The 57671-nt window shown below is 36.9% G+C and carries 56 protein-coding genes and 2 riboswitches (1 of these 58 running past the window's edge); of the genes, 39 read left to right on the plus strand and 17 right to left on the minus strand.

Translation table 11 applies throughout. The annotated features are described in order from the left end of the window. Positions 1 to 119 precede the first annotated feature (119 nt). Together ABES03_RS14020 and mscL are read right to left on the minus strand one after the other, a co-directional pair. Positions 120 to 758 (minus strand): Bax inhibitor-1/YccA family protein, encoded by a 639-nt coding sequence (locus tag ABES03_RS14020; RefSeq protein ID WP_430117881.1) that lies wholly within the window; start codon positions 756 to 758, stop codon positions 120 to 122. 48 nt (positions 759 to 806) lie between these two features. Then, complete coding sequence (gene mscL / locus ABES03_RS14025) at positions 807 to 1208, minus strand: large conductance mechanosensitive channel protein MscL (protein WP_430117882.1); 402 nt, start codon at positions 1206 to 1208, stop codon at positions 807 to 809. 154 nt (positions 1209 to 1362) lie between these two features. Next, positions 1363 to 1409, plus strand: a riboswitch (PreQ1 riboswitch). A gap of 82 nt (positions 1410 to 1491) precedes the next feature. On the opposite strand from mscL, the gene queF reads away from it, so the two are divergent. Then, on the plus strand, positions 1492 to 1992 hold the full coding sequence (gene queF, locus ABES03_RS14030; protein WP_309866633.1) for a preQ(1) synthase: 501 nt from the start codon (positions 1492 to 1494) through the stop codon (positions 1990 to 1992). Between the two features lie 66 nt (positions 1993 to 2058). On the opposite strand, the gene ABES03_RS14035 is transcribed toward queF, so the two are convergent. Further along, a complete protein-coding gene (locus ABES03_RS14035; RefSeq protein ID WP_430117884.1) occupies positions 2059 to 3561 on the minus strand; it encodes a LuxR C-terminal-related transcriptional regulator in 1503 nt (500 codons plus the stop codon). Between the two features lie 256 nt (positions 3562 to 3817). Here ABES03_RS14035 and ABES03_RS14040 point away from each other — a divergent pair, with 256 nt between their 5' ends. Genes ABES03_RS14040 through ABES03_RS14050 form a run of 3 tightly spaced genes read left to right on the plus strand, consistent with a single transcriptional unit; the run spans position 3818 to position 5981 of the window. Further along, positions 3818 to 4393, plus strand: coding sequence for a DUF6230 family protein (locus ABES03_RS14040; RefSeq protein WP_430117886.1), 576 nt, complete (start codon positions 3818 to 3820; stop codon positions 4391 to 4393). 15 nt (positions 4394 to 4408) lie between these two features. Continuing rightward, positions 4409 to 4795, plus strand: coding sequence for a DUF6114 domain-containing protein (locus ABES03_RS14045; protein ID WP_430117888.1), 387 nt, complete (start codon positions 4409 to 4411; stop codon positions 4793 to 4795). Positions 4796 to 4808: 13 nt separating this feature from the next. Further along, complete coding sequence (locus ABES03_RS14050) at positions 4809 to 5981, plus strand: hypothetical protein (protein WP_430117890.1); 1173 nt, start codon at positions 4809 to 4811, stop codon at positions 5979 to 5981. A 42-nt stretch (positions 5982 to 6023) separates the two neighbouring features. On the opposite strand, the gene ABES03_RS14055 is transcribed toward ABES03_RS14050, so the two are convergent. Continuing rightward, positions 6024 to 7256, minus strand: a complete 1233-nt coding sequence (locus ABES03_RS14055; RefSeq protein ID WP_430117892.1) for an aminopeptidase — start codon at positions 7254 to 7256, stop codon at positions 6024 to 6026. 360 nt (positions 7257 to 7616) lie between these two features. Continuing rightward, complete coding sequence (locus ABES03_RS14060) at positions 7617 to 8888, minus strand: MDR family MFS transporter (protein ID WP_430117894.1); 1272 nt, start codon at positions 8886 to 8888, stop codon at positions 7617 to 7619. A 430-nt stretch (positions 8889 to 9318) separates the two neighbouring features. Here ABES03_RS14060 and ABES03_RS14065 point away from each other — a divergent pair, with 430 nt between their 5' ends. After that, positions 9319 to 11508, plus strand: a complete 2190-nt coding sequence (locus ABES03_RS14065; RefSeq protein WP_430117896.1) for a DNA topoisomerase III — start codon at positions 9319 to 9321, stop codon at positions 11506 to 11508. A gap of 333 nt (positions 11509 to 11841) precedes the next feature. Beyond that, positions 11842 to 13368: a histidine ammonia-lyase gene (gene hutH / locus ABES03_RS14070; protein ID WP_430117898.1), complete on the plus strand. Its 1527-nt coding sequence runs from the start codon at positions 11842 to 11844 to the stop codon at positions 13366 to 13368. 34 nt (positions 13369 to 13402) lie between these two features. Here the strand turns inward: hutH and ABES03_RS14075 are convergent, their stop codons facing one another. Beyond that, entirely contained in the window at positions 13403 to 13612 is a 210-nt protein-coding gene (locus tag ABES03_RS14075) for a hypothetical protein (RefSeq protein ID WP_430117899.1), read from the minus strand. A gap of 146 nt (positions 13613 to 13758) precedes the next feature. Here ABES03_RS14075 and ABES03_RS14080 point away from each other — a divergent pair, with 146 nt between their 5' ends. Further along, complete coding sequence (locus ABES03_RS14080) at positions 13759 to 14136, plus strand: DnaJ family domain-containing protein (protein WP_430117900.1); 378 nt, start codon at positions 13759 to 13761, stop codon at positions 14134 to 14136. A gap of 593 nt (positions 14137 to 14729) precedes the next feature. Here the strand turns inward: ABES03_RS14080 and ABES03_RS14085 are convergent. After that, positions 14730 to 14870: a hypothetical protein gene (locus tag ABES03_RS14085; RefSeq protein ID WP_430117902.1), complete on the minus strand. Its 141-nt coding sequence runs from the start codon at positions 14868 to 14870 to the stop codon at positions 14730 to 14732. Positions 14871 to 15134: 264 nt separating this feature from the next. Between ABES03_RS14085 and ABES03_RS14090 the strand changes: the two genes are divergently transcribed. The 3 genes from ABES03_RS14090 (at position 15135) to ABES03_RS14100 (ending at position 17527) form a co-directional block, all read left to right on the plus strand. Beyond that, positions 15135 to 16103: a carbohydrate kinase family protein gene (locus tag ABES03_RS14090; RefSeq protein WP_430117903.1), complete on the plus strand. Its 969-nt coding sequence runs from the start codon at positions 15135 to 15137 to the stop codon at positions 16101 to 16103. Then, on the plus strand, positions 16100 to 17014 hold the full coding sequence (locus ABES03_RS14095; protein WP_430117904.1) for a pseudouridine-5'-phosphate glycosidase: 915 nt from the start codon (positions 16100 to 16102) through the stop codon (positions 17012 to 17014). The genes ABES03_RS14090 and ABES03_RS14095 overlap by 4 nt, the downstream gene beginning before the upstream one ends. 261 nt (positions 17015 to 17275) lie before the next feature. Beyond that, positions 17276 to 17365, plus strand: a riboswitch (cyclic di-GMP riboswitch). 30 nt (positions 17366 to 17395) lie between these two features. Continuing rightward, entirely contained in the window at positions 17396 to 17527 is a 132-nt protein-coding gene (locus ABES03_RS14100; protein ID WP_430117906.1) for an anti-repressor SinI family protein, read from the plus strand. A gap of 75 nt (positions 17528 to 17602) precedes the next feature. Here ABES03_RS14100 and ABES03_RS14105 read toward each other — a convergent pair whose 3' ends face one another. Further along, positions 17603 to 17935: a helix-turn-helix domain-containing protein gene (locus tag ABES03_RS14105; RefSeq protein ID WP_430117907.1), complete on the minus strand. Its 333-nt coding sequence runs from the start codon at positions 17933 to 17935 to the stop codon at positions 17603 to 17605. A gap of 268 nt (positions 17936 to 18203) precedes the next feature. On the opposite strand from ABES03_RS14105, the gene map reads away from it, so the two are divergent. Further along, positions 18204 to 18953 (plus strand): type I methionyl aminopeptidase, encoded by a 750-nt coding sequence (map, locus tag ABES03_RS14110; protein WP_430117909.1) that lies wholly within the window; start codon positions 18204 to 18206, stop codon positions 18951 to 18953. 122 nt (positions 18954 to 19075) lie between these two features. Here map and ABES03_RS14115 read toward each other — a convergent pair whose 3' ends face one another. Further along, positions 19076 to 19303: a DUF1128 domain-containing protein gene (locus ABES03_RS14115; RefSeq protein WP_430117910.1), complete on the minus strand. Its 228-nt coding sequence runs from the start codon at positions 19301 to 19303 to the stop codon at positions 19076 to 19078. 228 nt (positions 19304 to 19531) lie between these two features. Here ABES03_RS14115 and ABES03_RS14120 point away from each other — a divergent pair, with 228 nt between their 5' ends. Next, entirely contained in the window at positions 19532 to 19903 is a 372-nt protein-coding gene (locus tag ABES03_RS14120; protein ID WP_430117912.1) for a YtxH domain-containing protein, read from the plus strand. Positions 19904 to 19916: 13 nt separating this feature from the next. Further along, a complete protein-coding gene (locus ABES03_RS14125; protein ID WP_413302813.1) occupies positions 19917 to 20753 on the plus strand; it encodes a YihY/virulence factor BrkB family protein in 837 nt (278 codons plus the stop codon). 232 nt (positions 20754 to 20985) lie between these two features. Here ABES03_RS14125 and ABES03_RS14130 read toward each other — a convergent pair whose 3' ends face one another. Together ABES03_RS14130 and ABES03_RS14135 are read right to left on the minus strand one after the other, a co-directional pair. Beyond that, positions 20986 to 22902, minus strand: a complete 1917-nt coding sequence (locus ABES03_RS14130) for a heavy metal translocating P-type ATPase (RefSeq protein WP_430117913.1) — start codon at positions 22900 to 22902, stop codon at positions 20986 to 20988. 189 nt (positions 22903 to 23091) lie between these two features. Then, a complete protein-coding gene (locus ABES03_RS14135) occupies positions 23092 to 24270 on the minus strand; it encodes an MFS transporter (RefSeq protein ID WP_430117915.1) in 1179 nt (392 codons plus the stop codon). Between the two features lie 179 nt (positions 24271 to 24449). Between ABES03_RS14135 and cax the strand changes: the two genes are divergently transcribed. From cax to rlmD, 9 genes are all read left to right on the plus strand, one after another. Continuing rightward, positions 24450 to 25508: a calcium/proton exchanger gene (cax, locus tag ABES03_RS14140; RefSeq protein ID WP_430117917.1), complete on the plus strand. Its 1059-nt coding sequence runs from the start codon at positions 24450 to 24452 to the stop codon at positions 25506 to 25508. 877 nt (positions 25509 to 26385) lie between these two features. Continuing rightward, positions 26386 to 27003, plus strand: coding sequence for a YczE/YyaS/YitT family protein (locus ABES03_RS14145; protein ID WP_430117918.1), 618 nt, complete (start codon positions 26386 to 26388; stop codon positions 27001 to 27003). Between the two features lie 127 nt (positions 27004 to 27130). Next, positions 27131 to 27901: a YfkD family protein gene (locus ABES03_RS14150; RefSeq protein ID WP_430118037.1), complete on the plus strand. Its 771-nt coding sequence runs from the start codon at positions 27131 to 27133 to the stop codon at positions 27899 to 27901. 154 nt (positions 27902 to 28055) lie between these two features. After that, on the plus strand, positions 28056 to 28253 hold the full coding sequence (locus ABES03_RS14155; protein ID WP_430117920.1) for an SE1561 family protein: 198 nt from the start codon (positions 28056 to 28058) through the stop codon (positions 28251 to 28253). 165 nt (positions 28254 to 28418) lie between these two features. Beyond that, on the plus strand, positions 28419 to 29978 hold the full coding sequence (locus tag ABES03_RS14160) for a fumarate hydratase (RefSeq protein ID WP_430117921.1): 1560 nt from the start codon (positions 28419 to 28421) through the stop codon (positions 29976 to 29978). 500 nt (positions 29979 to 30478) lie between these two features. Continuing rightward, on the plus strand, positions 30479 to 31444 hold the full coding sequence (locus tag ABES03_RS14165; protein WP_430117923.1) for an NERD domain-containing protein: 966 nt from the start codon (positions 30479 to 30481) through the stop codon (positions 31442 to 31444). Positions 31445 to 31506: 62 nt separating this feature from the next. Continuing rightward, positions 31507 to 32268, plus strand: coding sequence for a delta-lactam-biosynthetic de-N-acetylase (gene pdaA, locus ABES03_RS14170; RefSeq protein WP_430117924.1), 762 nt, complete (start codon positions 31507 to 31509; stop codon positions 32266 to 32268). Positions 32269 to 32364: 96 nt separating this feature from the next. Further along, on the plus strand, positions 32365 to 33225 hold the full coding sequence (locus ABES03_RS14175) for a DNA-3-methyladenine glycosylase family protein (protein WP_430117925.1): 861 nt from the start codon (positions 32365 to 32367) through the stop codon (positions 33223 to 33225). 12 nt (positions 33226 to 33237) lie between these two features. Continuing rightward, positions 33238 to 34626 (plus strand): 23S rRNA (uracil(1939)-C(5))-methyltransferase RlmD, encoded by a 1389-nt coding sequence (gene rlmD, locus ABES03_RS14180; RefSeq protein WP_430117927.1) that lies wholly within the window; start codon positions 33238 to 33240, stop codon positions 34624 to 34626. 16 nt (positions 34627 to 34642) lie between these two features. Here the strand turns inward: rlmD and ABES03_RS14185 are convergent, their stop codons facing one another. Next, entirely contained in the window at positions 34643 to 35047 is a 405-nt protein-coding gene (locus tag ABES03_RS14185) for a hypothetical protein (protein WP_430117929.1), read from the minus strand. Between the two features lie 32 nt (positions 35048 to 35079). On the opposite strand from ABES03_RS14185, the gene ABES03_RS14190 reads away from it, so the two are divergent. Further along, positions 35080 to 35313, plus strand: a complete 234-nt coding sequence (locus ABES03_RS14190) for a hypothetical protein (protein WP_430117931.1) — start codon at positions 35080 to 35082, stop codon at positions 35311 to 35313. A gap of 97 nt (positions 35314 to 35410) precedes the next feature. After that, complete coding sequence (locus ABES03_RS14195; protein WP_430117932.1) at positions 35411 to 36352, plus strand: restriction endonuclease; 942 nt, start codon at positions 35411 to 35413, stop codon at positions 36350 to 36352. 234 nt (positions 36353 to 36586) lie between these two features. Here ABES03_RS14195 and ABES03_RS14200 read toward each other — a convergent pair whose 3' ends face one another. Further along, the gene (locus tag ABES03_RS14200) at positions 36587 to 37111 is read right to left on the minus strand and encodes a hypothetical protein (RefSeq protein ID WP_430117934.1); all 525 of its coding nucleotides are present in this window, start codon (positions 37109 to 37111) and stop codon (positions 36587 to 36589) included. A 123-nt stretch (positions 37112 to 37234) separates the two neighbouring features. Between ABES03_RS14200 and ABES03_RS14205 the strand changes: the two genes are divergently transcribed. From ABES03_RS14205 to ABES03_RS14225, 5 genes are all read left to right on the plus strand, one after another. After that, positions 37235 to 39613, plus strand: coding sequence for a hypothetical protein (locus tag ABES03_RS14205; RefSeq protein ID WP_430117936.1), 2379 nt, complete (start codon positions 37235 to 37237; stop codon positions 39611 to 39613). 420 nt (positions 39614 to 40033) lie between these two features. Next, a complete protein-coding gene (locus tag ABES03_RS14210; RefSeq protein WP_430117937.1) occupies positions 40034 to 40957 on the plus strand; it encodes an MvdC/MvdD family ATP grasp protein in 924 nt (307 codons plus the stop codon). Then, positions 40958 to 41968 (plus strand): hypothetical protein, encoded by a 1011-nt coding sequence (locus tag ABES03_RS14215; protein WP_430117938.1) that lies wholly within the window; start codon positions 40958 to 40960, stop codon positions 41966 to 41968. A gap of 59 nt (positions 41969 to 42027) precedes the next feature. After that, on the plus strand, positions 42028 to 42414 hold the full coding sequence (locus ABES03_RS14220) for a hypothetical protein (RefSeq protein WP_430117939.1): 387 nt from the start codon (positions 42028 to 42030) through the stop codon (positions 42412 to 42414). A gap of 584 nt (positions 42415 to 42998) precedes the next feature. Next, positions 42999 to 43355 (plus strand): hypothetical protein, encoded by a 357-nt coding sequence (locus ABES03_RS14225; RefSeq protein ID WP_430117940.1) that lies wholly within the window; start codon positions 42999 to 43001, stop codon positions 43353 to 43355. A 321-nt stretch (positions 43356 to 43676) separates the two neighbouring features. Here the strand turns inward: ABES03_RS14225 and ABES03_RS14230 are convergent, their stop codons facing one another. Together ABES03_RS14230 and ABES03_RS14235 are read right to left on the minus strand one after the other, a co-directional pair. After that, positions 43677 to 43955 carry a helix-turn-helix domain-containing protein gene (locus ABES03_RS14230; RefSeq protein WP_430117941.1) on the minus strand — a complete coding sequence of 93 codons (279 nt, stop codon included), beginning with the start codon at positions 43953 to 43955 and terminating at the stop codon, positions 43677 to 43679. A 72-nt stretch (positions 43956 to 44027) separates the two neighbouring features. Beyond that, positions 44028 to 44480 carry a transposase gene (locus tag ABES03_RS14235; protein WP_430117942.1) on the minus strand — a complete coding sequence of 151 codons (453 nt, stop codon included), beginning with the start codon at positions 44478 to 44480 and terminating at the stop codon, positions 44028 to 44030. Between the two features lie 541 nt (positions 44481 to 45021). On the opposite strand from ABES03_RS14235, the gene ABES03_RS14240 reads away from it, so the two are divergent. The 4 genes from ABES03_RS14240 to ABES03_RS14255 all read left to right on the plus strand — a co-directional run bounded on the left by ABES03_RS14240 (position 45022) and on the right by ABES03_RS14255 (position 51586). Next, a complete protein-coding gene (locus ABES03_RS14240; protein WP_430117943.1) occupies positions 45022 to 45192 on the plus strand; it encodes a hypothetical protein in 171 nt (56 codons plus the stop codon). Positions 45193 to 46626: 1434 nt separating this feature from the next. Continuing rightward, on the plus strand, positions 46627 to 47214 hold the full coding sequence (locus ABES03_RS14245) for a hypothetical protein (protein WP_430117944.1): 588 nt from the start codon (positions 46627 to 46629) through the stop codon (positions 47212 to 47214). Positions 47215 to 47232: 18 nt separating this feature from the next. Continuing rightward, positions 47233 to 48357: an SPFH domain-containing protein gene (locus ABES03_RS14250; protein WP_430117945.1), complete on the plus strand. Its 1125-nt coding sequence runs from the start codon at positions 47233 to 47235 to the stop codon at positions 48355 to 48357. A gap of 445 nt (positions 48358 to 48802) precedes the next feature. Continuing rightward, entirely contained in the window at positions 48803 to 51586 is a 2784-nt protein-coding gene (locus tag ABES03_RS14255; protein WP_430117947.1) for a KAP family P-loop NTPase fold protein, read from the plus strand. Between the two features lie 31 nt (positions 51587 to 51617). Here ABES03_RS14255 and ABES03_RS14260 read toward each other — a convergent pair whose 3' ends face one another. Continuing rightward, positions 51618 to 51767 carry a hypothetical protein gene (locus tag ABES03_RS14260; RefSeq protein WP_430117948.1) on the minus strand — a complete coding sequence of 50 codons (150 nt, stop codon included), beginning with the start codon at positions 51765 to 51767 and terminating at the stop codon, positions 51618 to 51620. A 21-nt stretch (positions 51768 to 51788) separates the two neighbouring features. After that, on the minus strand, positions 51789 to 53342 hold the full coding sequence (locus tag ABES03_RS14265; RefSeq protein WP_430117950.1) for an ABC-F family ATP-binding cassette domain-containing protein: 1554 nt from the start codon (positions 53340 to 53342) through the stop codon (positions 51789 to 51791). 422 nt (positions 53343 to 53764) lie between these two features. On the opposite strand from ABES03_RS14265, the gene ABES03_RS14270 reads away from it, so the two are divergent. The 6 genes from ABES03_RS14270 to ABES03_RS14295 form a co-directional block, all read left to right on the plus strand. Then, positions 53765 to 54190, plus strand: coding sequence for a DUF6526 family protein (locus tag ABES03_RS14270; RefSeq protein WP_430117952.1), 426 nt, complete (start codon positions 53765 to 53767; stop codon positions 54188 to 54190). Between the two features lie 92 nt (positions 54191 to 54282). After that, positions 54283 to 55209, plus strand: a complete 927-nt coding sequence (locus ABES03_RS14275) for an ABC transporter ATP-binding protein (protein WP_430117953.1) — start codon at positions 54283 to 54285, stop codon at positions 55207 to 55209. Further along, on the plus strand, positions 55206 to 56297 hold the full coding sequence (locus ABES03_RS14280; protein WP_430117954.1) for an ABC transporter permease: 1092 nt from the start codon (positions 55206 to 55208) through the stop codon (positions 56295 to 56297). The genes ABES03_RS14275 and ABES03_RS14280 overlap by 4 nt, the downstream gene beginning before the upstream one ends. 193 nt (positions 56298 to 56490) lie before the next feature. Continuing rightward, positions 56491 to 56649: a DUF1540 domain-containing protein gene (locus ABES03_RS14285; RefSeq protein ID WP_308080830.1), complete on the plus strand. Its 159-nt coding sequence runs from the start codon at positions 56491 to 56493 to the stop codon at positions 56647 to 56649. A gap of 104 nt (positions 56650 to 56753) precedes the next feature. Further along, positions 56754 to 57536 (plus strand): transporter substrate-binding domain-containing protein, encoded by a 783-nt coding sequence (locus tag ABES03_RS14290; protein WP_430117956.1) that lies wholly within the window; start codon positions 56754 to 56756, stop codon positions 57534 to 57536. Between the two features lie 35 nt (positions 57537 to 57571). Then, on the plus strand, positions 57572 to 57671 hold the 5' portion of the coding sequence (locus tag ABES03_RS14295) for an amino acid ABC transporter permease (RefSeq protein WP_430117958.1). Its footprint extends 566 nt past the window's final position; only the first 100 of its 666 coding nucleotides appear in the window; it begins with the start codon at positions 57572 to 57574; its stop codon lies off the right edge, out of view.

The following is a 57671-nucleotide window of genomic DNA, read 5'->3' on the forward strand; positions in this document are numbered from 1 at the left end:
CTACGTGCCCGAAATGGATACGAGAAAAAGAAATGAGTAACGTAGAAATAGTCTACGTGATAAATCAGGTACTAATAAAGTAAAAGGAGCTTGGATTCGATCCCAAGCTCCTTTTACTATTAATCTTTACTTGAGAGGATACCCAAGATACGAAGAATGCTAATGAATAGGTTAATAAAATCAAGATATAAGTTTAAAGCCATTAATGGTACTTCTTCTGCTCTTACACCATAATGTTTCATTCGGCTGATATCGAAAAGCACATAACCACTAAATACGACTACACCAATAAAGGAGTAAGCCAGCATACCCGTTGAACTTAACGGGAAGAAAATATTAAAGATGGAGATGGCTACTAAAGCAAGCAAGGCAGCCAGCAAAAATCCACCTAAAAACGAGAAATTACGTTTTGACTTTGCCGCATAAATTGAAATACCCGAAAAGACAACGGTAGTACTTGCAAAGGCCATAACTACTACATTTGCTCCTGATGTCGCTAAGTAATGAGCGACGATTGGATAAAGCGTGATCCCCGAAATAAAGGTAAAGACATAAAGGAATGAGTACGAGATGGCTTTTTTTCGTCTAAAAAAGAATGCAGCCATAAGCATCACAAATTCTACAATCATTAATGGGATAAAGAGTCCCGGTGGTACTACAAACGCACCAGCCATCGTGCCTAAGAAAGCGATAGCAAGCGATAGAGCAAACGTCCGTAAAACGGATGGCATAAACTCAGTAGATGTTTGAGTATACAAGTTTTTCACCTCTAAATTTATTTGTTACTAGAATATACGTACAAGAGGTCAAGATGTTTCATTTTTTCTTAAAATATCTCGATCTTCTTTTAATAAGTCGCGTATTTCAGCTAAGAGTTCTTCTTGGCGGTCGACTTTTACTACAACCGCAGCTGGTTCCTCTTTCTTTTTAAAGCGATTAATGAATTTTACAAATAGGAAAATAGAGAAGGCGATAATAAAGAAATCCACTACATTTTGGATGAATTGTCCATACTTTAGTTCGGCCCCCCCTATTTTTACCATAAGGCTCGTAAATTTCACGCCTCCTAGGAGTAGTCCTACCAATGGCATAATGACATCGGCAACAAGAGATGAAACAATTTTTCCAAATGCTCCCCCGATAATAACCCCGACTGCTAAATCAATCACATTGCCCTTCATGGCAAATTTTTTAAATTCGTCCCACACAGCATATTTCCTCCTTCATTTATACTTACTATTATTGTACCTTTATAGCTGTGCCTTCTCAACTCATCCTTGTCTTCCCATAAAATGCTGATTGACAGTGAGCGCAAAATTATCTATAGTTACTATGAAATTAATTACATGGATACCCGAATACTGGGGAGAGGTTCATAGCAGACACCCTCTATAAAAAACTATGGAAATGGAGAATTCAACCATATCCTTAGGATATGGTTTTTTATTTCTTTCTTATAGTTATAACCGGGTTATATAAGGAGGACTAACAATGGCAGAAGGAAGAACAGAGGCTGAATTAGAAGGTGTAACATTACTAGGAAACCAAGGAACAAAGTACTTATTTGAATACACGCCAGAGGTTTTAGAGGCGTTTGATAATAAACACCCAAACCGTGATTACTTCGTAAAATTTAATTTTCCTGAGTTCACAAGTCTTTGTCCAAAAACAGGGCAGCCGGACTTTGCAACGATTTATATCAGTTATATCCCAGATCAAAAGATGGTTGAAAGTAAATCTCTTAAGCTCTATCTTTTCAGCTTCCGCAATCATGGAGATTTCCATGAAGATTGTATGAATATTATCATGAATGATTTAATCAAATTAATGGATCCTCGTTACATTGAGGTATGGGGCAAATTCACACCAAGAGGCGGAATCTCCATTGACCCTTACTGCAACTATGGAAGACCAGGTACGAAATACGAGCAAATGGCTGATCACCGAATGATGAACCATGATTTATACCCAGAAAAAATCGACAATCGCTAAATTTCGGGACAGTCCCCCGGTGCGTTAATGCGTTAAAAGGAGCAGCTGCTAGAAGCTGCTCCTTTTTTATGAAATTAGCTTCATTTTTATGGCCTTAACAGCAGCATCTGTACGATTTTTAGCTGCTAATTTTTGAATAATAACGGATACATAATCTCTTACGGTATAGCTGCTCAGATGGAGTTTTTCAGCAGCTTCATTGATAGAAGCACCCCCGGCTATCAGTTGTAATACCTCTTTTTCACGCATGGTTAAGACAGAGTGCGTCCCGCCAAATTGCTGAAGGGCTTCATCCCATATAGAATACAACAATTCCCCGGCATAATGCCCAAATTTGATGAGCGTCGATAAGGTTTGCATGCTGATATCAAAATTTGAATTTTCACCTTGATCTAATAGTGCAATCCCAAGCAGTTTGCTTTTGGTGGGAACGAAGATAGGTAACACCACTAAGGAGCGAAGTTGAAATTCATTTACATATTTTTTTGGTAACACCTCTAAGGCGTTAGAAAAGTAAAGCGGCTGCGAATGGGTTAGCGAGTTTAAATATTTTTCTATTAAGGAGAGTCCTAATATTTCTTCTTGGATTTGCTGCACAGAAGGAATGTTGACATTATAGCCCGAAACGCCAATCCCTTTATCTTCGTAATGGTTATACAAAAACAAGCCACAGCGACTAAACGGCATATAATCGACTAACCCCTTTGTAATCGCCTTTACGGCATCATCCACGCTCCGTGCACGTAACAAATGCTGTAAGAAGAGGAGGGAACCATCCTTCCATTCCATCCTGCTCTCAAGCTGTTGGAGTTTTAACTGTCGAAGATACATACCTCTAATAAAATCACATTGATGCTCTGTAATCTTCGTTCCAGGATCCCGAACACAAACAAGTAACACATCATTCAGACAAGGAACTTGAACAATGTCAGTCTCCTTCTCGCCTGTACCGATTAGTTTATTTATCGCTGATGATAGATGGCCAATTTGGCTGGTTTTTAAATTGGAGCACATGTCGATTAAGTGGGTGTCTACAGCATAATCGTCTGAACAAACAATACTTTCAATTTGGTAATTCTCCAGATCCTTTTTAACCACAGCCGCCCACTTCATGGGAATAATATTTGTGGTGATCATATTTTTAATCCACTTTTTATTTTGTTCCTCCCAGCTTTGTGTTAACAATGCCTGATCCATCAATCGCGAAAAAAACGATTGAATGGCCTGGTGGTCAAGAAAAGTGGCTGCTGATTTTTCTGCTAGAAGCTTATGAAATATATTTTCAATCGTTGAGACGAGAGAAATAGAATCGGATTCATTGTATTCGGTCGAAAATCGATTTTGCCATTCTGTGAGGATCGAATGGATGAAGGTATCTGCATTTGGAGCTTTTCCGGCTGAAACCTTCTTTAATGCTATTTGAATCATCGTATCAATTTCATCTACTAAATGATCGTTTTGAATTTTTAATGTAGGTTGAAGATTCCTCCATTCCATCAAGAATGGCTCTTTCAGTTCAAGTAAGAGGGTCAGTCCCTTTTGTACAAGCTGTTCGATTTTATGCTTCATTTCATCCACCTCCGTAACAAGTGTTTTTGTTCCGCTCCAATCAACAGTGTGCCAAAATCACCAATGAGCATGAACGTATCATTGTTAAATAATACGAAGAAAAAATTTCCAATATGTCCGTAGTAAAAAATTGTACCCGACATTTGTCGGGGGGCTCTTTTTTTTACGATATTTTCCGTGATTGTAGGAGGATACCTTAGATAGTATTGTAAAGGAAAGGTTGTTTATTGAAAATTGGGAAAATAGGAGGGGTTTCATGGAAAGCACGATTCAGCTTGTTGAGGGTACCACAAGTAAAAAGGTTTTTTGGTCAGCATTAGGAACAGGAATCATAGCTCTAGTCCTACTTTTAGTATCATTTGGAATATCTGGGGTTGCCTATGCTGTTCCTATTGCTGGTGTAGGGGACTTTTATGTAGAGTTTGATAAATTAGTAGGAAATGGCTATGTTTTTTACCCGAAAATGGGAGAAACAAGCTCTTCTGATTCCGCGCCACAAGGGACTAATTTAATCGAAACTTTAACGATCGACAATCTACAGCTATACAAGGACTTCCAAGTTGGTGGTGAATGGATCCGGGTTAAAATTACTGCCTCCAAGCCAGTACAGATTACTGGATTGCAGCATGATGCCGGACTTATTGAAGCCAACGCCAAATTTCAGAACTTAGTACTCCAGGAAAAGCATAGCGATGACTGGCAAAAACAATTCCGGCAAACCTCTTCTAAAATTACGTTAGAACATGCCAAATTAAAAACTCATTACTTGTTTCAAAAGACGATAAATATGAACGGAATGAGATTAACAGTTGAAAAGATTAATAAGAAATAAAGAGGAGGGACTTGGATGGCATTTAAAAAGTGGAGAAAAAAGCGGCCGCTAGGGGGAGCAGTGATTACCATTCTTAGTGGTCTGATGATCTCGTGGGTCCCATTAAACCTTTATCTCAGTACATTTCTTCCTGGCTCCATAGCCATTATCGGTTTATTGTTTGGCGGAGTTATTACTTTGTTAGGTATCGTTGCCCTATTTTTTCCAAATGCATCTAAAATACTAGGAATCTTTACTATTTTTCTATCAATTCTCTCAGTGATTGGGGCATTGGGAGGCTTCCTGTTTGGAACCCTTTTTGGAATTATCGGAGGGGCGTTATTAATGGCATGGCGTCTTGCTCCCGTTCAAGTGAAGGCAGCACCTACAAACAGAGTTGATGAGACGGTTCATACTGTCTAAAGGGGAGCAAACTATGTGGTGGAAAAGCAAGTATTTCGTTATAAACATTTGTATCCAGCTATTGTTTTTATCATTCTTCCCTTTTAGCTCCGATGCAAAGGCTGAAAGTACAGCAAATGAAGGCTTTGTAATTGAAGCGGACCGTGTTGTTGGGTCGGGTATGACGGCTTCCATTGTGAAGCGGGAAACGTCTGAGCGTGATCAGAAGCCCATGCTGCGATTCCACTATAAATCTGCAGTCATCTATGGAATGAGATTAACGAAGCAATTAGAATCTTCCAATGGCCCAGTTACGATTACCTTAAAAGCAAAAGGTCCCGTCACTGTAAAAGATATGACAGTGGATACAACGGCTATTTCATTTAAAGGAGCATGTGTGAAGGCTTCAGAAATCGTCCCAGAGCTTGGGATGGAAAATGTGGTTATGAATGCTCATTATATGGAATCTGAAAACAGTATTATTGACCAGTTAGTCCTAAACACAGTGGCTGGTAAGCAGGGGGCTCCTCATCCAGATCAGAGTAAACTTTTACAAGATTTAAGTATGTTACCTATCAATCAGTTAGATAAAGAAATTGAAAAAATATCAAATGGACATTTGCCTCTTACGTGTGAGGATGGTGGAAAGGGAGAAGAATCTTCTGTTAGCATCGGAGGTGTCACCGATCCACTTTCGGATGTGGTTGGCGTAGTGACAAAGCCACTGGAGCCTGTATTGGAGCCACTAGAGCCGGTGTTGAAACCGCTAGAACCTGTGTTGAAACCACTCGAGCCAGTCCTAAAGCCGCTAGAACCGGTGTTAAAACCGGTAGAGCCTGTTACGAAACCGCTTGAACCAGTCTTAAAACCAGTGGAGCCAATTGTAACAGGTACAAAAGAAAAGGTTGATCAAGTCGTTCAAACGACGTGCGAGCAGTTAAAGAATGCCAATGGAGTCATCACAAAGGAATTGGCATTGGATCTGATTGATGAAGCCATTTCGAAAAAGTTACCTTTGAATTCAATCTGTCAGGATGATACAACACTAACTAAAGAACTTCAAAGCTGGGAAAAGAGCCTACTAAGCTCACTTGGACTAGTAGATTTATTAGGAAAGGTATTAAATGTGGACCCTGTCCAGCAGCTAAAGAAAATACGTGAAGAAATAGCTAAAGAAAAAGAAGGTGCGATTGTGTATTCTCAATAAAAAGGAGGATGACCAATATGGTCATCCTCTCTCTATGTTAAATTAGAAAGCCCAGTTTCCTGCTCTGAAGATTGGCTCAGTTTTTCCATCGGCTGTGATACCCTCGATGTCCATTTCTGGAGATCCAATCATAAAATCTACGTGAGTAAGACTTTCATTTAGTCCGTTCTCAGCTAATTCCTCAGATGACATTTTCTTACCACCCTCGATACAGAAAGCGTAGGCACTTCCGATCGCTAAATGATTCGAAGCATTCTCATCAAATAAGGTATTAAAGAAGAGAACATTTGATTGGGAGATTGGTGAATTATAAGGGACTAACGCCACCTCACCAAGATAATGTGAACCTTCGTCAGTTTCAACAAGACGCTTCAAAATCTCCTCGCCTTGTTCTGCTTGGTAACCAACAATTCGTCCGTTCTCAAATGTGATCGAGAAACGGTCAATGATGTTTCCTGCATAGCTTAATGGCTTCGTGCTTGCAACCGTACCATTGACACCCGTTCTTAATGGAACAGTGAAAACTTCTTCAGTTGGCATATTGGCCATGAATTCGAAGCCCTTTTCATTGATGCTTCCAGCACCAACCCAAATATGTTTCTCAGGAAGTTCAACCGTTAGATCTGTACCTGGAGCTGTATAGTGAAGCTTTTGGTAGCGTTTCTCATTTAGGTATTTTACCTTTTCATGGAGAGTCTCGTCATGCTTTTTCCAAGCATCCACTGGATTCTCTACATCCACGCGTGTAGCTTTGAAAATCGCATCCCAAAGTTTGTTTACTTGGTTTTCAGCTGGTTCATCAGGAAAAACCATAGCTGCCCAAGCTGGGGACGGCGCGGCAATAACAGTCCAGCTTACCTTATCTGATTGTGCAGCTTTACGATAATTCGCTAAAGCTTTTCCAGCAGCTTTGTTGAAGTTGGAAATACGTTCTGGGTTAACGCCACTTAGCAAGTCTGGGCTTTGGGAAACGACCGACATAAAGGCAGCACCCTTTTCTGCAAGTTCATCCATTTCCTTTGCACGCCAAACAGGGTACTCAAGAAAAGCCTCATCCGGAGCTAAATCGTATTTTGTTCTTGTAACCGTATCATCGTTCCAGTTGACAATGACGTTGTGAGCACCTGTTTCGTAGGCTTTTTTCACCACTAACCGAATAAATTCTGCCGCATCAAGAGTTGCATTGACCACCAACGTTTGGCCTGGTTGAATATTTACACCGACTTTAACAGCAAGCTCAGCATATTTCTCAAGGTTCTTTTGAAATTCACTCATATGTATGTCTCCTTTTTCAGAATCTTCCTATATTGTATCGTTTTTCTTTGGAAAAAGAAACCGATAACAAAATGCAACTGGAATCTATTTACAAAAAAACAGTAGAGACATTTAATCTCTACTGCAACTTGCTACCGTATACTTTTATATTAAAATAAACACCTGCTGAAAATAACACTAGAAAAGTAATGATTCCTGATACTGAGGTTGGAGACATGAACTGTGACAATTCCATACATTCCACCGTCCTTATATATTAACCGTTTACAAGTTAATTATAATATTAAAAGAGGTAGATGTGAACATTTTAGTACAATTTTTCGAAACTTATTTGAACATAAATAAAAAAATGGGACCTGTTTACGATCCCATAGAGGTAGCTTTTTTTTCAAAAGAAACAAACATAATCCAATACAGTACCGCACTTGCGAGGGCAAGAATACAAAGAACGAAAAAGGTCCAGTCATAGCCAATCCACACGGTCATTGGAATGGCAAGCGGAGCAATGGTCCGGCTGACCGTAAATCGCAAGCTGGCTGCCGCAAAATACTGACCCCTCATATGCTCAGGGGCTAGCTTTGAAACGAAACTTTGCTGCAGTCCTGCCCCCATTAATTCAGCAAACGTGAAAATAGCCATTGCTAAGATTAATCCCCATATCCAATGTGTTTGACTGAAAATGACGATGGAGATGGCGTATACAACGGAGGAGAGAACGAATACATTTCTTTCATAATATTGATCCATCCACTTTGTCACAAACACCGTTAATAAGGCAACGAGCAAGCCATTCTCGGCAAGGACAATTCCAAATACCTGTTCAGCCTTAATCGTAAACGACCAATCACCGACAGAAAAGAGTGTTTGATTTTTTACGAAATCCTTTATATAAACAGGGATTAGCAGGTCCAGTTGCATAAACGTCTGCCCAGCCAAGACTCCTGCAAGGATAAATAACAGGAAGGTCTTATCCTTAATGATGAGGGAATAATCCCTCAGTTGATTGAGTAAAAAGTAATACCACTTTCCGTCGCTAGAAAGAGCAGTATTCTGTTGAATCGGTGCTGTTTCTCTAATCATTTTGGCAAGAATCAATCCAAACAAGATGCAAACGAGTCCAGCAACAAGTAACAACTGAAATCGGTAGTGGACATAAAAAATGGAACCTAGTATAGGCCCGACCACAACGGCAATATTAATCGATGTATAAAAAATGGCAAAAACACTACTTCTATGTTTTTCCTCAACGACATCTGCTATCATCGCCTGGCTCGCAGGCCAGTAAAAGGAACCAAAAACCCCTGCAACCGCGAACGATATAAATCCAATCCATGGGGAATGGAGCCATGGAGAGCTTGCCGCAGCAAATACTAAGAAGGAAAGCCCCTGACCGATTGCAGAAAGAACCATCATCCGTTTTCGTCCAAATCGGTCTGCACAATATCCGCCCATCAGGTTCGCAGCCACAGAGAAAACTTGAGAAAAAACTAATAATAATCCTGCTTTATTTTTACCGAATTCATCAGCAAAGTAGATGGTTAAAAACGGGAAAAACATCCAAAAGGTAATATTCATCATGGCTTCACTATATAAGCGAACCTTTAAATTTGGGTCCCAATCTCTAATTCTCATGTTGAATCCCCATTTCTCTATTTCATGTCAATCCATCATACTATTCTCATGGAAGGAAATTCAAGAAAAAAGTAGGTGAAAAAATGTGTATCTACAGTGAGCCTGAGAAAAACTTAAGCGGGAGAGTGGACAGTGACTGTTGGCCACACTAAAAAAGCTTATATGGGAACTGTGAGGAGTGCACAGTTCCCGTACCTCTGACAAAAGGTGTTGCATGGGAATTGTGAAGAGTTCACAACTCCTGTGACCGCATTAAAAATGCTTGCATAGGAACTGTGAGTAATGCACTGTGCGTGTAGACCCTAAAAAAGAGTTTGAGTGGGAACTGTGAGAAAAGACTATCAACATTATGAATAGAGGTTGAGATACTGAATCCAGTTGGTACGTATGCTATAGTTAACTTACGAAAACTTGAAAGGATGTTTTAAATTTGGTCAAAAGTGTAGTAATTGCTGAAAAACCTTCTGTCGCACGTGATATTGCACGTGTGCTTAATTGTCATAAAAAAGGAAATGGATTTCTTGAAGGCGATAAATATATCGTTACCTGGGCACTTGGGCATCTAGTCACCCTTGCTGACCCAGAAAATTACGATGTGAAATATAAAACATGGAAATTAGAAGATCTGCCTATGCTCCCTGAGCGCTTGAAATTGACCGTCATTAAGCAGACTGGAAAGCAGTTTCATGCTGTTAAAAGTCAGCTGATTAGAAGTGATGTTAATGGAATAATCGTAGCTACAGACGCTGGGAGGGAAGGAGAATTAGTTGCACGTTGGATTATTGATAAGGTAAAAGTCAATAAACCGATTAAACGTCTATGGATTTCATCTGTAACGGATAAAGCGATTAAAGACGGCTTTGCCAACCTGAAACCTGGTAAAGCATATGATAATTTATATGCTTCAGCAGTCGCACGTTCAGAAGCTGACTGGTACATCGGTCTGAATGCAACACGTGCATTAACCACCAGGTTCAATGCCCAACTGAACTGTGGTCGTGTTCAAACCCCAACTGTTGCGATCATTGCAGCACGTGAGGAAGAAATCAAAAACTTCAAAGCACAAACCTATTACGGCATTGAAGCCCAAACTACAGACCAATTAAAGCTGACTTGGCAAGATGCAAAAGGGAACAGCCGAAGCTTTGACAAAGAAAAAATGGATACGATTGTGAAAAAACTGGGGACCAAAAATGCCATTGTAACGGAAATTGAGAAAAAGCCAAAGAAGTCTTTTTCTCCAGGTCTTTATGACTTAACAGAATTACAGCGCGATGCCAATAAAATATTCGGCTACTCTGCTAAAGAGACTCTAAATATTATGCAAAAATTGTATGAACAGCATAAAGTTTTAACGTATCCGCGTACAGATTCACGCTTTATCTCAGCAGATATCGTTCCAACGATCCCTGAACGACTTAAAGCATGTGGAATAGGCGAATATCGTTTACTAACAAACAAGATTTTAAAAAAGCCAATAAAGCCTACTAAATCTTTCGTAGATGATAGCAAAGTATCCGATCACCATGCGATTATTCCAACGGAAGGATACGTGAATTTTTCAGCATTTACGGATAAAGAACGTAAAATTTATGACCTAGTGGTTAAGCGCTTTTTAGCAGTATTATTCCCTGCATTTGAGTACGAACAATTAACTCTTCGTGCGAAAATCGGTGAAGAAAACTTCGTTGCTAGAGGAAAAACCATTCTATCGTTGGGTTGGAAAGAAGTGTACAATAATCGACTTGATGATGACGATAATTCAGATGATCTGAAAGAGCAAATATTACCTCGTATCGAAAAAGGTGATACATTAAACGTAAAATTAATCGCTCAAACTTCAGGTCAAACTAAGCCACCGGCAAGATTTACTGAGGCGACATTACTTTCAGCGATGGAAAATCCTACGAAGTATATGGATACACAAAATAAACAACTAGCAGACACCTTAAAATCGACTGGTGGACTAGGGACTGTTGCGACACGTGCTGATATTATAGAAAAGCTATTCAATTCATTCTTAATCGAAAAGCGTGGCAATGACATTCATATTACATCTAAAGGTCGTCAATTGCTGGATTTAGTTCCAGAAGAACTAAAATCTCCTACTTTAACGGCTGAATGGGAACAGAAGCTTGATAAAATCGCTCAGGGCAAGTTGAAAAAAGAAGTGTTTATCAGCGAAATGAAAAACTACACAAAAGAAATTGTTTCTGAAATTAAAGCCAGTGATAAGAAATATAAGCACGATAATATTTCCACAAAATCTTGTCCAGACTGTGGAAAACCAATGCTTGAAGTAAACGGCAAAAAAGGTAAAATGCTCGTGTGCCAAGATCGTGAATGTGGACATCGTAAAAATGTCGCACGCGTTACAAACGCACGCTGCCCACAATGCCATAAAAAGCTAGAGCTTCGTGGCGAAGGAGCTGGCCAAATTTTCGCATGTAAATGTGGATATCGAGAAAAACTAACTGCTTTCGAAGCACGCCGCAAAAAAGAATCTGGTGGTAAAGTAGATAAACGTACAGTACAAAATTATTTGAAAAACCAGCAGAAAAATGAAGAACCTGTCAATAATGCGTTGGCGGAAGCATTAAAAGGCTTGAAGTTCGATTAACCATAATTACCGGAGGGCTATTCACGAAGATTAATTATCTTTATGAATAGCTCTTTTCCTATTCGAAATTAGGGATGATGTCTTCAATTCGCTATTCTGCTAAAGTGTTATCGTGCTAAAATTCAGAAAATTTAGTTGACAGATTAAGTTTTCCTCTCATACAATAGTTATAATTATAATAATAAATTTGAATGGAATGATTTTCATGAGCCATTATCAAAATACAATTCCATATTTACATTCAATTATAAAAGAGGCTGGACTCCAAATCTAAAGTGATAAGGAGTCTAGCCTCTTTCTTTATTATACTAAAGTGGTAGAGGAGCGAGAAAAATGATTACATTAACAGGTGAAAGTTTAACGCTAGATCAAATGAAGGAAGTATTATACCGCGGTCAAAAGGTTCGAGCTTCAGAGAAGAGTATGGATGCAGTTAAAAAGAGCAGAGAAGCGGTCGATCGAATTGTTTCAGAATCGAAAGTAGTTTATGGGATTACGACTGGGTTTGGAAAGTTCAGCGATGTATTAATTGATAAAAATCATGTTCAGGATCTTCAACTAAATTTAATTCGCTCGCATGCATGTGGTGTGGGGGAACCGTTTCCTGAAATTGTTTCTAAAGCAATGGTCCTTCTTCGTGCCAATGCACTACTTAAAGGTTATTCTGGAGTTAGACCGATTATTATTGAAAAACTTTTAGAGCTAGTTAACCTGGAGATTATTCCTGTTATTCCACAGCAGGGCTCCTTAGGTGCCAGTGGTGATTTAGCCCCATTATCCCACCTTGCCTTAGTATTAATTGGGGAAGGGGAAGTTTTTTATAAAGGAAATCAAATGGAGTCTATGATTGCTCTTCAACAAGAAGGGATTCTCCCAGTCACATTAGAAGCGAAGGAAGGTTTAGCACTTATTAATGGGACACAAGCAATGACAGCCATGGGTGTGGTTGGTTATCTAGAAGCAGAGCAGCTGGCGTTTGAAAGCGAACTGATCGCTTCTATGACAATGGAAGGATTAAATGGCATTATTGATGCTTTTGCGGAAGAAGTTCATGTAGCAAGGGGCTATAAACAGCAAATTGATACAGCGAGAAGAATTCGTGGTTATTTAAGTGATAGTTTATTAACAACGCAGCAAGGTGAATTAAGGGTACAGGATGCCTATTCCTTACGCTGTATTCCACAAGTTCATGGTGCATCATGGCAGGCTCTTGATTATGTAAAAGAAAAATTAGAAATAGAAATGAATGCAGCAACAGATAATCCGTTAATTTTTGATGATGGGGAAAAGGTCATTTCAGGAGGAAATTTCCACGGGCAGCCTATTGCTTTTGCGATGGATTTTATGAAAATTGCGGTTGCGGAATTGGCTAATATTTCAGAGCGCAGAATTGAACGCTTAGTGAATCCACAATTAAATGATTTACCGGCATTCCTAAGCCCACAGCCTGGTTTACAATCAGGTGCAATGATTATGCAATATGCGGCTGCGGCACTAGTATCAGAAAATAAAACACTAGCACATCCAGCGAGTGTGGATTCGATTCCATCCTCAGCTAACCAAGAGGACCATGTGAGTATGGGAACCATTGCCTCTAGGCATGCGTATCAAATCATTCAAAACGTAAGAAGAGTTTTAGCGATTGAACTCATCTGTGCCATGCAGGCGGTTGAGATTCGCGGAATCGAAAAAATGGCTACTCAAACGAAAGGATTCTATGAAAAGGGACGCGAGCAGGTAGCTTCCATTAAACAAGACCGCGTGTTCTCAAAGGATATCGAAAAAGCGGCAAAATGGTTAAAAGAAATTGAGATTTCTCATTTTATAAAAGAGTTCAGTGTGGAAAAAGAACAATATTAATGGGCAATGGAAAAGGCGTGAAAACTCACGCCTTTTACTCTGTCTGATCCTGTTCAGATAGCAAGCGGGCAGTATCGCCACGATATTCTTCTTCATTCTCGACTCTATTTTTAAATGCTTCTCTTACTACTAGGAATTCTTCATCCCCAACTGCTTCTTTTCCTTTTTTCTCCGTTAAACTATTTTGTGGAAAATCACCAGGATGATTCTTGTTCTTATGGTTAAAATGTTCTCCGCGTGACAAAATCAACACTCCTTTCATCTACGCATGTAGCATGCCCAAAACTTCGTAAAATAATTACTGAATGAACTAGGTTGCCATTTTAATTATCAGACGTGACTTGATATACTTAACATAGGGAAAATGGTAATAATAAGGAGGTCTAAAGCATGGATTTGTTTCACATTGTCTCAGAAGACCGCATAAAAAAAGCTTATCAAGATGGTGAATTTGAAAATCTGCCAGGATTGGGTAAACCTTTGCAATTAGAGGATTTGTCGGGAATTCCTGAGGAGCTCCGTATGGCCTACAAATTGCTGAAAAATGCAGGATATACCCAGGAAGAAGGTCAGCTGCGGCAAGAAATGATGACAATTGAGGGTTTAATGAAGAAATGTGAAGATACCAGTGAGAAGGAAAGCCTCCAAAAGAAATTAAATGAAAAACTCCTGCGGTTTAACCAACTGATGTCCAAACGAGGGGTTAAAACGAACTCCGCCATTTTTAAAAACTATGAGCAAAAGGTGCAAAAGAAAATAAAATATTAACATAATAGGTTTTTACGTGCTCGTGGTGGGTGCAAAGAGAGGTACCGATCACGCAGAAGAGTTTTCTACATGCCCGAAGAGATGGTGGAAAAGGCGAAGCGGTAACGTAGAAGAGGTCTACGTGACCGAAGAAAGGCAAACCGGTCACATAGAAGGTTTCTACGTGACCGAAGAGGTAGTGGAAAAGGCGAACCGGTAACTTAGAAGGGGTCTACGTTACCGAAGAGGTAGTGAAAAAGGCGAACGGGTAACGTAGAAGAGGTCTACGTGACCCAAGAGGTAGTGGAAAAGGCGAAGCGGTAACGTAGAAGAGGTCTACGAGCCCGAAGGGGTTGTGAAAAAGGCGAACGGGTAACGTAGAAGAGGTCTACGTGACCCAAGGGGTTATAAAAAAGGAGAACGGGTAAGTAGAAGAGGTCTACGTGACCCAAGGGGTTGTGAAAAAGGCGAACGGGTCACATAGAAGAGGTCTACGAGCCCGAAGAGGTAGTGGAAAAGGCAAACCGGGCACGTAGGGTCGTTCTCCCTAGATACAAATTAATAAAGCTAACAAAAAAGCTGGTGAAAGTGGGAATCAAACACTTTTCACCAGCTTATTTTATTTCTTCCCCTGGCGACTCTCCAGTCGTGGGACCTTCTTGTTTGGCCGGTTTACACATACGGTCGAGTAGAAAACCAGCAAACACCATAAACGCAATCGGAATCGAGTAATTTAGAACATGAATCACAGTCATAACATCAAACACCACCCTTTTATTTTGAATATTATTAATATTTAGTATATTTATATGTTGTTTACATTATATGTCATCTGTCACATTTTAGACAAATTTTCTATACATAAATCCTTGTTGTTCAGCCGTGTATTCAAATAGCAAAATGTTTTTCTATTTTTTAACAGGATTTTCTAGATTGATATCGTAATAGTTATATTAAGTAGGGAATATTATGAAATTTTGACTTGCTTAACAAAGGATCTTAAGGAGTGGATGCTAACAATGAACAAACAGGAAGCAATCATTTTTGATATTCTCTGTATTGGTGGAGCGAATGTAGACCGTAAAATTCAGGCGCTTAAACAGTTGGAGTATGGAACATCAAACCCAGCCATAAGCTCAATGTCACGGGGTGGAGTAGCAAGAAATATAGCAGAAAACTCAGGCAGAATAGGTCTTAAAACTGCTCTGTTTGCTTATGTTGGCTCAGATCCTGAAGGAGAATGGCTACTAGAAAATACTAAAGATTTTGTGGAAGTAAGCCCTGCGCAAATCATACAAGGAAAATCTACCGGCACTTATACTGCCGTACTTGATCCATTAGGTGAAATGGAAATCGCACTAGCCGACATGGCCATATATGATGAAGTGAAAGATTCCATTTTTGAAGAAATATGGACGTATATAGAACAGTCAAAAATGATTTTATTAGACACGAACTTTCCAAAAACCATCATTCAACAAGTAATTACTAATTGTAAAAACTTCATGAAGCCTATTTGTATTGCTACAGTTTCTGCTCCAAAAACAGAAAAGCTCCCAGCATCCCTTGAAGGTGTAACTTGGCTGGTAGCCAATCATAAAGAGGCAGAGGCGTTATCCAACCTAGAAATCAAATCAGAAGGAGACTTCTACCAAGCGGCTGAAATCATTTTGAAAAAAGGTGTGGAGAAGGTAGTTATTACTCGAGGTGAGAAGGGATTAATTTATTATACAAAGGATGGCGAAGCGGGTGCGTTACTACCTCCTACTGTGCCGATTGTGGATGTAACAGGTGCAGGCGATTCCCTCATTGCCGGAATTTTATTTGGATATCTAAAGGGTCTAAATACCGAAGATTCTTGTAAAATTGGTCTTTCGTGTTCATTGATTACCATAAATTCAAATGAAACGGTAAATCCCGAATTAAACCAGCAAACCTTACTTGAAATCTATCAGAAATACTTCAGTAAAGGGGTCACCAAGCGATGAACCAAGAATACCTGTCCTTTTCAGAGGAAGTACTTGAAGCCAAAAGAGAAGGTAAGCCAATTGTTGCACTAGAATCGACGATTATTTCACATGGGATGCCGTACCCTCAAAATGTAGAGACGGCAAGAGAAGTAGAAGAAATTATCCGGCAAAATGGCGCTGTACCAGCAACCATTGCTATCATTAATGGGAAAATCAAAATCGGTTTATCTGAAGAGGAATTAGAATTTTTAGGCACAAGTAAGGAGATCATGAAAGCAAGCCGGCGGGACCTCCCCTACTTAATCGCAGCACAGAAGCATGGGGCCACAACGGTAGCAGCGACCATGATTTGTGCACAAATGGGCGGTATTAGCGTGTTTGTGACTGGTGGTATTGGCGGTGTTCATCGTGGGGCAGAAGTAACAATGGATGTTTCAGCTGACTTGCAGGAATTAGCAAAAACAAATGTAGCAGTCGTTTGTGCTGGAGCAAAATCAATTCTTGATTTAGGTTTAACGTTGGAGTATTTAGAAACCAACGGAGTGCCCGTCATTGGTTATCAAACAGAGATTTTGCCAGCTTTTTATACGAGAACAAGTCCTTATAAAGTAAATTTCCGAGTGGATTCCCCAGAAGAAGCTTCGGCATTAATGAAGGCTAAATGGAATTTAGGTCTAGAAGGTGGAATCGTCATTGCAATTCCCATTCCAGAACCCTATGCTATGGATGAAGATTTAATCAATAAGGTAATAGAAGTTGCTTTAAATGAGGCCAAAAGTAAAGACATTCATGGTAAAGAGGTCACACCATTCCTCTTAAGCAGGGTAAAAGAGCTAACAGAAGGGTCAAGTTTAGAAGCAAATATTGCACTAGTAAAACATAATGCCAAAATAGGTGCTCTTATTGCAGCAGTAAAAGGCGACAAATAATCATACATTTTAAAGGGAGGATTTGACCTAATATCCTTCCTTTTTTAATTTTTTCTAACGAAAATGGAAGTAAAAGGTATTTTTTGTAGAAAAATAGGATAATTTGTGTAAAAAAATTGTTCGAAAATTATAAAAAAAAGACAAAAAACAACAACCTAATATAAAAGGACTAGATATAATGAAAATATCATTCAGTATTAAGTCATTTTACCTAAACAAATAGTAGAAAAATGAAAAAATGCAATACTTAAGTTGTGGTCGAACAGAAAAGGGCAAACCTGTTGAAAAGTAGGGACGCAAAGCCGAGGATCTAAGGCAGGCATTTCTTGCTAGGATGGCCGGGTTACCTGGAATACTATGTGTATTTTAGGGGGAGAAAAAATGATAATTGCAGAGAGAGACGTGGATGTAATTGATCAGGAATGGATGGCTCTAATATTAGAAGCAAAGGAACTTGGCTTATCTATTAAAGATGTTCGTGAATTCCTTCACCAAGATGGTCAAAAGAACTAACTGTGTACATATTTAAAAAGCATTCTACAGAAGAGTTTTCTTTTGTAGAATGCTTTTCTTCTTTATAGAAAAAAATTATTCGTTACTATTATTTTGATTTATTCTCCACTTATTAAATTCCAGGAAGTCACGAAATTGTTCTTTTGAAACACCTGATCCCATTGCTTCTTTAACTAAGTTCATCCATTCACTGTCTAAATCATCTTTATTAACTTGTTCATGGATTAAATGTTCAACGGGTAGATTTAAAACGGCTGCAATTTTCTCAAGAAATTGTATAGATGGATTTTTTTGCAGATTTCTCTCAAGAGAGCTTAAATAGGACTTAGCAACTCCAGCTTGCTCTGCAAGTTCGGAAAGAGACATCCTCTTTTCTAAACGAAATTTTTTTACGCGGTCACCAATCATTCCATTCACACACCTATTAAACATATTTATACGTTAATTCTACCAAAAAGAATGAAAAAGTACCATATTAAGAACGAAGGAATATGACAAAATAGTGAATCTAATAACTTGATTATCCAGAAAAACCCATTAGCAACAAGTTCTTTTGAAAAAATGGCGGATTCGAGTTAATATTAATAGTGTTTCCAAAAGTGAATGTAGCTAAAACTTTTTATGCGAACCGTTAAGCTTTCTATACATAAAAATAATCAAAAAGGCAGGGAAAAGAATGATTGTCCTGAAATCACAACGTGAAATTGATGCGATGAAAAAGGCTGGAGAAATCCTTGCGGCCTGTCATCAGGAAATTGCTAAATTAATTAAGCCAGGAGTAACCACATGGGAAATTGACCAGTTTGTCAATAAATTCTTAAGCGAACACAAGGCAACACCCGAGCAAAAGGGGTATAAAGGATATGAATATGCAACATGCGCAAGTATCAATGATGAAATATGCCATGGCTTTCCAAGAAAAGAGCCATTAAAGGAAGGAGATATTGTTACGATTGATATGGTAGTCAATTATAATGGTGCCTTAGCGGATTCTGCGTGGTCTTATGCAGTAGGCAATATCTCCAAAGAAACAGAGCATTTATTAAAAGTGACAAAGGAAGCATTATATAAAGGTATTGAGCAGGCGGTTGTAGGCAATCGAATCGGTGATATTGGTCATGCGATCCAAACCTATGTGGAAAGTGAAGGTTTATCGGTTGTTAGAGACTTTATTGGACACGGCATTGGGGCTGTTATTCATGAGAAACCGGATGTTCCCCATTACGGGCTGCCAGGAAAAGGGGCTAGAATTAAAGAGGGAATGGTCTTTACAATCGAGCCAATGGTAAATATCGGTCAATATCAAACTAAGATGGATACAAATGGCTGGACCGCCAGAACTGTTGACGGGAAATATTCAGCACAATATGAGCACACACTTGCCGTTACTAAGGATGGCCCAATCATCTTAACAGAGCAAAAATAAAGAAAAGACTGACTCAAACCAAAGAGGTCAGACCCCACTGGTACATATCAGGGTATCGATGTCAATGATACTCTAATGTGGCCTAGCGGGATCAGACCCCTTTTGAGTCAGTCTTTTTTTATTTATTTGTTTTTTCGCAGATTACCTAATTCTTCGACTAACGCTTGCATTTCATTAGGACTGAAGGAGTTCTTTTTTTGTACCATTTCATAAATTTCTTTTAATTCTTCGTACATTTCTTCATCAAAGTGAGAAGATTTAATAGCCCCAAGGTTCAATACTTTTAATTTTTCTTTTATTTGTTCAATCATATATTCCACATTTTCAATCGATTTTTCTGATAGATTCATCTCGGTCACCCTTTCCGAATTCATATATCCCATCTTTTCATGTTAAAAATGATCTGTCAATATAATCTTCTCTTAAATTCAAACGATTAATCTCGTAAAAGAATGGGTATAAAAGAGTACGCGGACTTGCATAGGAAACGGAGATAACGCAAAATAAACGTAGGGAATCTTTGGCATTATTTTTTAAAAAAGATGAATGATAATTACTAGGATTAAGGAGAGTTTAATATGACAAAGAAGAATCAATTTTGGAGGGGCATGCTGATCGGTGCAATCGCCGGTGGAGCCATCAGTTTATTAGATAAACCAACCCGTCAGGCGATGAAGGAAAATGTCTTAAAGACGTCTAGAAAGGTATCCTATATTGCGAGAAACCCAGGTAAAATTGCCGATAAGGTGAAGGGAACGGCATCTAAACTTAAGGAAACCTTTGAACAAGTGAGTGAGGATATCGCCTATATTACGGACAAAGTGGACGAGTTACGTGAACTAACACCTCAGGTGACGGACATCATTAAAGAAACGAAAGAGACATTCTCTAAGAGTGACGAAGATGACTTATTAAGGGATGTAGTAGGAGAAGAGATTATTAACAAATAGAGGGAGGAAGGAAATGGACAAAGCAGCGAATATACGCTCATCTTTGCTAAAATTACTTTGGCACAGGATTGAAGAAGACGATCTTCCTGGATTAAGTGCGCAATTGGCCTATTTTTTACTACTTTCTTTGTTTCCACTCCTCATCGTAATATTTACTCTATTGCCATACATACCTTTTCCGCATGAGGATATGCTGGGGATGATCAGAGACTTTGCACCGGCAGAGGCAATCAATCTGATCGATAAAAATGTAAATGAAATCATGAACCATCGTAATGGTGGACTTTTATCATTTGGAATTATCGGGACTATTTGGTCCGCATCCAATGGAATTAATGCGATTGTGAGAGCTTTCAACAAAGCTTATAACGTAAAGGAAAGCCGTTCCTTTATCGTGGCAAGAGGAACAGCTATATTCTTAACCTTCGGGATGATTTTTGTTTTTATCCTTGCACTTATCATACCCGTATTCGGTAGAGAAATAGGTCTGTTTCTTTTTTCGCAATTAGGTTATACAACAGAATTTATTAAGCTTTGGAACGCCTTAAGTTGGCTAGTGAGTGCAATCATCCTGTTTCTCATTTTCACAGGCCTTTACTGGATTGCACCAAATGTAAAACTAAAATGCCGCAGCGCCTTTCCAGGAGCAGCTTTTGCCACCGTTGGCTGGATCATTTCTTCCATTGGCTTATCCTTTTATGTTGGAAATATTACTAACTATTCTCTTACTTATGGCAGTATTGGTGCCATTATTGTGTTAATGATTTGGTTATATATCTCCGCTTTCATTATTATTCTGGGCGGGGAAATCAATGCTTTTTATAGTGAAAAAAATAAAACAAATTGCTAATACTTTCCCTTCATGAAAATACTCCTTCTGTTCAAACTATGATTGAAGGGCAACCCCATAGCAAGGGAGGGTAAAAGCGATGACCAAACATACGAAAAAAGATGGCGGCACAAAGCAAAAAGGTAAGGGTAGTAAAGGAAATAAAACATCTGGATCAGCCAATGGTTCGAACGGCTACCACTAATGAAAGAAAGGAGGCTGACGTTGAGTCAACCTCCTTTTCCTTTGCCACTTAAGATTTTAACAATCTTAAGCTGTTCAGTATAACAAGTATCGTACTTCCTTCGTGACCGATGACGCCAAATGGCAAATCGAGAACTTGGAAAAAATTAGATGAAATGAGGAGCATGATTACAGAAATCGAGAAAACAACGTTTTGTTTAATAATTCTGTTCATCCGCTGCGACAGATTGATGGCCTCGGCTATTCGTGGTAAATCATTTTTCATCAACACAATATCCGCTGTTTCTAGGGCCACATCCGTGCCTTCTCCCATAGCAATACCGACATTGGCAATGGCTAAGGCAGGGGCATCATTAATGCCATCCCCTACCATCGCTACTGTAGTATACTTCGTTTTTAATTTTTTTAGATGTTCCACTTTTTCCTCTGGTAGGCATTCTGCAAACACTTCATCGACATGACTTTCATCAGCAATTGCTCGGGCTGTTTTTTCACTGTCACCGGTAAGCATTACCGTACGGATCCCTTGTTTCTTAAGATGGTCGATTGCAAGCTTCGTTTCTTCACGTACAACGTCCTTTAAGGCAATCAACGCACTAAGCTCTCCGTTAATTTCGATAAAAACAAGTGTGTTTCCTTGGCTTGCAAGGTCTTTTGCTTTTCCGCCTGAGAACCTGTCGACCGCTTCTTTCCCGACAAAAGCAGCCTTACCAATCTTCCATTGTTCGCCGTTAATTTCTGCCTTCACACCCCAGCCAGGAACGTCTTCAAGACTGTCTGGATGGAATAGTTCTTTCTTGGTGTTATGCTTCACGTATTTTACAATCGCTTGTGCCAAAGGATGATTGGAGTGGCTTTCGATGGAGGCAGCCTTCCAAATCAGACTTTCTTTATCTAATCCCTCTTTAACAATGACCTCGGTTACTTCTGGTTTCCCTTTAGTAAGTGTCCCTGTTTTATCAAACGCGATTGCTCCTAAATGACCTAGATTTTCTAGGTGTACTCCGCCTTTAACCAAAATTCCGTGTTTGGCTCCGTTAGAAATAGCAGCTAGGGTAGCAGGCATAATAGATGCAACTAAGGCACAAGGGGAAGCAACAACCAATAGAATCATGGCCCGATAGAACGATTCATGCCAGCTCCAGCCTAGTAAAAAATGCGGAATAAAAAACATGACCAGTACAACAAGCAAGACAACCTTTACATAGGTACCTTCAAAGCGCTCAATGAAAAGCTGAGAAGGAGATTTTTCACTTTGTGCTGATTGAACAAGCTGTATTATTTTTTGAAACAAGGTATCATTACTTGATTTTGTTACTTCAACGGTAATCGATCCTGTCATATTCACTGTTCCCGCAAAAACTTCTGTTTGTTCTCCCTTGGATACGGGCATGGACTCACCTGTAATTGCCGCTTCATCGATATTGGTTTGTCCTTTGATAATCATACCGTCAGAAGGGACACGCTCACCGGGCTTGATTAGAATGTGATCGCCGACAGCCAGCTCTGAAACAGGGACTCGTTTTTCATAGCCATTTGATATCAATAGCGCCTCTTCTGGTTGGAGCTCCATTAAAGAAGAAATCTCTTTGTGGCTCTTATTCATTGTGTAGGTCTCAAGGGCACCGCTTACCGCAAAAATAAAGATGAGGATGGCCCCTTCTGTCCAATATCCGATGATCGCTGATCCAACAGCAGCAAAAATCATCAGCATTTCTACGTTTAATTCTTTATCCTCAAAGGTTGCCTCGATCCCTTCTTTGGCTTTAGCGAAGCCGCCTATGACAAATGCCAACAGATAGGCAACGATGGAATCAGCCCCTTGCCCGTACTGATCAAGAAGCCAGCCAGCTGCAATCAATACCCCACTTAGACCAGCGGCAATTAGTTCTGCATGTGGTTTGATCTTTTCTAAAAAGCTCGATTCCTGAATCCCCTTGCTAAGTGATTTTGCTTCTGAACTCATGTTTTCTCCCTCCCTAATATCGGTTTCTTTTACATTAGTCTGTTCTAATTGAGAGCAATAATCAAATTCATTACCCCTAAAAAACACGAAAGCTGTCATCAAAGGATGACAGCGAAAATTCTTTCTTCTATTTGTTTTAATCTTACCATACATTCTATTCATTGAATATCAACTTGCTTCATAAAAACCTTATGAATTTTGCTGTTCGACCAATAGATCCGTTTTTTTGCCAAAAGAAAAGATGATAACTGATAATACTAAAAGCATTGTACTAATGATGTAAAAGAAACTTACATCTTGCAAGTATTTAATAAATAATCCGCCGATGATGGGCCCCATTAAGCTGCCTAGACTGAAGAAAATGCCACATAATAGGTTGCCGGTCGGTAATAGTTCTTTCGGTACCAAGTCGGTCATATAACTTATGCCAAGAGAGAAGGTCGACCCAACAACCATCCCTGAAATGAGAAAAGTAACAAAGAGTCCGATAGTGGAATGCTCCATAAAACTTGCAGCGGTAAAACTAAAAAAGCCTAGAAAAAGAACCGTCATTAAAATATTTCTTCGGCCGTATTGATCACTTAACATCCCTAACGGAAGCTGGGTAATAATACTGCCAATGGCAAAGGCAGATAAAACGATTGAGACACTAGAAACATCAATGTCCATTCGTAAAGCATAAACAGGAAAACTCCCATTTAATGATGATTCCAGAAATCCATAAGAAAAGGGAGGCAAGAAGGCAACCCAGCCATACTTTAAGGCTTTTCTAAATTGCTTAATTGTACCTAGAAAAGAGTTAATCGATACTTCTTGTTCAGGTAGTTCATTTTTTAAAAGAAAGACAAATCCCCAGCCAATCAAACATAGAATGGAAGATGCAATAAATGGTAAGGCTTCATTTACATTTACTAGCGGTGTCATTAATGGTCCAGTGGCAAAGCCAATTCCAAAAAATAAGCCGTATAATGAGATATTTCGACCCCGTCTTTCCGGTGGTGAGGACGAAGTAATCCAGGTCTGAGTGGCGAAATGGAGGGAGTGATCTCCTATACCAATCAGTAATCTTAATACAAACCAAAACCAAAAGGTCTTCCATAAAGGAAATAATGCTAATGATAGAAAGACAAGTGCTCCACCGAAAATAATAACCGGTTTATACCCGTATTTTCTTAGTGGCCATTCCATAAACGGAGAGACAAGTAAAATCCCAATATAAAGAGCTGTAGCATTGAAGCCGTTTAGTGAAGGAGAAACCCCACTTTTTTCAAAAATAACAGCAATCAGCGGCAAAAGCATTCCTTGAGAAAAACCAGAAATGGCCACAATACTGACCAATATCCAAAACCGTAAATATATTTTATTCATGTTACTTTCTCCACTTTCCGAATTTCAAATAGTTTAAATTGTTCCTAAATGATGGTAACGAGAAAAATCAAGATTTGCAAGAGAAAATGGATTTGAATTTTTTTATGTTTTAAAGGAAAATTTAGGGGAAAATAGAAAAAACATATATAATAGGTGAAAAAGTATTTGGAGGGAATGTAGTGACGAACAAAATCTTTATGCTGATGACATTCATTGGTGTTCCACTTTCTATTATAGGAACGCTGATGCATTGGTCATATATTGTCTTATTTATTGTGTACTGTTTAACCATTATTGCACTAGCCAGTTATATGGGAAGAGCAACAGAAAGTTTAGCTATCGTAGCGGGGCCGCGGATTGGCGGGTTGTTAAATGCCACTTTCGGAAATGCCGTTGAGCTGATCATTTCGATATTCGCTTTGAAGGCGGGACTAGTGGGAGTGGTTCTTGCCTCCTTGACGGGTTCAGTGCTAGGGAATTTACTACTTGTCGCAGGATTGTCTTTTTTTATTGGCGGCATAAAATTCAAACGTCAGCAATTTAATGTGTATGATGCACGCCATAATTCTGGTTTACTTATGTTTGCTGTGATTATTGCCTTTGTTATTCCTGAGGTTTTTGCCATGAACATGAATGAGACAAAAACTCTTTCATTAAGTATTGGAATTTCCGTTATTTTGATTCTCCTTTATTTGGCTGCCTTATTCTTTAAACTGGTTACACACCGTGGTGTTTATCAGTCAAACAATGAGAGTGTAGTACATGAAGAAGAGGAACCCGAATGGAGCAAAGGGAAGGCGATTGCTATTCTAGCAATTGCAACGGTTGCTGTAGGATATATATCTGAACATCTTGTACATACCTTTGAATATGTAGGCGAGACCTTCGGCTGGTCTGAGTTGTTTATCGGGGTCATTATCGTAGCGATTGTAGGGAATGCGGCGGAACACGCTTCTGCGATTGTTATGGCCTTTAAAAATAAAATGGACATCGCAGTGGAAATTGCGATTGGCTCCACACTGCAAGTGGCCATGTTTGTTTTACCGGTCCTTGTATTAATTTCCTTGTTCTTTGACTCTTCTATGCCGCTTTTATTTAGCTGGCAGGAATTAATCGCCATGGTTTCATCGGTACTATTAATGGTCGTCATCTCCAACGACGGGGAATCGAACTGGTTTGAAGGATTAACGTTGCTAGCAGCCTATGTGATCATGGGCATTGGATTTTATCTACTCTAACAAAACTGACTGTGTTGGCGAAAACAACGAGACACTGTCAAAAGGAAAGGCAACTTCGGACAGAGTTGGTAGAAAAAAGCGAGACACTGTCAAAAGGCAAAGCAACTTCGGACAGAGTTGGCAGAAAAAATAGAAACACTGTCAAAAGGAAAGGCAACTTCGGACAGAGTTGTTAAAAAGCAACGAGACACTGTCAAAAGGCAAGGCAACTTTGGACAGAGTTGGTAGAAAAAAGCGAGACACTGTCAAAAGGCAAAGCAACTTCGGACAGAGTTGGCAGAAAAAATAGAAACACTGTCAAAAGGCAAGGCAACTTCGGACAGAGTTGGTAGAAAAAAGCGAGACACTGTCAGAAGGCAAGGCAACTTCGGACAGAGTTGGCAGAAAAAAGCGAGACACTGTCAGAAGGCAAGGCAACTTCGGACAGAGTTGGCGAAAAACAGTGAGACACTGTCAAAAGGCAGGGAAACTTCGGCCAACTTGAATGATTTCTGAAAAAACACCCAAACTGAAAGAGACTCTAAGCCAACTGGCCTAGAGTCTCTTTTTTTTCACTTTTTTTAAATGTACGAAAGTAATTTCAACTTGCTATGCTATAATAAAACAGCATGATTTTTAGGGTTCAAAAATCAATCGTTTTCTGGGACCATCAACCACCAACCTTCATGTTTAGTTATAGACAATAAAAACACGAGTGTTGAATTTCATATAAGACGGGGATCCCAACCTCCTTAGTAAATTAAAATGTAAGTAGTCGATTGATTGCTGCCCTCCTTTTTTAAAAGGTTAAGTTTATTATAAATCTAAGTTAGAATTTTGTAAATAATCAGATTATTACATTTACATTACTTTTTTACCAATTTTAAAGGAGAAACCAATGAAATTATTTATTAGGCTATTATTTTTTATTTTTGGCTTAGTCATTATGACTTTTGGCGTATGTATGACGATTAAGGTAGCGGAAATTGGGGTCGGTGCTTGGGATGCACTGAATTATGCTCTTACCAAAAAGGTGGGCTTGTCGATTGGGAAATGGGTCATGATTGATGGAGCTATTTTAGTTATTGTCAATGCCCTATTAGTAAAAAGAAGACCGGCAATCCTTTCACTTTTTACCATTATAGTGATTGGTTCTTTAGTTGATTTTTGGCTGATGACCTTCTTTGAATTATTTGAAGTACATGGAATCATTGCAAAAATAGCGATGCTTTTGGTAGGAATTTTAATTATCGGATTTGGTGCGGCGATTTATATTCAGGCAAAGTTTCCGCAAAGTCCTATTGATAACTTTATGTTAGCCATCAAGGAACGTTTTCGTGTGAATTTAATGATGGCAAAAACGATCGGTGAGATTACGGCTTTAATCCCCGCGTTCCTTTTACACGGACCGATTTCGTACGGAACGATTATTATTACGTTTACAGTAGGACCTGCAATCCAGCTGTTTTTTCCTTTTTTTGAAAAATTAATGGTACGACTGCAGGCGAAATACTGAAATTAATTGCTTGAATGGATAATATTTATGAACTCCGAAAAAACTAGTAGCAGACATGGTAATGCTATTAGTGAAAGGAGCTTAACTCGTGAAGAGAAATGTATCGATTCTGATGACACTGCTATTAATGTTAACCTTTATTCCATCTGCTTTCGCTCAAAAAGCTCAAGTGAAAAGAGAACAGGTAAAGTATCAAGTTCCAGCCTCGGTTCGAAACATCACGAAGGAAAATACGTATCCGAATTCAACACAGGACTTACCTTTATTGCAGCCGAGTGATTTAACAAAAAAACTAATCAATTCTTCTAAAGTGAAGATTCAAAATCCTGATTTAATTCGTATGCTCAATGAGTCAAGTATCAACAGTACTCCATTTGCACTTGGCTACCGTGCGGTTATTTATCTCGGGCAATGGCCATTAAATTATGAGTCAACGGAGACCTCACCGAATTGGGAGTACCAAAAAATTAACACAAATTATTTTGATAACCGTGGTGGGAAAGTGCCATATCAAATTAAGTATGTGCAAGAAATGCAGAAAATCGTAAGAGGCGGCCTGACTGCCAAAATCGCCAATGCTGAAGATGTGAAAAAGATGATGCTGTTAAAGGCGATGGAAAAGACGCGTCTTCCATTGGCGTTTGAGACAATTATCGGTGCTGGAACGAAAAATGATCATATCTACAATATCCCGCCAAATCGCTTAGGGTACCTTTATGCGTATGCTCCTGGGGTAAATGAAAAGGGGAAAGTGACTTACGGCGAAGTGTACTTGATGCTTAAGGGCAGTAAAAAGTTTATTGTTATTAAGAATGTGACATCACAAGGAATTGGTGCTTGGATACCGGTTCAGGATTATGTCTCATTTGGTTTTGCTGCTTCTGAGCGTCCGCGATGATTGTGTGAAATGACTCCTGCTGATTGGGCAGGGGTCTTTTTTTTCAGGTGGCTGGCTGTTTCTTTTCTAAAAGTTGGGTAAAATAAGGATAACTATTGCCAACACCCTTCTTTTTACGATAGGATGAAAACGGAACACGAAAGGAGCGAGGAGCTTGGGCAGTCCATTACAAGAAAAAAATCAACAAGTGACTTTTTTAAAACAGCGTTTAAATATGTTTATCGATGTGCTTGATGCAATTGATCCGGAAGATACGGATCTTGAGGATATTGATCGGCTAATCTCTATGTTGGATGATATGGAGTCTAAATGTAAGGAATTTAATAATCGTGATATTCCAGAGTCTGTTTAAAACAAACAGGCTCTTTTTTGTGTGGAGTTACCTCAATCTGCCATGTATTCGCTTGCAATCTTATCCTTTAATTCACGAGAGTATAGGAGTATAATGGTAACGTGCAAAATGTTGTAAAATTGAAAATAGATAAATTTGGGGAACAAAGGGAAAGGGGTACTCGAATTGAATATCGAAAAATTTCAAGAAAGCATGTACAAGCTAATCGTTGAAACGTCTACAAAGCTTCCAAAGGACGTCCGCCGGGCTGTTAAAAAAGCCAAGGAACTAGAAAATGCGGGTACAAGTGCAGCAATGAGCCTTGCAACCATCACAAACAACATTAAAATGGCAGACGATCAAGTATCGCCGATTTGCCAAGATACAGGTTTACCAACGTTCAAAATTAAAACTCCTGTTGGTGTAAACCAATTAGAGATTAAAGAAGCGATTAAGAATGCAATTGTCCTTGCGACGAAGGAAGGAAAACTGCGCCCTAACTCCGTTGACTCATTAACTGGTGAAAACAGTGGGGATAACCTTGGTGCTGGCCTTCCGGTTATGAAATTTGACCAATGGGAAAAGGATTATATCGATGTCCGCCTAATCCTTAAAGGTGGCGGCTGTGAAAATAAAAACATTCAATATAGCCTTCCGTGTGAATTAGAAGGACTTGGCCGCGCAGGCCGTGACCTAGACGGTATTCGTAAATGTGTCATGCACTCCGTTTACCAGGCACAAGGCCAAGGCTGTAGCGCAGGTTTTATCGGCGTCGGTATCGGCGGTGACCGTTCATCTGGCTATGATTTAGCAAAAGAACAGTTATTCCGTTCTGTGGATGACGTGAATCCAAATGAAGATCTTCGTAAGCTTGAAGAGTATGTAATGGAAAATGCCAACAAGCTTGGAATCGGTACTATGGGCTTCGGTGGTGAAGCTACGTTACTAGGCTGTAAAGTTGGCGTAATGAACCGTATTCCTGCTAGCTTCTATGTTTCCGTTGCTTATAATTGCTGGGCATTCCGCCGTTTAGGTGTGAGCGTGGATCCTGTGTCAGGAGAAATTACTGAGTGGGCCTATCAAGATGGTGAGTTCATTGATTTCGCAGAGAGTGAGGCAGCGAAGGAAACGGCTGCTGCTTCGGCTGAGGCTGGTGATTCTGAGCGTGTCATCACGTTGCAGGCACCAATTACGGAGGAACAAATCCGTGAGCTGAAAGTCGGCGATGTGGTTAAAATTAACGGATTAATGTACACAGGACGTGACGCGATCCACAAATATTTAAGCGATCACGACGCGCCAGTTGATTTAAATGGCCAAGTTATTTACCACTGTGGCCCGGTTATGTTGAAGGATGAAGCTGGTCAGTGGCACGTTAAGGCGGCTGGACCAACAACGAGTATTCGTGAGGAGCCTTATCAAGGTGACATCATGAAGAAGTTCGGTATCCGCGCCGTAATCGGTAAGGGCGGTATGGGTCCGAAGACATTGGCTGCGTTGAAGGAGCATGGTGGCGTGTACTTGAACGCAATCGGCGGTGCTGCTCAGTATTATGCTGACTGTATCAAGGGCGTCGAAGGTGTGGATTTAATGCAATTCGGTATCCCAGAGGCCATGTGGCATCTTCGCGTTGAAGGCTTTACAGCGGTAGTAACAATGGATTCCCACGGTAACAGCTTGCATGCTGATGTGGATAAGTCTTCGTTGGAAAAATTGGCGTTGTTTAAGGAGCCGGTTTTTAAATAGGATTGTGGGATTTGTTTTTGTTTGGGGGGCTGGGCACTTGTGTGCTTGGCCTTTTTTTATGTTTTGGAGGTTGGGGCTGCGGCTACCTTTTATGTTATTGGGCTGGCGTGGTGGATGAATGATCCTATTTTGTGGACTTATCCTTCGGTTTTGTTCACTTAATTGGTTGTTGGAAATTGATTTCCATGTTTTGTAGAATACAACTTCAATTTTGTAGAATTCCTCTCTCAATTTGTAGAATAATCCTCAATCTTCATCTGTAACGTTTATAATTGGAAGTTAATTACCAACTATTGTAGAATTCACCCCCGATTTTGTAGAATAAATTGAAATTTTGTAGAATTAGCCCTTCAATTTGTAGAATTCCTCCTCAGGCACACCGAAATTACACCCAAACTTCTCTCAAATTAAAAAAGTCACAAAAAGTCCACATCGGAAACAAAGGAAAATCAGGTGCATTAGCCGAAATTCTACCTAAAATACAAAGGAGGTATCAGAAATTGTTTGATAAAGACCTTGAAGTACCCATTAATCTAATAAAAGCAGAAGCATTAGAGAGAAGAACAAAGGAGAATCATCCGTGTAGGGGAGATTTAAAGTCATACATAAAGAATTTAAGGTCAGGTTATAACGGTGAAAAAACAATCAACTATTTTTTAAATCTAATTCCACCCCAAAGGTTTCGCATTTTCCACGATCTACGTCTTCCATTTGGTGATACTTACTTTCAAATTGACACGCTCATATTATCTACTAAGTTTATTCTCATGCTTGATGGGAAAAATCATTCTGGAAAACTTCATATTGATAAAGAACAAATGGTTCAAGAGTATATGGATAATCGAAACATATTTGAAAACCCGATTATACAAGCCAACCGCCATAACATATTGTTAAAATACTTTTTAGAAAAACACAAAATCCCGACTATCCCAATCGAATCCCTTGCTGTAATAAGTAAATCATCAACTGAGGTGACTATTGACGCAGGTTACACCGAGGCACATAAAAAGATTTGTCGAGCAAGTGATTTAGTTAATATAATGGAGGAAAAATATCGTTATTACAGAAAGGAATACATTGATAATAAGACTGTAGAAAAGATTAAAAAGCTGTTACTAAAAACACACACGCCACTGAACACAAACATTATGGAGAAGTTCAACGTGTCGATACTGGATATTTTAACAGGTGTTCAATGCCCAAAATGCTTCTTTATACCAATGAACTACAAAAGAAACAATTGGATTTGCCCAACCTGCCACTTCCTTTCACCCGATGCCTTTATAAATGCGGTGGCTGATTATTTCTTGCTCATCAATCCCTCATTTACTAATGTGGAAATACGAAACTTTCTACATCTTCCATCCTCAAGGTCAGCAAGCTACTTTATATTCTTATTAGATTTCCCTTCTACAGGCACCACAAAAGGCCGCATCTACCACCAACCCAAGGATTTCCTATAAATGCTAATCATCTTTTCCCCAATAAAACAAACACTAAAAAAAACAAAATAGGGGGAACATGGATGAAAAGATTAGTTGGTCTGCTGATTGCGGGGTTTTTAGCCATTCCGCAAATGACATATGCAGCCGTCCCGAATCAACCCATTCATTGGGGCTTTAAAAAGTCTGTCAATGAGCAGCCGCCAGAAGCGGGTGCGGCCTATGATCAAATTTTGGCTAAATACGGGGCGTTTTACAAAGGAAACCCGAATTCCAAAATCTTATATCTTACTTTTGATAGCGGGTATGAGAACGGACAAATGCCGAAAATTCTTGATGTGTTAAAAAAAGAAAAAGTACCAGCTACCTTTTTTGTCACCGGGCACTTTTTAGAGTCCCAGCAAGAACTGTCCAAACGAATTGTAAAAGAAGGCCATATCATTGGCAATCATTCTTGGCATCATCCTGATTTTACAGCTGTTAGTGACGAACGAATCCGTGAAGAACTGGCTAAAGTAAAGAAACGTACCACAGAAATCACCGGTCAAAAGAAGATGAAATACCTTCGTCCGCCACGCGGAGTTTTCAGTGAGAGAACCTTGCAGATTGCGAAAGAAGAAGGATACACACATGTCTTTTGGTCGATGGCGTTCGTTGATTGGAATGTCAATCAGCAAAGAGGCTGGCAATATGCCTATGACAATATCATGAGACAGGCTCATCCTGGCTGCGTGATGCTGCTACATTCGATATCACAGGATAACGCCGATGCACTTGAAAAAGCCATTAAGGATTTGAAAAAGAGAGGCTATAAATTCAAGAGCCTTGATGAGTTTAAAGAATAATACACTAACCGAATTTCACAGAGAAATTCGGTTTTTCCCTTTTCAAGATTTTTCATGCTATAATACGGGGAAAATACTAAAGGATGGAATTGGCCCGTGTGGAGAGAAGAGATTCATTTTGAAGGTCCTTATAATTTCGATAGTGTGCTAAAGAGGCATAAACCAGATCCATTGAAACAGGTAGATATAGAAGCCCGTTCCATCAGAGTCCCTGTTGTTATTGGCAGCCACTCACAGGTGATAGATGTGACCGCAATTGGTACAGTCGATCAACCTGCATTTACCGTAAAAGGACAAACGGATAAGGAAGTTGTCATACAACATATATCCGAACTTTTTCAATGGAATATATCTTTAAAACCAATTCATAATCACTTTCAACGAACCGACCTTAAGGACATCTTCGACACATTCATTGGTACACCGCTCATCCTTGATTTCGGCCTTTTTGATAGCCTCATCAAGTGTATTATCCACCAGCAGATTAATATGACGTTTGCCTATCGATTAAATGAACGCTTTGTAAAAACGTTTGGCTATGAAATCGATGGAGTGTGGTTCTTTCCGCAGCCTGAAAAAGTAGCCGCATTAACGGTAGAACAACTGCGTGATCTCCAATTCAGCGGTAGAAAGGCGGAATACATGATTCAAATTGCAAAGGAAATCGTCGAAAAGGGTCTGGACTTACAGGCGCTTAAAAAGGTAACAGACGATGAAATTTTTCATAAATTAACGCAGATTCGTGGGGTTGGCAAATGGACGGTTGAGAACTTCCTATTGTTTGGTATGGGGAGGCATAACCTGTTCCCGATGGCCGATATAGGCATTCAAAATGCACTGAAGAAATTGTACAAGTTGGAGACAAAGCCAACTTTTGAAGAAATGGAACACTATAAACAAGGCTGGGAGCCTTATCTAAGCTACGCTTCTTTGTATTTATGGAGAAGCCTTGAATAATGGAGTGAATATATGAAAACCGAGCAAAGTATTAAAATCCAACTGAAGCAGACGTTTCCGTTAACGATTAAAAGACTAGGGATCAATGGGGAAGGCGTCGGCTATTTCAAAAAGCAAGTCGTGTTTGTACCGGGTGCGCTTCCAGGTGAAGAGGTAGTGGTTGAGGCAACGAAAATCAATCCTAAATTCGCTGAGGCAAAAATTAAGAAAATCCGTATCCAATCACCGCATCGTGTACAAGCGCCATGTCCGGTTTATGAGCAATGTGGAGGCTGTCAGTTGCAGCATTTACAGTACGGTCAGCAATTAAAAGAAAAACGCGATATTATTATTCAGTCACTTGAGCGGCATACAAAACTAGCAGTCAACAAGCTGGATATCCGGGAAACGATTGGAATGGAGAACCCGTGGGGCTACCGGAATAAAAGCAGTTTCCAAGTGGCTCAGAAAAATGGCAAGGTGTTAGCAGGATTATACGGGATGAATTCGCACCAGCTTATTGATATCGAACATTGTGCAGTTCAGCATTCGCAGACGAACGAAGCGGTCACAAAGGTTAAATCAATCCTAGAGGATCTGCAAATTCCTATTTATAATGAAAAAACAGGTAAGGGAATTGTTAGAACAATTGTTGCACGTGTAGGAGTGGAAACGGGAGAGCTACAGGTTGTCCTTATTACTACACAAAATGAGTTACCTAAAAAGGACTTAATTATAGAAGAAATTCAAAAACGGCTTCCAAAGGTAAAATCAATTGTTCAAAACATCAACGGTGAAAAAACATCGCTGATTTTTGGGGAGGAAACCCTCGCTCTCGCTGGAGAAGAGTTTATCCAAGAGACACTCGGTGACCTGCAGTTTGAGCTGTCGGCAAGAACATTCTTTCAATTAAATCCGATTCAAACGGTGAAGCTTTATGACGAGGTGAAAAAAGCTGCAGCTCTGACAGGTAAAGAGAAAATTGTTGATGCTTATTGTGGTGTAGGTACAATCGGATTATGGCTGGCGGACCAGGCAGCTGAAGTACGCGGAATGGACGTAATTCCAGAATCGATTGATGACGCGAAGAAAAATGCCAAACGTCACGGATTCACCAATACGAAATACGTTCCAGGTAAAGCGGAAGAAGTACTACCAAAGTGGGTGAAAAAGGGCTGGAAACCAGACGTCATTGTAGTCGACCCACCAAGAACAGGCCTGGATAACCAGCTGCTTCAAACTATTTTGCAAGTAAAGCCGGAAAAATTGATTTATGTTTCTTGCAACCCTTCTACTTTGGCGAAAGATATTCAAACTTTAAGTGCGAAGTATGATGTTAAGTTTATTCAGCCTGTGGATATGTTTCCGCATACGGCGCATGTGGAGTGTATCTCGCAACTCATTTTAAAAGAAGGCAACTAACCCTTGTGGTTGTTGCCTATTCTTGTTCATCAAAAGGATTTAAAAAGTTGTAATGTATACGTAGATTACCATCGATGCTACAGGTTACTTTATTCACCAAAGAGTGCAAGACTTGAGGAGTTAAATCTTTTAGTATTGAAACTTCTCTAAGCTTCTTACCTAAATTAATTGCATAGTTCTCACTTTCGCACTCTTCAAGCTTTGCTTGATATTCAATTTTGGCGGTCTCAAGCTCAGATACTTCCTGGTCTATCTGCCTTCTATATTCTACCAGTTCTTCTCGAGATATAATCTGATCAGCATACATATCAAGATAATCTTTCTTTCTGGAACGAATTCTTTTTACCTTATTTTCGATTTTTGTTATCTCGTTTGTTATTGAAACCTTCTTTTGATCCAATCTTTTTTGCAAGCTCTGCATAAATTCGTCATCTTGGATGGATAAGTGAAGACTTGTTTGTAGAAGGTAATGAAGACGTAGCGGATAGGTACTTCGATGTTTTTAAGAAGATATTTTATATTCAGGATCATAATGCTCATTTTGATATGATGATTGGTGATTATCAATATGAGTCAATTCACATTGATAAAAATGCGGAAGCAGAAGAAAAGGAAGAGGAACAGGGAGCCCAAGCTGAGATTGAAATCGCTATGAAGCAAGTTGCTAGTGGAAGTGAGCAAATATAAATCCTTTTAAATATTCCTATTTGTTAAATTTGGGAAAATTAATAAAGGTCATTATATAGTATAATAGTCATAAACATAACATTTTGAGGTGTACAGATTGATAGATTATACTGAACTTCCATCAAATGGAGTTGCGTTTGAACAATTAATAAGGGAATTATTAATAAGAAGTGGTTTTGAAGTTCATTGGACAGGTGTAGGGCCGGATGGTGGAAAAGATCTCATCTTTTATGAAAGAGTTCCAGGTAAACTTGCTCCATTTCAACGTAAGTGGTTAGTAAGTTGTAAACATTACGCACATTCCGGACAATCAGTAGGATTAAAAGATGTAAGTTCAATTATTGATGAGTGTGAAGCTATAGGGGCGGAGGGATTTTTACTTGTATGTTCTACCCAACCATCTTCTTCAGTAGTAAAACGATTTGAAGAAATTGAAGGTAGAAGGAATCTTCTTATAAGATATTGGGACGGAGTTGAACTAGAGAGACAATTAAACAATCCCTCTACTTTACCCTTGATTCACTTATTTTTCCCCAAAACTTCAAAAGAAGTAGGATGGAAAATATTCAATACCCAGTCACCATCTTTCTGGGCAGCTAACTATAAAGATTATTTTTTATACTTGAGTTCTAGAATATCAAATTCATTTCCAAATTTAAAAGATGTAGAGGAAATTATAAAAAGGTTGGAAAGTATTGAGCTGCCAAAGGGAAGTGATTGGAGTAATCATTATATCCGACCTAGAGCAATTTATTTTGATAATAAACACGAAACTTTTTCTGTGTTCGCAGATTATATTTACCCGTATGACCAAAAAGAATCTGTATTAAGTCCTTCCAAATTGAATGAGGTTCTGGAAGATGGTCAGGGACTCTATTCAGATAGTACTTATATGTGGTATATAACGCATTGGGATATCGAATATATTTCTTCTAATCAAATAAGTGACCGTTTTCACTTAGATAGTAAATATTATTATGAACAATTTATTAATAATTTTAAAACCGGATTACCAAGAAGGTCCTTTATAAGTGAATAATCCTATATTATCCCTTTTATTCAAAAAAAATATATCTGTAAACCGTTCTAAAAAAATAAAAAAGGGCCGAGTCGGTCCTTTTTTATGTAACGAAAATGTTCTAAAATTTGGCAGTTAAATTACATCATATAATTTATCGAATTAATATGCTTCACATAATGTGATTTAAGAGTCGCCCTTGTAACTTTTGTTGAGAAATTGATATCAAAATAATTAAAAATATTAAGAAAACATTTAAATTAACTTTTCAAGTATTAAATAATCTAAAAAAGTCTGATTTATTTCTTCCAATTGAATCTTATCAAGTCGGTTAATTAAATCATAGGCTTCTTCACTTTCTGGTCCAAGTGTACTAAGGTCGCTTTGTATTCGTTCCGCTTCTTTTTGTAAACTTTGAACAGTGTTTAAAATGTTAGAAGGAAAAATATTAATAGGAAATAATCTATAAACTTTTGCCTTGATAGAAGCCATTCCTAATTGTTTAGAAAGCATAGCCATATGGTTTCCGCCTGGTGTTACTACATATTCACCAGTGGGCAATTGAATAAGAGATATTGAATTAGCATATTGATCATCCCAGCCATTGAGCTCCACAGCTTTCTTTAAGTTTTCCATTTTCCAATCTGTAGCCACAATTTTTGGATTTATACAAAGCCCTATAATAAATTTAGGGTTAACATCTGTAATTCCTAAGTTTACACCTTGAAATTGTCCATTTTTGTAATGCTTTAAAATCTCATCTGAATCTTTCCAAATCATAAAAGCACCTCGAAATTTTGGTATAATCCCCTTAGTATATTAACAGAAAGAACTAAAAACTATCAAACATCTGTCTGTTCTATAAATATTTTAGTCAGAATAATACAATAAAAGGAGAAAGAAATGGACAAAAATATAAAGTATCTCCCAATAAGCACTGGAATACGTCCAGCAAAGGTCGTTGTATTAGTAAATATTAATTCAGAATTCTGGGAAACTGACTGTTTAGCTCTATTAGCGATGTTTAATAGAATTTGGGGGGGAGACTATAATCTGATAATACCAACAGATGGAGTTATCATTGATCCCTCTTTCTTAAAAATTATGAAGGAGTATGATCCTGATTACATCTATTATTATGTCTCTTCCTTACATCAATTAAAGGTTTTTGATAGCAATAATTATGAAAAGGTAATAGAGAAATTTATTAGAGAAAACTCCTCATCATCTAGAAATCTAGATAAAGAAGACATAGAAACTCAACCGAGTTTCCTTGGAATGGAACTAACCAGTTTCGAAATTAGCAAGCAATTAATAGATACATTGAAAAAGAATCTAAACTATTTTAATGCTGAAGGTAGTAAACAGTTACTCCCGTTTAAATATAGTGAAAAAATTTCGTATCCTTTAACTGATATGAGTACAATCTTAGAGTATTCCGGTCTTGATGATGTAAAGGCATTGAAAGTTAGAACATCTTCATCCATATCAAAATTATTATTGCATTCTAAATTTGGATTTGTGGATTCTTATTTAGAAGAGAATATATTAGAGAAGGATATTTCTCTAAAGTATGAAGAAGTAAACAATGAACTAGATTTTTACAGGTTATTTGATTTGATATATGAAAGGGATAAACCACTTGATAAAAGAAGTTATGGTTTTAAGGTTCCTAGTGTAAACCTTGAATACTATATCTCTACAGATACCGATTTGGAGGAATCTAACCCAATTACAGTTATAGGAAATACATTATCTGATTTTTGTCTCTACTATTCCTTATCTAAAATAAAGAATAAAGTCTTCTGGATGCCGATTAATGTTGAATTTGATGATGAATTACACAATATTATTAACTTTAAAAGGCAATCTATGATCTATGAGGATAGTAATGCAATAGTATTTGTTTCAACATCATTAACAGAAGATTGCATTAAAGAAATTATTGGAGAGATGGAAACCAAACGGCAGTTTCATTCTGAGATGATTCCTTATATTATCACCAATAAGATAGAGACCTTATTGAATAATATAATTTTTGTGTATGGTAAAGACAATCATATGAATGAGCAAGTCTTAATTTTTGATACATATACTAACCAAAGCATTTACCCAATTGATACACCGGTACCACTTTACTTTTCAAAGGTTTCGCCATCTGGGCACTATTGGATAACAGATATACGTGTTAAAAATACAATTTTTCCGAAAAACCAATACTTAGCTAGTGAGCTGCTCTCAGCAACTCACTATGGCTCTAGGAATATTCGGATAACAAATAAAGGAATAAGTTACTTTTCCCCTAATTTCGTATATTTTAATTCAATGGGAGATAACATTAAGTCGATAAAAGTCAATCCCTATTTAAAGTATCCTGATACTTTGAAGCTTTTTAAAAAGCTATTCCAGAAAGCAGGTTATTCCATAAAGTATTCTGATAAAGGTAATTTCGAGGAGGTATTTATTAATAAATTTAAAGACCTTGGTAACGTAGCTGATATTTTATTAACAGATGCATATAGGAAAGTGTTTGATAAATTTATCGACACTTCTTCGAACAAGGCTGGGGTCTATACTAATGGCATAGTTCTAAACAAACGACGTTATTTGGACTACGAAACAATTCATACTTTATTAAATGATACGGAATTAGTTAGTAAAATATTTAATAATCTATTAGAAAATGATGTTATTGAAAGGGGATTTATTTTCAAGTGTCAAAGTTGCCGCAATGCCGATTGGTATAACATCTCCTTAGTAGATAACACTTTTAAATGTCCTAGATGTTATAAAGTTCAGAACTATACCACTGATACGTTACAATTACAACCGATAAACCATCGAGTACAGCCCATTTGGTATTACAAATTAAATGAGATGGTTTATCAAGCATATCTACATAACTCTTTAGTACCTATTTTGACACTTGCAAAGCTAAAAAAGTCAGCTAATACTAGTTTTAGTTATATTCCAGAAATTGAAATAAGGGTAGATGAAAAATCATCAAAACCACATATGGAAATAGATATTTGTTGTGTAGTGGATGGAGATATTGTAATCGGGGAATGCAAAAAAGGGAATAATCTTAAGGATAGCGGTCCTGAAGAAGATGTTATACAAAAATATTTAAAACTTGCTGATTCTATTCAAGCTCACGTCGTTGTTTTTAGTACATTAGGTAAATGGAGTCATACTACCCTTGAATTGTTGCGAAAATATCAATCAATAACTAAAAACCCTAAAATTGTCATTTTGAATGGTGAGGATTTAATCTCTGAATAAGAGGTAGTTAATCACAAGAAAATGTTAATACACACCATTAACTTTTCTAGAATGTAAATATTTTGTTATGGGGGGGCTACTTTGGCGGCTCCTTTTTTTCTTTCGTACGGATCAGGTGGAATAATTTGGTATCCTCTTGAAAGGAGAGAAATAATATTTTATAAATTAATTATTATATTTACTTTTTAATTTTGTTGTAAAAGGGTGAATATTTTAATTTTTTTGTTTCCTTAAGGTGAAAAAGTCCTATAATGTGTTATGCTAATTTTGTAATTTACCACTTAAGTAACCGTTGAAAAATATGATTTAAAAATATTTTGGTAACAGTTTAAATTGACCCACGGTGTAAAAGTGATGTAATAGATATATCCGAACCTCTTAACAGTTTAAAGTAAAATTAGTACATTAAGGAGATTCACTATGAAACAAATTTTGATTATAACTAACTCTAAGGATTTGACCGTAGATTATTTAATCGATAGATATTCAGAATCTGCCCATTTTTTTAGATTAAATACAGATTGTTTCTCAGATTACAATTTTTTAATATCTAATAATGGATCTACTATTAAATATAACGATAATAGCTTACAAATTGATATGGAACTTTGCGATTCATTGTATTATAGAAAAATCTCATTTCCATCACTTCGTGAATATGATTCAAAATATAGGAATTTAATGCAAAGAGAGATGGTAACTATAATTGAAGGTATTGCTGAAACATTTGGGAATATTGGTATGACAAGACCTTCTTTTCTAAGGCGAGCTGATAATAAAATAGTCCAACTTAAATTAGCTAATGAATTAGGTTTTAATATTCCAGACTCATTAATCTCTAATTCAAATCAGGAAGCTAAAATATTCACCTTCAATAACCCGACTTCGATAGTGAAACCAATCTCAGTAGGCCGATTAATCGATGAAAATAAAGTGGGATATATTCAAACAAATATGGTAAATAAGGAACAGGAGATATTAGGGTTGGAACTATCACCTGCGTACTTCCAAAGCTATCAAGAAAAGGATTACGAAGTCAGGCTAACGATTATAAATGGAAAACCTTATGGTGTAAAAATAAACTCTTCAAACAATATAGACTGGAGAAAGAAGGATTCTAAAATTTCTTATTCTCTTATCGAAGTGCCACAAGAAATAGTAAATAAGTGCTTAATTATGATGGATAGTTTATATATTAAATTTGCAGCTTTCGACTTTATTGTAAAAGATGGGAATTATTTTTTCCTTGAACTAAATGCCAATGGTCAATGGCTATGGCTGGAAGAGGAGCTTAATTTAGACATTTCAGGATCAATTATAAACTATTTATTGGGAGATTTATAAATGCAAAATAATTTCATTTTCTTTGTGGTTAAAATATTCTCTTGGAGTCCTTTTTGTCGAATATCAGATGATCGTTTTTTTGGGGAAATTAGAAGAGGTGAAACACAAAAACACAACCTTAGAATATCGTTATTCAGCTTTAATATGGGGAAATGGATATTACACCTTTTTACCTATAACTTTACTAATATGAAACCAAAATTTTTGTTCGTTTTAAATTTGTCAAAAGTCCATATATATCCGGACTTAAATCGGCTTGGTGCAAACTATAATGTCTATGAAAATGAACTTAAGCAAATTACTGAACAAGAAAAACTCTCAATTCAAAAAGATGCTCTTGCTCATAAAGTGACTCAAATAGAAACGGTTAAAAATCAGACCTTTAATAAATTTCTAGCATACCTATCTATATCCGTTTTTATACTTCCTTTATACAGTGCCCAATTTAATAAAATTTATAGTATAGAGAGTATTTATAAAAAGACATTTATTATAATTTTAGCCTATCTTTTTATTAATCTAATTTATTTTTTTTATAAATTTATTAAGGTAAAATCTGTAGAGCGAGTTACATTTAATTCTATTAGGAGTTCTCAAGACCCCTTAATTACGTTCATCTTAATGTTATATTACGAATGGCGTAGTATGGTACAAGAAAGTACATATCAGGTGACATTAATTAAAAATATTGAAAAATATATAATGGCGATTATTAGTTGGAGCCTTATTATTTTATTCGTATACAACATTATTCAATACAATGAAGAATTTCATAAGATTGAGCAAAAATCAGTTCCTATTGAAAAAAGTGTTACTAATATTATCCATATGAAAAGTGCTAACTCCTTTAAGGATTTTCTAAAGAATAATAATAAAACAATAGTAGAGCTAGAAAAAGCTTTACTGGATAATCGATATGAAAAGATTTTAGTAGTATCCAATAATAAAAATGTTAACTATAAAAAAACAATGGAATTGATTAATATATATAATGTTCATACATCAAAGTAATTGAAATAACAGATAAAAAAACAGATTTTAATCTAATTTTATTAAAGGAGTGAACTTAGGTGAAAATACCATACATTATTAATTATGTCGAAGAGTACGATTTAAAACCTTACCCGATTTTACATTATGACAATAAGACACAAATTAACTACTTAGATAGTGAAAAAAAAGAGAAAGCATTATGGTTTGGCCCACAAACAACTCGATTAACTGAGACAACTGAAAATGATGATAAGGATGAATGCATCTTCGGTCCAGAAACTACTCGTGAGACCGCAACAATTGAAAATAGAGACGTGGATGATTATTTTGTTGGTCCAGATACCACTGTGCTTACATTTACTAATGAAAATCAAGATAGAGATGAAATCTATTTAGGTCCAGAAACTACAAGAATTACAAAAACCATTGAAAATAGTGATCTTGATGAAAATTATATCATTTAAACAAAAATGATCTTTTATAGAATACTGCTTGGATTTTCATCTCAGTCTAAGCAGTATTTTTCATTCTTTATTACAAAGGGACTTAACAAAAATAAAAAACCACCCCGCATACAAGTGAACTGCAAACGAAAGGGTGGTGCTTCTCACTAATTAAATTAGCTTTATTATTTTATCATAGATAGAAAAAAATATACGTCCAGAATTTCTAGTTATTGGTTCATATGCTGGTCTTACAGCTTATAGAACTAAAGGGGCATTAGAGTTACTTTTAGTTTAGTGCTCGAAATCTTCGGTGAGTGATATAATACATTTTATTAAGGATGTGAAATAGTGTGAATTTTAAAACGGTTTTTATAATGAAATACCATTTCTCATTCAACTTCCAGATGGTGAATATGAGATTAATGTGAAATATCAAAGACGAGATGTTGCAGGGGCTATGGTTGAAGAAGTAAAATTAATTAAGTTGAATTTATCGAACAAACATTACAGAGTACATATCTGAATTAAGGGACTTAAAGAACAGATTAATAAATGGATTTGAAATTCCGGCAACAAAAGAACTCCTACTTACTGCACGAAATTTGTATGAAAGAGGGGAATTTCGTTCTGCTGTTATTAATAGTTCGGCAGCCCTTGAAGTAGCGGTTGAAAACAAGATTATTGAAAAGATGAAAACTGATGGTTTGGCAGACCAAGATATAATTGCTTACCTGGATACAACAAAAATGGACTTCCCCCAACGATGCGATAGGCAATTAAGAGATAAAGCCGGAAGGTCACTTGTTAGGGATAACCTTGTCCTTTGGGTGGAGATTAAATCTCATCGGAAAAAGTTTAGGCATAAGATTGCTCATTCATATCTTGTCCCAGAAAAAGTTGAAACAGAAAAAGCAATAAATGATTTCGAATCCGCAATTAATTGGGTTGAATCACTATGATTAGAAGACGTGTAGACTCTTTCTTGACTAACGGAGGGCTTTAGTACGAATTGTGACCTTCCAAACATTAAAGGTCTAAAGAATGTTGATAAACCCACCAACAACCATTGTGTTGTCAATTACACTCCACACACATAGAAGCAGTAACCAATTTAGCATTAAGATGAGATTTAATCAAATTGAGTATGAATTTTCTAAGACATTACTTCCTTATAAATTAAAGGAAGCAATGGATTGAATATACCATTGAAAGAAATTAGCAGCTTTCAACTGATTCCATTACGCACTTAAATACGTTGATGGTGGGAAAGATATATCGATTTATTTCTGTATTATGAAAACATTATTTTTCAATGTTAAATTTACGATATCGGTAACAGGCTGTGGATCAGCAGAATTGTTTTCTCTAGAATTTATAAGTTTAAGTGTATTCAAGTCATTTTCAATCTGTGATTGGTATTTATTTACCCACCTGCGAACGGTGCTAATACACAATTTAAACTTTCTAGCTGTTGCTGAAAAATTATTAATTTCTAGCGCATATTTAACTACTGACAATTTAAATGTGTCTGAGTATGTTTTTTTAATCGTACTGGCCACGTAGAACCCCTCCTCTTTTAGTATTGACTTATATGTAGCAATCCACTGATGTATTTGATAAATGTTGTTTAATTAATTTTGCAGGCAATGTATGGCCTTTTCTTTTAATCTTTCATTTTCCATAAACATTCGACCTATGTATTGTTGAGAGCTTTGTAGTTCCTTTTGTAGTTCGCTTATATATTGTTGAAAACTTTGTTTTTCTGTTTGAAGTTGTTTATTAATATTTGTCAGTTGTTCAATTTCATTTTGCAATAGATGAATAAGATCCTTAAGTTGCTGTTCCGATTCAACAGAAATATTAGTTATATCAGGTTGCTCAATGTCTCTCATTCTTTCTTCGGTTCCTAAAACAGTACTTCCTGTAGAAATTTCCTCTTCATACTCCCTTTTCCATTTTCGAACGGTATTTACGTGTACACTGTGCATTCTCGCAGCCTTAGAAATATTGTTAAGACGGAGTGCATCTTTTACTACCGCGACTTTAAATTCATCAGAATATTGATTAGATACTGTGGTACTCATTGTACGACTCTCCCTTAATGTATGTAGTGTATGTCAGTATTGTATATCATTGTACAGTTGGTGTAAATATTTATTTGAAAGTTTAAATTTAATTGATTTATTATTAAACTTTTATTATTTACAACCAGATGTAGATACAAAAAACTTCTTTCACTTATACGCGCTTAGAAGTGAATTATAAAAATAAATTATAAGCACAAATTGAAAAAGATTGATTTAGACAATAATAATATACTATCTAATAAACACTGAAAAAAGCTCAAATTTATTTAAGAATTGGAAAAGATGATCCATAATGTCCTTATAAAGAAGAACGCTATCCCTACACCTCTTTAGTCTAATATATGACTGGGACAGTTTGTGCTAAAGGATAGAGAAAGGCATTTATATTAAAAAGGGTTGTAACCCAACACGCTCCATGTGTTGCAACATACACTCTAGACATGTGGAGTGTGTTTCGTAACTGGTTTTAAAAGAAAGCAAATAACCAATGTACTGCACCCCAAATGTTAGAGTGAAATCCAATATTAGGGTGTTTTTTATGGCTAAGAATAGTGAAGGATTTAAGTTAATGTTAGTAAAGGAGTACCAAGAAGGTATATTGGGATATAGGCTTTTAGCACAAAAGCAAAATATGAAGGACTATACACGCATTATGAGATGGGTAAAAGTTTACGGAAAATTGGGGGAGAAAGGATTAATGAGAAAGTAAGGAGACTTACTGTATGCCCTCTGATCCAAAGAAAAACCCTTTTCCAGGAGGTTTGGAGAGGGAGCTCTTTCGACCATTGCAGTATGCACGGTCTGAAATTGATATCTTAGATGTTAGATTACATGCTGGGCATGTTATACATTATAGTGGTATGCATTTAGAAGTTGTGATGAGGCTCTTTGTTGTCAGTACAAAATTAATGGGTAAATTAAGATTTTCTAAATCCCTTTAGGAAAACTAGCACACGAAGCAAAAGAGAAAAATATTTTTGATAATGTGCTTATTGATTCATTATTTAATTTTATTGTTTTATATAACAAGGCTAAACATGAAGTGAACATGCTTGATGAGAGGGCCAGGTTATTTTCAGTAGAAGATGCAATTGTTAGCTATTTTGCAGCAAGAATAATAGGGAAAACCGTACTTACAAAAATAGAATACCCAATGTCTTTGCATACATATGAAATTAACAATGACCCATTTGTGTTTTAATTTAGTTTATGAAAGGATACTCTTGTTATTAGGTGGCAGTCTATGAAAATTAAAGAAATTCTGGGTATTAGATATGTGTTAGTGACTGTTATTAGAATTTCTACACTTCATGATTCCCTACTAAAATACATTTTTGCGAGGTGTTAGCATAAGTGAGAAGGAATTTAACAATATTTCTAAGCAAAGACTAGATGAGGAGCAAGAACTGATAGCCACACTACCATACACACTTGAACAACTAAGAGATACGTGATGTAATTCTGAATGCTTACAATAATTATGATTTGCATCTAGCCTGAATTGAAATAAATCATATTATAATAATATTAGAAACAACAATAAAAGAAGAAGCAGGAACCTAATAGGGTTTTCCTGCTTTTATTCAAAATGTTACTGAATCAATCATGGATCCTTTTTTTTAACACAATTAATTGAGTTAAAATTTCAAAAAAACTCTATTTTAAAAAATTATCCTCGGCATTTTAGCAGGCGCGGTGTACCCTTCCATAAGGGCTTATTGAGTAAAACTGTAAGTTGCCTCTGAATTGATATATTTCTTGCCCGAATATTATTGTAGACCTTGGATAATTGGGTCCCACAGGCACTCTTCTTGTATAAATATAAACCAAAATATAGTAAAATAGTAGGAGTGAAATCCCTAAAATAGAAACTTTTAGGAAGTAATAGAGCAGGTTCTAATGGGATGGTTAGATGATTACGGAAAAGGTAGAATAAAAGCCTTGTATATAGTATCCACTTCTGCAAAACTAATTTAACACTTGGAAAAAGTCACTCAAGATATTATCCTCCACAATTAATAATTTATGAAGAAGAATATTTTCTTTATTCCGAGTGGGTTGAAGTACCAGTCAATAATGACCGCCCATATTTAATGTAGTGGTTAGCGTTACATCAATAAAAGAGATAAGGAGAAGGATAAATATGGTGAAATACAATTTAGAGCCAAGTGAATCAATTCTTATTCAGAGTACCGGTGTTTGTGAAGGCAGCGGGCTTATGACCGCATTTACCGATGAACTTATTCTTACTAACATGAACATTATCCATGTTAGTAAGGGGCTGTTTGGAAATACAAAAAGTGTGCGGAAATACCCACTCAATCAGGTGAAAATCATAAATGGCGAAGCACAGGCTAGTATGGGTAAAAGTACTAATGGTATACCTAATCTTCAGATATATTTTACAAATGGCCAATTGTCTTTCAAATTTCAAAGCTCAGCCAAAAAGGAAATTGTGAAATATGTTAATGGAATTAGCAAGGTATTAATTGGGAGAGAGTCAAATTTAGTAGCAAATCAATTTGCAATTCCCGGAGCAGAAATTGTAGCAGAAACGCTTAAAGATACTATAGGTGTTTTTAAAGGAACATTAGGAATTAAATCCAAAGGCAAAGCTGCGGATGAACCGGTAAAGGCTACAAAAAAATGCATCGGTTGTATGTCACCTCTTACTGGAACCAAAGGTCAAAGCATTCGCTGCAGTTATTGTGATACAGATCAAATATTATAATGAGGGAGGTTGATGACTATGGGAATTTTAAAAGTAATTACTGATTCAGTAGGAGGATCCTTTGCTGATCAGTGGAAAAAACTAATAACTGCTGGATATTTTGATGAACACACAGCTGTAGCACCGGGAATACTTAAAACGAATAACAATGGTCGTGGAGTCAATATACATGGCTCAATGGATGTTATATCAAACGGGTCAAAAATATTTATTCCCGAAAATACAGCAGCCTTCATTTTTAGCCAAGCCGGAATTGAAAACATTATCACTACTCCTGGCGGCTATGAATATCAAGATGGTGAGGAAAGCGTATTCAATGGAAATGGTATAGCCGCATCAATCTTTAAACAGGCAAAAGATAGAATCGGCTACGGTGGTATCTCATCTTCGGAAAAGAGAATAGCATTTGTCAATTTACGCGAAATTCGTAATATTAAGTTTGGAACACGCGGTCCTCAGGTCTATAATGATTTGTATTATGGTTGCGACCTCGAAATTTATGCATATGGTAGCTTCTCTATTAAAATTGTTAATCCTGAGAGGTTTATAAAAAACTTTGTGCCAGCTAACGTAAGTAGCTATTCATTTGATAATCCAAAAGTGAGATCACAAGTTCTTTCAGAATTTGTACAATCATTTATCGTTGCATTGAATTCACTTTCAACTACATATAGGATTTCACAGTTGCCTTCACAGACAGTTGAAATTTCAAAGAGAATATCTGAGGATTCATATAATGCTGGCACATGGAAAGACCGATTCGGTTTTGAACTTGTTAAGGTTGCGGTTGAAAATATTGAATTTTCACCAGAATCTAGACAGCTTGTTAACGAGTTCTCTGCGAACAAGATGAATATGAGAGCGTATGAAGATGTTTCACAGAGAGCTTCCAATATTGCTGCACAGCAAAAAATTGCTCAGGGCATTCAAGATAATGGACTTGGAAACGGCGGAGGCATGCTCTTTGGAATGAATATGGCCCAGAATATTGGAACTCAAGGACAACCAGCTTCAACGCCAAGTTCTTCAATGTCTTTCGACGAGCAGATCGAAACATTGAAAAAGCTAAAAGAACTTGTTGATATGGGGGTTTTAACAAAGGAAGAGTTTGATGCTAAAAAGAAAGAAATCATGGGGCTGTAATAAAGCGTCAAAAAATAGATTAATAAGTGTATAGCGTGCAAAAGCCGGTCATATAAGTTGGTCGGCTTTTACTCTCATGTGCTGTGATGGAGTATCGATATAATCACGTTATTTCTTATGAATGACGAGATAGGTAACTAACAAATATAAAGGATTGGAATACTGCTGAATCTATAGAGGAGGCAGGGATAAAAGAGAAGAGGAATTGCGCCTTCAAAGATGATACTATGATAGCTTGCACTATGTTGATTTATATCCAGAAAATGCTTTTGAATTTTATCAAGGTTTAAAGAGCTGGTCGAGATTTAAAGAAAATTCAGCTTGTTTGAGTACTACCCTATGGTGTGAGAATCCGATTGAAAAAAAGTATTCATTTGAAGCAACAAATAAGCTACTAGATAGTCAATTCTATATTTTTAGGACCGTTATCAAGAAGGGAATTAATATGAGTCAGAAGAAAACGGATAAGTATAAAAATACAATAAGTAAACAAGATACATTAATAACAATTTTAAAAAATTTATCTAACTCTATAGCAATAATAATATTAATAAATATCTTATTAACATTTGTCAGAAAAATTGCTAGTGAAAAAATTGGAGTAACATTTTCTTATGAGTGGGTATGGTGGGGAGTATATAGCTCAATAGGTCTACTTTGTTTATGTGCTTTCATTTTTTATATTATTATAAGTCTTCCAATTATAAAATTTAGAGTAAAGCCATTAACTACTACGTTTGACTATTTAGTTAGTGTCTTTACTATTGGTATTATTTCCAATTACTTTCTAATTGGAGGTCCAGTAACTTTTTGGTCTGGAAGTATGTTATCAAATCTATTTGATATTTTACTAATATTTTCCTTAGTTCTTTTCTTTTATTTTTTTGTTGGAAGTATTATACGACTTATACCGAAATTAAGTCAGGATAAAATCCCGAATGCCCACCATGAATATAATTCAGGTAATCCTATAGAAACAAAAGATGAAGATAAGCTAAATAGATCAGACTTTGCAAATAAACTCGGAGAAGCATTAGAAAATCAACAACAAAATGAAAGTCTAACTATAGGTCTTTTGGGGGGATGGGGAAGTGGAAAGAGTTCGGTCTATAACATGGTTAAAGAATATAGTAGCAATTTAAAAATTGAATCTGGTGAGGAATCTAACATTCTATATATAGACTTTAAACCATGGTACTTTGGGAAAGATAACCATGATATTATTCGTATCTATTTATTTCACTTTTTGGAAGAAATAAAAAAAACACGAGGTTACAATCCAAAAATAGGGAAAGTCATTAAACAATATGCTGACATTATATCTACAGTCAGTGTACGTAGTTTTGGAACAATTGTATCTTTTAAAGAAATGATTGATAAGTTCCTACCTACTAGAGAAAATGTGAGTTTAACAGAACTAAAAAAAGAAATTGAAAATTTATTATTAAAATTTCCTAAAAGAATTGTTGTTTATATAGATGATATTGACCGTTTGGAAGGCAATGAAATACGAATGATGTTTAAGTTGGTCCGACTAATAGCAGATTTCCCGAGGGTAACATATATAATGGCTCTAGATGAAGAAATAGTTAAAAAATCTTTAGCAAGCATATACCAAGTTGACGCAGATAGTAATTTTGAAGACGCTAAGAAATATATTGAGAAGTTTATTCAAATTCCAATTTATTTGCCTAAACCAGACAATAATGATTTGGAAACATTCTTTTCTGAGCAGATAAGAGATGTTATTGAAAAGAATAATATTGAAGGTGCTAATGATATACAAATAGTTAAAAGTTTAATAGATTTAAAATACTCTCCAAGAAACATATATAGGTATAAAAATTTAGTTCAGTTCTACTTGCCATTACTAAAAAGTGAAGTGAATATAAATGATCTACTTTATTTGATTATGATACAGGTAAGCTCTTCAGATCTTTATAACTTTATTTACCATAATAAAAAAGTATTAATTAATGAAGAGAGTACCTTTACAGAGGGTGATAGGAATAAACTAAATAATATTGAAAACATAAATGAGTATAGGGATATTCTTGAAACTTTATTCCCTTCTATAGTACGTTTATTTGGAGAAGAACTAAAGAAGTTTAAATCTAGTGAAAAAATTTTATGGGAGAAAAACAAGAGAATATGTAGCTATAAATTTTTTGACCAATATTTTGTTTATGGAGTTCCAACAAACAAAATATCGCAAACAGAGTTAACTGATTTGATAACTCTTTTAAGAGATGGGGGTTTAAGTGAAGTTAAGAAAGGGTATATAAATTTAATTGAAAAATTTAGTGCAGCTGAATTAAATAGTAAGCTTGGACTAAGAATAGAAGAAATTAGTGGACCGCACCAAGAAAAATTACTTCATATTCTGAAAGATATATATCATCTTAAATATAGAAAAAATACTAAGTTTGAGGGAATCGATAGTATTTTATCGTTAGCAAAAACAATAGCAAGAAATTTGCATTTCGAAAACCACGTATTTGATCTTCAATTCTGGGAAGATGGAAATATTTTATTTACAATAGGTATTCATAATTACTTAAAGCAAACTAATATTAATAAAAATGAATTATCCGTTTTAAAAAAAGCAGTACAAAGAGCATATATTAATATTTCAGATGAGTGTTTTTTTATAAATTTTAATCAAAGTGATGCATACACTCTTTGGCTAAATTGGAATCATTACTTTTCTGATGATGAAATTAAATTAATGGTAAATAATTGGATTAAATCTGATGATGATTTTGAAAATATTTTAAACTTTACTTTCAATAATAAGCACTCAGGCTTATTAAAAAATGAAGAAATATTGATAGGCTTATTCATTAACTCTACAAGATATTTAACAGACGAGAAAATAGAATCATATTTTAAAAATAAATGTTTTCCTTCTACAGAATATGAGTTGGATGAGTACATCACAAAAACTAATTACCGAAACGTAGGAACATTTATTTTAGCTAAAAATAAGTTGTTCAAGTTCATAATTGAACAACTTGAAGAAATTTTTACTTTAAGTGTAAGTCAACATATCTTGGCTCAACCGAAATCTTATATTCATATGGGAGCAGAATTAATCATCAAATTTGGAAATGAAAATCAAAGATTAAAAATTGAAGAGAACTTAAAAATAATTGGTGATTATAATCAAGAATATATTAAAGAAAGAGAAGCAATAGAAGAAGCACAAAGAGATTTACAGCTTGGTTAACATTTCCCAATAATCTTGCTCTCAGATTATTTTAGCTTTGTTCCGGTATGATTTTTAAATATGCTAAGGTAAACACCACTACATCAATATGTCTGCCATCACCACTCGAGCCATGTGGAAGCTGTTGCAAAATTAATTTTGAAATAGATAGAAAAGGGGTACCCAAGTGGAATTTTCTCATTGGGTACCCCTTAATCTTTATTTAAAACACTTTCGTAGTCCAATCCTCACAGTTCCAAATATCAGTCGCAATTTCACGATAGAAATCAGGTTCGTGGGATACCATCAAGATACTTCCGCGATATGCCTTTAAAGCACGCTTTAATTCATCTTTTGCATCCACATCTAAGTGATTGGTAGGTTCGTCTAGAATTAATAAATTCGTTTCTGTGTTTAAAATTTTACACAATCGAACTTTGGCTTTTTCGCCACCAGAAAGGACTTCGATTTTACTTTCAATATGTTTCGTCGTTAATCCACATTTTGCAAGAGCAGCACGGACCTCAGCCTGATTCATACTTGGGAACTCGCTCCAAATCTCTTCAATACAAGTGTTGTAGTTGGACTGTTTAACTTCCTGTTCGAAGTAACCGATGTGTTGATACTCACCACGTTCCACTTTACCCGAAATTGGATTAATCAACCCAAGAATACTTTTTAAAAGAGTAGACTTCCCAATACCGTTTGCACCAACGAATGCAATTTTTTGTCCGCGTTCCATTTTCAAATTCAAAGGGCGAGAAAGTGGTTCGTTGTAACCAATAACAAGATCTTCAGCCGTAAAAATATAACGACTAGTTGCGCGAGCTTCTTTGAAGTTAAACTCTGGTTTCGGTTTCTCTTTCCCCAATTCAATAACATCCATTTTGTCGAGCTTCTTTTGACGAGACATCGCCATATTACGAGTTGCAACACTTGCCTTGTTACGAGCAACGAAATCCTTCAAATTAGCAATTTCTTGTTGTTGACGCTTGTAAGCAGACTCTAGCTGTTGCTTCTTCATTTCATAAATATTTAAGAAGTTATCATAGTCACCAACATAGCGATTCAACTCTTGGTTTTCCATGTGATAGATCAAGTTAACAACATTGTTCAAGAATGGAATATCATGTGAAATCAAGATAAATGCATTCTCATATTCCTGTAAATAGCGCTTCAACCATTCGATATGCTGTTCATCCAAATAGTTCGTAGGCTCGTCTAGTAATAGGATTTCAGGCTTTTCTAGCAAAAGCTTAGCTAGCAAAACTTTCGTACGTTGCCCACCGCTAAGATCATCTACATCTCGATCGAGTCCAACATCGTCTAATCCTAGACCACGAGCAACTTCCTCAACTTTTGAATTAATTTGATAGAAATCATTACTATCTAACGTTTCTTGTAGCTCTCCAACTTCTGCAAGTAATGCATCGATATCAGCACCTTCATCACCCATTTTTGCATAAAGTTCATTGATCTCTGCTTCAGCATCAAATAAATATTGAAAAGCAGTACTCAAAGCTTCACGCATCGTAGTACCTTTTTGAAGGACAGCATGCTGATCTAAATAACCTACACGAACTTTTCGTGACCACTCCACTTTGCCCTCGTCGGGTTGCAACTTTCCAGTAACAATATTCATGAAAGTAGACTTACCCTCACCATTTGCCCCAACTAGTCCAACGTGTTCGCCTTTTAAAAGTCGAAAAGATACATCATTAAAAATCGCACGATCACCGAAACCGTGGCTTAAATTTTTTACGTTTAATACGCTCATTTTTTTAACCCCTTATCTAATGTCACATGTGAATATCTTACTAGAATTTAGCTGCTTTTTCTATCTGAAAGTTATTTTTGTGAAAAATGTAATTCGATTTTTGAGCTAAATTGAAGTCTGCCCCTTTTTAATTAAATGCAATTATTGAATTATATTTACTTGGGCAAATCAAAATAGGATAAAAGTATATTATACAACCGAACTAGGATGTATGATATGAGGTTTTCCTATGTGGGAATAGTTCAACAAAAAATGAAAGAATTGGTTGTGTTCTAATTGTTCGTCACGGTAACAAAGGAAGCCCTGCCTGCGATGTCCTAGAAGTAGTGGCTATCGTTAAATTAATCATTAAAGGCATAAGGAAAACATTTAGGAATAGAATGAGTGATGGTAAACTTAATAAAAAGGAGGTTTTCCCCCCAATGAACCAAAACTATAAAAATCACAGAAAAGTTGACCCGCTTTATCATTTTGGGACAGCTTTGCTTGGACTTATTATGCTCATTTTATCGATTGTGTTTTTCTTTCAACATGTAAGAAGTCAGCTGTTTCTAAGTGGAATTGTGTTAGGTTTTGCGTTGTTGTTTTTCTTTGTGATAGTTAAACTAAGAGGATATGCCCTGCAGCTACAGGATCGAATCATTCGTACGGAGGAAAATTTCCGCTACTATCGTTTAACTGGGAAGCTATTAGACTCGAAGCTATCGTTGAAGCAAGTGATTGCACTAAGATTTACAGCTGACGAAGAATTCGTAGATTTAGTTGAGCGAACTGTTCAAGAGAACCTTTCACCAGATGACATTAAAAAGGCTGTTCGGAATTGGCGTGCAGACCATCATCGCGTATAATTGAGATAGAAACAGCTTCAAATGGCTGTTTCTTTTTTTGAATTCTTAAATTCCAATATAAGGATTACATAAATGTTCTTAGGAGGCTTGCTATGCTTAAAAACATAATGGTAGATGTAAAAAGTCTATTAAAACGATACGGCTCTCACACCGCGGTTAACGGGGTATCCTTTCAGGTGGAAAAAGGAGAGGTTTTTGGTCTCCTTGGACCAAATGGTGCTGGAAAAACAACCACGATTGAAATGTTAGTAGGTCTTAGAAAGCCAGATGAAGGAACCGCTGCACTCGCAGGCTTTGATGTGAAAAAGGAAGTGAACAAAGTCAAAGAGGTCATCGGAGTTCAACTTCAGTCCACTTCTTTATTTGAATTATTGAAAGTAAATGAAATTCTGAAATTGTATGGAAGTTTCTATCCAAGCCACGTAAACATCGATGAATTAATTGATGAAATGCTTTTAACAGAGAAGAAAAATGCCCGTATTAAAGGACTTTCCGGCGGACAAAAGCAGCGTCTTGCTATTGCCTTAGCTCTTATACATGACCCGCAAATTGTGTTTCTCGATGAACCAACGACTGGACTCGATCCACAAGCAAGAAGAACCTTGTGGGACATTGTACTACGTTTAAAGGATCGCGGAAAAACAGTTATCCTTTCCACACATTATATGGATGAAGCTCATGTGCTCTGTGACCGCATCGGGATTATGGATCAAGGAGAATTGATTGCTCTTGATACGCCAGACAATTTAGTGAAGAAACTTCAATCAACAAGCACCATAGAGTTCCATTTAAGCAATTCGCCTGAAAAAGAGTTACTTTTGAATTTAAATGGTGTTAAAGAAGTGTCTATAAAAGATACCTTTATCCAGTTATATACAGATGATTTACAAACAGCTTTAACATCCTTAATTCAGGCCTCTACGGAACATCTATTTAAAATTGAGGATTTACAAACACGTTTAGCAACATTAGAGGATGTTTTTATTCATATGACCGGAAGGAGTATCAGAGAGTCATGAGAGCTTACTGGCAGTTAACTCTTGCACAATTAAGAATCTTTGCTCGCAATAAACAGGTTTTATTCTTTACCTTACTCTTTCCGATTATCTTAATGCTAGCTCTTGGTTCTTTTGCAGGTAAGGAGGATAATCTATCGTTAACCGTAGGGGTAATCGACTTGGAACAAACAAGTTCCTCGGAGGATCTAAAGAAACTGTTTGACAAGTACGAGGGACTAAAAACCATAAGTTATGGAAAAGTTCAAAATGGAAAACAAGCCCTGAGAAATGGAGAAATCCAGCTTCTTATTGAAATTCCAAAAGGGTATGAAGCAAACTTAAAGGACAAGGAACACCCCTTTTCCCTTCCAGTTTATTATAATGAGAAAAATCTCACCACCTCGGAACTCGGCCTGACCGTTGTAAATGGCATCATTGATCAATATAGTAAAGCACTGGTTGGCTACAAACCTTTAGTGACGGTTGAAAAAATAGGCATAGAAGCCCGAAATATTCGTTATGTCGATTTCCTCGTCCCAGGAATTGTTGCTATGATGATTATGAGCAATAACATGAATGGTGTTGCTGGACAAATTGCTGCCTGGCGGGAAAGAGGGATCTTGCGGAGAATGCAAGGAACGAGACTCAAAGCCTCCACCTTTATCGCTGCTCAAATCACAGCTCGTTTATTACTTAATGGAACTCAAGCTCTATTGGTCGTTCTAATTGCTAATTTAGTATTCGGTATTAGTGTCGTAGGTTCTTGGCTTTCTTTGATCTTCTTCATTGTCCTTGGCACCCTTGCATTTATGTCACTTGGTTTTATTATTGCAGGGATTGCGAAAAATCCTGAAAGTGCTGGGCCAATCGCAGGATTTGTTACGTTTCCCATGCTGTTTCTTGGAGGTGTGTTCTTTCCGATTAGTAATATGCCAGATATTATTCAACCCATTGTTAAGGTACTGCCTATTGCTCATTTAAGTTCTGCCTTGAGGGAAACGATGAATCTTGGAACCCCTTTTCTTCAATTGGGAACGGAAACTCTTGTATTAGGATGTTGGTTATTAGGTGGGTTTGTGTTAGCCAGTTTAGTGTTTAAATGGGAATAGGAAAAAGGATGTAAACCACTACGAAGATAATCTTAAATACATGAAAAGTCTAATCTTTTAGGGATTAGGCTTTTTTTTTTGAGAAATGATCAGTCTGCTTTGGCAGTGGCAATGCATTGGTGAAAAAATCTTGTTTCAACCAATTTTGAAGGGGGTATTAAAAAAGAAAACCTTATAGAGGAGGTGGCACAATATGAAATTGGATGTGAAATGTAATGTTAAAAACTGCAAGTATTGGGCTGATGGTGACCAATGTGTGGCTGACTCCATTTATGTCATAGGTTCACACGGCAGCAGAAAGGCTGATACTGTGGAAGAAACAGCTTGCAAAACTTTCGAGCTTCATGAATGAAAACATGAGGACTGCTCTTCTGCTTCAGAAGCAGAAGAGCAGTCCTTTTCATCAATGCTGGGAAAGTAGCAGTATAGCTTGAACGAGAGAGGAGAAAATCAAGCATGGAAAAACGATACATAAATTTTCTATCGTGCATATTTCTTATGGGGATGCTGACTGGCTGTATCCAAAAAGACCAGCTGGCAGATGGAACAAAGCTGATAGATAAGCAGAAATTTATTTTTGCAGCTTCAGGAGAATTTAAGCCCTTTAGCTATGTTAGCAATGAAGATTTATCGATGACTGGTTTCGATATTGAGGTAGGAAACGCAGTAGGAAAGGAGCTGGGCCTTGAACCAGTCCAGAAGAGGATGAAATTCAAAGGGCTCATCGAGGGCATTAAAACGGGACGGGCAGACGCAGCCGTTGCCAGCCATACCATTAACCCCCAACGCGCAAAACAAGTTGATTTTTCCACACCCTACTATTACTCAGGTCCACAGATCTTCACAAGACCTGACAGCAAGATTAAAACAGTAGATGACTTAAAAGGAAAAGAAGTTGCCGTAGCAAAGGGATCCACCTATGCGGATACAGCCAAAAAGTATACCAGCAATATTAAAATGTATGACAGTGATATAACGGCATTAAAAGCGCTAAGTATTGGCCGGCATGACGCCGTTATTACCGATTTTGTCACTGGTAAAAGTGCAAAAAAGGAAGGATTCAAAATTCAGGGTCAGCAGTTAATCGAGCGAAGCGAGCAGGCTATTGTTGTTCCGAAGGATAATCCAATCTTGCTCAAGCGGATTAATGATGCACTTCAAAGACTTCGTAACGATGGAACACTATCCCGAATCAGTCAAAAGTATTTTGGGGAGGATATTACGAAAAAACCAGAATAATAGATTGATCATTAGAAAGAAAGGATGTTATTATTTTGCCTAGTTTTTCTCACTTTTTACATACGTTTATCAGCAGTAAAAACCTTTTCATAGATGCGGCGCTGTTGACGTTAAAACTTACAGTTGTCTCCATTT

It is taken from the genome of Neobacillus rhizosphaerae (genome assembly GCF_050477885.1).
Lineage (GTDB): Bacteria > Bacillota > Bacilli > Bacillales > Cytobacillaceae > Neobacillus > Neobacillus rhizosphaerae_A.

Coding starts and splice junctions, on each gene's coding strand:
- ABES03_RS14060 (WP_430117894.1), bottom strand. CDS start 8,888: ATGAGAATTAGAGATTGGGACCCAAATTTAAAGGTTCGCTTATATAGT.
- ABES03_RS14130 (WP_430117913.1), bottom strand. CDS start 22,902: ATGAGTTCAGAAGCAAAATCACTTAGCAAGGGGATTCAGGAATCGAGC.
- ABES03_RS14055 (WP_430117892.1), bottom strand. CDS start 7,256: ATGAGTGAATTTCAAAAGAACCTTGAGAAATATGCTGAGCTTGCTGTT.
- ABES03_RS14200 (WP_430117934.1), bottom strand. CDS start 37,111: ATGATTTGGAAAGATTCAGATGAGATTTTAAAGCATTACAAAAATGGA.
- ABES03_RS14135 (WP_430117915.1), bottom strand. CDS start 24,270: ATGAATAAAATATATTTACGGTTTTGGATATTGGTCAGTATTGTGGCC.
- ABES03_RS14120 (WP_430117912.1), top strand. CDS start 19,532: ATGACAAAGAAGAATCAATTTTGGAGGGGCATGCTGATCGGTGCAATC.
- ABES03_RS14285 (WP_308080830.1), top strand. CDS start 56,491: ATGAAATTGGATGTGAAATGTAATGTTAAAAACTGCAAGTATTGGGCT.
- ABES03_RS14245 (WP_430117944.1), top strand. CDS start 46,627: ATGGTGAAATACAATTTAGAGCCAAGTGAATCAATTCTTATTCAGAGT.
- ABES03_RS14260 (WP_430117948.1), bottom strand. CDS start 51,767: ATGAGAAAATTCCACTTGGGTACCCCTTTTCTATCTATTTCAAAATTA.
- ABES03_RS14250 (WP_430117945.1), top strand. CDS start 47,233: ATGGGAATTTTAAAAGTAATTACTGATTCAGTAGGAGGATCCTTTGCT.
- ABES03_RS14095 (WP_430117904.1), top strand. CDS start 16,100: ATGAACCAAGAATACCTGTCCTTTTCAGAGGAAGTACTTGAAGCCAAA.
- ABES03_RS14040 (WP_430117886.1), top strand. CDS start 3,818: ATGGAAAGCACGATTCAGCTTGTTGAGGGTACCACAAGTAAAAAGGTT.
- ABES03_RS14275 (WP_430117953.1), top strand. CDS start 54,283: ATGCTTAAAAACATAATGGTAGATGTAAAAAGTCTATTAAAACGATAC.
- ABES03_RS14085 (WP_430117902.1), bottom strand. CDS start 14,870: ATGACTGTGATTCATGTTCTAAATTACTCGATTCCGATTGCGTTTATG.
- ABES03_RS14090 (WP_430117903.1), top strand. CDS start 15,135: ATGAACAAACAGGAAGCAATCATTTTTGATATTCTCTGTATTGGTGGA.
- ABES03_RS14205 (WP_430117936.1), top strand. CDS start 37,235: ATGGACAAAAATATAAAGTATCTCCCAATAAGCACTGGAATACGTCCA.
- queF (WP_309866633.1), top strand. CDS start 1,492: ATGGCAGAAGGAAGAACAGAGGCTGAATTAGAAGGTGTAACATTACTA.
- ABES03_RS14280 (WP_430117954.1), top strand. CDS start 55,206: ATGAGAGCTTACTGGCAGTTAACTCTTGCACAATTAAGAATCTTTGCT.
- pdaA (WP_430117924.1), top strand. CDS start 31,507: ATGAAAAGATTAGTTGGTCTGCTGATTGCGGGGTTTTTAGCCATTCCG.
- ABES03_RS14290 (WP_430117956.1), top strand. CDS start 56,754: ATGGAAAAACGATACATAAATTTTCTATCGTGCATATTTCTTATGGGG.
- hutH (WP_430117898.1), top strand. CDS start 11,842: ATGATTACATTAACAGGTGAAAGTTTAACGCTAGATCAAATGAAGGAA.
- rlmD (WP_430117927.1), top strand. CDS start 33,238: ATGAAAACCGAGCAAAGTATTAAAATCCAACTGAAGCAGACGTTTCCG.
- ABES03_RS14035 (WP_430117884.1), bottom strand. CDS start 3,561: ATGAAGCATAAAATCGAACAGCTTGTACAAAAGGGACTGACCCTCTTA.
- ABES03_RS14235 (WP_430117942.1), bottom strand. CDS start 44,480: ATGAGTACCACAGTATCTAATCAATATTCTGATGAATTTAAAGTCGCG.
- ABES03_RS14265 (WP_430117950.1), bottom strand. CDS start 53,342: ATGAGCGTATTAAACGTAAAAAATTTAAGCCACGGTTTCGGTGATCGT.
- ABES03_RS14045 (WP_430117888.1), top strand. CDS start 4,409: ATGGCATTTAAAAAGTGGAGAAAAAAGCGGCCGCTAGGGGGAGCAGTG.
- map (WP_430117909.1), top strand. CDS start 18,204: ATGATTGTCCTGAAATCACAACGTGAAATTGATGCGATGAAAAAGGCT.
- ABES03_RS14150 (WP_430118037.1), top strand. CDS start 27,131: ATGTTAACCTTTATTCCATCTGCTTTCGCTCAAAAAGCTCAAGTGAAA.
- ABES03_RS14185 (WP_430117929.1), bottom strand. CDS start 35,047: ATGCAGAGCTTGCAAAAAAGATTGGATCAAAAGAAGGTTTCAATAACA.
- ABES03_RS14240 (WP_430117943.1), top strand. CDS start 45,022: ATGGCTAAGAATAGTGAAGGATTTAAGTTAATGTTAGTAAAGGAGTAC.
- ABES03_RS14080 (WP_430117900.1), top strand. CDS start 13,759: ATGGATTTGTTTCACATTGTCTCAGAAGACCGCATAAAAAAAGCTTAT.
- ABES03_RS14215 (WP_430117938.1), top strand. CDS start 40,958: ATGCAAAATAATTTCATTTTCTTTGTGGTTAAAATATTCTCTTGGAGT.
- ABES03_RS14145 (WP_430117918.1), top strand. CDS start 26,386: ATGAAATTATTTATTAGGCTATTATTTTTTATTTTTGGCTTAGTCATT.
- ABES03_RS14270 (WP_430117952.1), top strand. CDS start 53,765: ATGAACCAAAACTATAAAAATCACAGAAAAGTTGACCCGCTTTATCAT.
- ABES03_RS14050 (WP_430117890.1), top strand. CDS start 4,809: ATGTGGTGGAAAAGCAAGTATTTCGTTATAAACATTTGTATCCAGCTA.
- ABES03_RS14255 (WP_430117947.1), top strand. CDS start 48,803: ATGAGTCAGAAGAAAACGGATAAGTATAAAAATACAATAAGTAAACAA.
- ABES03_RS14210 (WP_430117937.1), top strand. CDS start 40,034: ATGAAACAAATTTTGATTATAACTAACTCTAAGGATTTGACCGTAGAT.
- ABES03_RS14115 (WP_430117910.1), bottom strand. CDS start 19,303: ATGAATCTATCAGAAAAATCGATTGAAAATGTGGAATATATGATTGAA.
- ABES03_RS14125 (WP_413302813.1), top strand. CDS start 19,917: ATGGACAAAGCAGCGAATATACGCTCATCTTTGCTAAAATTACTTTGG.
- ABES03_RS14100 (WP_430117906.1), top strand. CDS start 17,396: ATGATAATTGCAGAGAGAGACGTGGATGTAATTGATCAGGAATGGATG.
- ABES03_RS14105 (WP_430117907.1), bottom strand. CDS start 17,935: ATGATTGGTGACCGCGTAAAAAAATTTCGTTTAGAAAAGAGGATGTCT.